The organism is Citrobacter sp. CK191, assembly GCF_030333435.1.
Classification (GTDB): domain Bacteria; phylum Pseudomonadota; class Gammaproteobacteria; order Enterobacterales; family Enterobacteriaceae; genus Citrobacter_B; species Citrobacter_B koseri.
This window is the reverse complement of record NZ_JAOWFX010000032.1, coordinates 1-57,671: the sequence shown is the minus strand read 5'-3', so window position 1 is coordinate 57,671 and position 57,671 is coordinate 1. Positions and strand designations below refer to the sequence as shown.

The window sequence follows — 57,671 nt, the reverse complement described above, 5'->3', positions numbered from 1 at the left end:
CGGACGTTGTGTGGGCATCCAGAACGAACAACTGGTTCACCATGACATCATCGACGCTATCGAAAACATGAAGCGTCCGTTCAAAGGTGACTGGCTGGATTGCGCTAAAAAGCTGTACTGATCGTTGTGTGTATTGTGCCGGGTGGCGGCTTCGCCTTACCCGGCCTACAACAGTACGGCCTGTAGGCCGGATAAGGCGTTAGCCAGCATCCGGCAATATCCTTCATTTATTCCCTCAAGTTATAGCCAATCTTTTTTTATTCTTTAATGTTTGGATTCCTTTCTGGCACGCTTTACTCATCACAACACTACATAAGAGAGCTGGGCGATGAATAAATGGGGCGTGGGGTTAACATTATTGCTGGCATCGACCAGCGTTCTGGCGAAGGATATTCAGTTACTTAACGTGTCTTACGATCCAACGCGCGAGCTGTACGATCAGTACAACAAAGCGTTTAGCGCGCACTGGAAACAAGAAACGGGCGACAACGTGGTGATCCGTCAGTCACATGGCGGTTCCGGTAAGCAGGCGACGTCAGTCATTAACGGTATTGAGGCTGATGTGGTGACGCTGGCGCTGGCTTATGACGTTGATGCCATTGCAGAGCGCGGCCGTATCGACAAAAACTGGATCAAACGTCTGCCGGACAACTCCGCGCCGTACACGTCCACCATCGTCTTCCTGGTACGTAAAGGCAATCCGAAGCAAATCCATGACTGGAACGACCTGGTAAAACCGGGCGTGTCGGTGATTACGCCGAACCCGAAAAGCTCTGGCGGCGCACGCTGGAACTATCTGGCTGCGTGGGGATACGCCCTGCACCACAACAACAACGATCAGGCCAAAGCGCAGGACTTCGTAAAAGCGTTATTTAAGAACGTGGAAGTGCTGGATTCTGGCGCGCGCGGTTCAACCAACACCTTTGTTGAGCGTGGGATTGGCGACGTGCTGATCGCCTGGGAGAACGAAGCGCTGTTGGCGACGAATGAACTGGGCAAAGATAAATTTGAAATCGTGACGCCGAGCGAATCGATTCTCGCAGAACCGACCGTCTCCGTGGTGGATAAAGTCGTGGAGAAAAAAGGGACGCAAGCCGTGGCGGAAGCCTATCTGAAGTATCTCTACTCGCCGGAAGGGCAGGAAATTGCGGCGAAAAACTTCTATCGCCCACGCGACCCTGAAGTGGCGAAGAAATATGAAAATGCATTTCCGAAGCTGAAACTCTTCACCATTGACGAGGAGTTTGGCGGGTGGACGAAAGCGCAGAAAGAGCATTTCTCTAATGGCGGTACGTTCGACCAAATCAGCAAACGCTAATGTAAATTGCTTTTCCAGCCCGGTGGCATCGTGCGACCGGGCTTTTTTATTTGTCATCATTTTGCGTTACTCTTGCACGTCAATAAGAGACAGGGAATGAGTAATGAAAAAAACAGGTTATTTTTTGCTGGCGGTTGTGATTGTTGCCGCCGTCGCGGGCATTGGCTACTGGAAGCTGGCCGCTAATCCGAACGCATTGCGGGATATTGTTCTGCAACAATGCGTACCGAACCAACTGCAACAGCAAAATCCTGCGCCATGCGCTGAAGTGAAACCGGATGCCGGGTATGTCGTGTTTAAAGATCGTAATGGCCCGTTGCAGTATCTGTTGATGCCGACGTACCGCATCAACGGTACGGAAAGCCCGCTGCTGGTGGAGCCCTACACGCCGAACTTCTTCTGGCTAGCCTGGCAGGCGCGCAGCTTTATGAGCCAAAAGTACGGCAAAGATATTCCAGATAGCGCCATTTCGCTGGCGATTAACTCACGCTCCGGGCGGACGCAAAACCACTTTCATATCCACATCTCCTGCCTGCGCCCTGATGTGCGAGCGCAACTGGATGATAATCTGGCGAAAGTGAGTACCCGCTGGCTGCCGCTGCCGGGCGGATTGCGCGGGAATGAATATCTGGCGCGTCGGGTGACGGAAAGCGAGCTGGCGCAACGCAGCCCGTTCATGATGCTGGCGGAAGAGGTGCCGGATGCGCGTGAGCACATGGGCAGCTATGCACTGGCGGTGGTGCGCCAGAGCGACGACTCTTTTGTTTTGCTGGCGACGCAGCGCAACCTGCTGGCGTTTAACCTCGCTTCCGCTGAGGAAATTCAGGATCATCAATGTGAGATTTTGCAGTAACCCCACCTAATCTGGCGTTTACTCCACCTGCCTGTCTCCGTATTCTTGTTGAAAAAAACAACAGGAGACAGGCATGTCGCTCTGGCTTACACACCCTCTGTTCATTCCTTCGCTGGTGGTCGGCGTGACCATTCTGCTCTGGGCAACCTCGCTGTTGCCGGAGTTTATTACCGCGCTGCTGTTCTTTACCGTGGCGATGGTGGCGAAGATCGCGCCACCGGACGTCATTTTTGGCGGTTTTGCCTCGTCGGCTTTCTGGCTGGTTTTTAGCGGTTTTGTGCTGGGGGTGGCGATTCGCAAAACAGGGCTGGCAGACAGGGCGGCGCGCGCCTTATCCGCCAGACTGACTGACTCATGGCCGCTGATGGTGGCAAGCGTGGTGCTGCTCAGTTATGCGCTGGCGTTTGTGATGCCGTCCAATATGGGGCGTATCGCGCTGCTGATGCCCATTGTCGCGGCGATGGCGAAACGTGCCGGGATTGCCGATGGCACGCGCGCCTGGTACGGACTGGCGCTTGCGGTGGGCTTTGGAACCTTCCAGCTCTCCGCGACCATCCTGCCTGCTAATGTACCTAACCTGGTGATGAGCGGGGCGGCGGAAGGTTCGTATGGCATCCACCTGAACTATCTGCCGTATCTTCTGCTGCATACGCCTGTTCTGGGCTGGTTGAAAGGTGCGCTGTTAATCGTCCTTATTTGTTGGCTGTTTCCCGGTAAACCGCATGCGCCTCGCGACCTGATGCCGCCTGCGCCGATGAGCCGTGCGGAGAAACGGCTGGCGTGGATGCTGGCGGTGGTGCTGGCGATGTGGGTCAGCGAAAGCTGGCACGGTATTGGCCCGGCGTGGACCGGGCTGGCGGCGGCGGTGATCACGCTGTTGCCGCGCGTGGGGTTTATCAACGGGGAAGAGTTCTCCAGCGGCGTGAATATCCGCACCTGTATTTATGTGGCAGGCATTCTGGGGCTGGCGATCACCGTGACGCAAACCGGCATTGGCAATGCGGTGGGCGAGGCGCTGTTGCATGTCATGCCGCTGGACCCGGAAAAGCCCTTCACCAGTTTCCTGGCGCTGACCGGCATTACCACCGCGCTGAATTTTATTATGACGGCGAACGGCGTTCCGGCGCTGTATACCACGCTGGCGCAGAGTTTTTCCGACGCAACCGGTTTTCCGCTGCTGTCGGTGATTATGATTCAGGTATTGGGGTACTCCACGCCGCTGTTGCCGTATCAGGCATCGCCGATTGTGGTGGCGATGGCATTAGGGAAAGTCCCGGCAAAACCAGGCATGACGCTGTGTCTGGCACTGGCGCTGGCAACGTATCTGGTGCTGTTGCCGCTGGATTACATGTGGTTTAGTTTACTGGGGCGTTTGTAAAAAAAGCCCGGTGGCGTTAACGCTTACCGGGCCTGTGATTTTATGTGGCGGGGTAAGCGCACACGCCACCCGCCACAACAGCATTAAGCTTGTTTAGCCGCTTCCGCTGCTTTAACGATCACCGCGAACGCGTCAGCTTTCAGGGAAGCACCGCCAACCAGCGCGCCGTCGATGTCCGGCTGAGCGAACAGTTCTGCCGCGTTAGCTGCGTTTACGGAACCGCCGTACTGGATGATCACTTGCTCAGCGATTTTCGCGTCAGCTTTGGCGATATGGTCACGGATGAATTTGTGAACAGCCTGCGCCTGCGCCGGAGTGGCGGATTTGCCAGTACCGATCGCCCATACAGGTTCGTAAGCGATAACCACGCCTTCAAACGCCGCAGCGCCCTGAGTTTTCAGTACCGCATCGATCTGACGAGCACAGACTTCTTCAGTTTTGCCGGCTTCGTTTTCTGCTTCGGTTTCACCGATGCACAGAACCGGAGTCAGACCCTGCTCTTTCAGCACGGCGAATTTCTTCGCGATCAGCTCGTCAGACTCTTTGTGGTAAGTACGACGCTCAGAGTGGCCGATGATGATGTACTGCGCGCCGATATCCTTCAGCATTTCAGCAGAAGTTTCACCGGTGAATGCGCCAGACAGGTTCAGGTCAACGTTCTGCGCGCCCAGAATGATGTGGCTACCGGCAGCGGCGTGTTTCGCCATGTCGATATACATTTCCGGCGGTGCAATCGCAACTGCACAGCCAGCAACGCCAGCCAGTTCTTTACGCAGGTTAGCCACCAGCTCGTTTACCATGTGGCGGCTGCCGTTCAGTTTCCAGTTACCCATCACTAAAGGATGTCGCATTTCATTTCTCCACGCTTTGTCAGCGAATTAAGGAAGATGGCCGCCCTTCAGGGACGGCATGGTCTGTGAAACAGTATAGAGATCCCTCCCTCGAAAGGCTTTGCTTTTTGTCACTTAATTCAGCCCTTCCAGATTCTCCGATAGCGCTAGCTTAATCGGTTCAACAGCGAAGGTCAGCCCTTTTTCCCCGTTGTCTGCGACAACATAGCGAATCGCGCCTTCCGTTTCGGCGTAGTAGTGCTTATTCTTGCCCGCTGTGAGTAATTTTTGCAGTTTTTGCTGGCTTTGCTCTTTTGTCAGAAGCGGGGCGACGGTGCGGATCACCGCCGCCATGTATTCCTGCGCTTTGGCTTTGGCGGCTTTTTGCTCGGGCCCCTGAATGGGAAGCCAGGTAATCTGCATGCTTTTGATTTTTAACGTACCGCGCTCCAGCGCCGTTGAGGCGTACAGATTTTCATTGATCTTGCTGGCGGCGCGGGTCAGGTTCGCCCTGTCGCGGCTGCTGTCGATAGCACGAAATTCGTTCAGTGGAAGCCGGGGATTTTGCTGATTAAAGTTTTCGCGAAACTGGCTGATGGAGAGATCAAACGTCGGCGCGCCAGCCAGCAGGTAGGGCGCGGTCGTCGCAGACGGCGATGCCTCCGCCAGCACCGTTGTGCTCGCAGTTATGGCGGAAAACAATAATAAAAACAGTGTACACCCTGGCTTCATCAATCTTACCTTTCGTTAGGACTGCTCACGATTAAAACGATAACTGTCGGGCTTGTCAAAAGGGTAAACTGACAGCGAAGGCAATAATAAAGGAACTTACATGACCATACAGCAGTGGTTATTCTCATTTAAAGGGCGTATTGGACGCCGTGATTTCTGGATCTGGCTCGGTCTCTGGTTTGTCGGCATGCTGGTGCTGTTTTCGCTGGCGAGCAAGAATTTACTCGATATCCAGACGGCGGCATTTTGTCTGGTGTGTCTGCTCTGGCCCACGGCGGCGGTCACGGTTAAGCGTCTGCATGACCGGGGGCGCTCCGGTCTGTGGGCGTTATTGATGATTCTGGCGTGGATGCTGCTGGCCGGAAATTGGATGATGTTGCCGGGAATGTGGCAGTGGGTCGTGGGGCGCTTTGTCCCGACGCTCATTCTGGTCATGATGTTTATCGATCTGGGGGCGTTTGTCGGCACTCAGGGCGAGAATAAGTTCGGCAAAGAAACGCAGGATGTGAAGTTTAAAGCAGAGCCTCAGGCAGGCGATAAACCGTAGGCCGGATAAGGCATTTATGCCGCTATCCGGCAGAGCGCCCGGTGGCGCTGGCGCTTACCGGGCCTGCAACCGTGCTTACCAGTAGTGCTCAGCGGTCATGTGCCCAGGACGACGACGCAGGTGTTTGGTCATGTGCCGGGTCTCCTTCAGCAGCTGCTGCGTATCGCGCACCATCTGCGGATTTCCGCACAGCATCACATGGCTGGTCTCGGTGTCCATCGGTAAACCGACCGCCGCTTCCAGTGCGCCGCTTTCAATCAGCGCGGGGACGCGCCCGGTAAGCGAGCCTGCGATGGTTTCCCGACTGACGACAGTTTGAATGCGCAGCTTGCCTTCGTAGCGCTTTTGCAATTCCAGCATTAACGGCAGGTAACTTAAATCAGCGGCGTAACGCGCGGCATGCACCAGTACCAGGTTGTTAAAGCGCTCCAGGTCTTTACCGAGTTGCAGAATCGACAAATAAGGGCCAATGGCCGTTCCGGTCGCCAGCATCCACAGGGTGTCGCAGTCAGGCACTTCATCCAGAACAAAGAACCCCGCCGCTTCACTCACCACCTGTACTTCATCGCCAGGTTTAAGCGCCGCCAGACGTGGGCTGAGTTTGCCTTCGGGAACCGTTACCAGGTAAAACTCTAAATCGGGATTATCGGGCGCATTCACATAGGAATAGGCGCGTTGTACGCGTTCGCCATCGATCTCCAGTCCGAGTTTGGTAAACTGGCCTGCGGTGAAGGGATGAACGGGGGCGTGAACGGTCAGACTAAACAGGGCGTCGGTCCAGTACTGTACCTTCGTGACTTTTCCTGTTACCCAATCTGCCATGATCTTCTCCTGTCTGCTGCAATACCCTTATCTTCGTTCGTTGAACGAAAGATTTCCAGCCCCGAAGGGCCGGAAGGCTCAATCGAACAAATCAGTTACAGGATATGCGCCTGCACATCCGGGTCTTTGCGATCCAGATAGTGGATGGACTGAATACGGCGGATAGTGCGCGATTTGCCGCGAATCAGCAGCGTTTCGGTGGTAGCAATATTGCCTTTGCGGCTAATCCCCTCCAGCAGATCGCCTTTGGTGATCCCGGTGGCGGAGAAGATGACGTTATCGCTGCGCGCCATTTCGTCCAGACGCAGCGCTTTACCGGCGTCAATGCCCATAGCTTTACAGCGTGCCAGCTCCTGCTCGCCAATGCGGCGGTTCTCTTCGCTGTCGCCTTTGACGTCGTGACGCGCCAGCAGACGGCCCTGCATGTCGCCATCCAGCGCACGAATCACCGCTGCGGAGACAACGCCTTCCGGCGCGCCGCCAATGCCGTACAGCACATCCACTTCACTGTCTGGCATACAGGTCAGAATAGAGGCCGCCACGTCGCCATCAGGAATAGCGAATACGCGCACGCCAAGCTGCTGCATCTCTGCAATCACCGCGTCATGACGCGGTTTGGCCAGAATCGTAACCGTCAGTTCGCTGAGCGGTTTGCTGAGGGCGGCTGCGATGTTACGCAGGTTGTCCGCCAGCGGCAGATTCAGGTCGATAGATCCTTTAGCGCCCGGCCCGACGATCAGTTTTTCCATGTACATATCCGGCGCGTTGAGGAAACAGCCTTTGTCGCCGACCGCCAGAACTGCCAGCGCGTTCGCCTGGCCCATCGCCGTCATACGGGTGCCTTCGATAGGGTCGACGGCGATATCTACCGCATCGCCACGGCCGGTGCCGACTTTCTCACCGATAAACAGCATGGGCGCTTCATCAATCTCGCCTTCGCCGATGACAATGGTGCCGTCAATATTGACCTGGTTGAGCATAATACGCATGGCGTTTACCGCCGCGCCGTCAGCGGTATTTTTGTCGCCGCGTCCCAGCCATTTATAGCCAGCCAGCGCCGCCGCTTCCGTTACGCGGGAAAATTCGATGGCAAGTTCTCGTCTCATAGCAAACTCGTAGCAGAAAGGAATGGCGCGAAGTGTAGCACAGGGGAGGGGGCAATCTGAAGGAAGTGTTCACATATTGTAAACAGTAAAATACCATGCTATGGTGTTCACATAATGTAAACGGATGGAACGAACGCAAGATGCACGTCATTTCAAAAGAACCTTTTGAGGAAGCGGCAAAGCGATATCCCAACGATTCGTTAGCCATACGGGCGCTGTATCGCTTAATGCGTGAAACTGACTTCTCTTCTCCGACTGAGATGAGAACTCTGATACCGAGCCTGGACAATTTTAAGTACCGGAACAAATGGTGGGTTCTGGATGTGGGAGGCAACAACTTGAGGGTTATCGCCTACATCAATTTTGTGAATAAACGCTTCTATGTGAAGCACATCAGCACCCACGCTGAATATGACAAGTTGACCCGCTATTACAGGGAGAACAAATAATGAATACCGACACAGCAAAAGCCATTGAAGCAACCAAACAACTCGTCGCCGCTGTTCCTTTCCTGGGGGGCAGCTCTTCAGAGAGCGATTACCGTGAAGCGCTGTCTCTGGTGGATTATCTGATCGAGAACGACGATGAGAACCCGCTCATTGACTTCCTGGCGAGCAAAATTGCTGACTATGAGGATAACAGCGACCGTTTCGCTGAGTTCAATAAAGATATCGTTGAAATGCCGGTTGGCGTGGCGCTGCTACGTACTCTGATTGACCAGTACAAGCTGTCCTACTCAGACCTGAAAGAGGAGATCGGTTCAAAGTCGCTGGTGAGTCAGATCTTATCTGGTCAGCGCTCTCTGACTATCGCTCACATTAAGGCACTCTCTGCTCGCTTCGGTGTGAAGCCAGAGTGGTTTCTTTAAACCGTGTCTTACATTCGAGTAATACCGCTCTTTTGGAGTGGTATTACTCTATGGTAATCAAATTATAATAAGTACCTGTAGGCCGGATAAGCGAAGCCGCCATCCGGCATGTCAGTATTACTCTTCGTGGTCTTCCCACGCCAGGGCGCGTTTGACCGCTTTTTTCCAGCCGCTGTAACGGAAGTTACGCTCGGTGGTTTCGATGCCTGGACGGAATTCACGCTCGATGACCGCTTTTTCCTGCAACTCATCCAGGTTCTGCCAGTAACCCACCGCCAGACCTGCCAGATACGCCGCACCCAGCGCCGTCACTTCGCGCACTTCCGGGCGCTCAACGCGCGTACCAAGAATGTCTGACTGGAACTGCATCAGGAAGTTGTTGGCAACCGCGCCGCCGTCAACGCGCAGGGCGTGCAGGCGAATACCGGAGTCTGCCTGCATCGCTTCCAGCACGTCGCGCGTCTGGTAAGCGATCGATTCCAGCGTTGCACGGATGATGTGGTTGGAGTTTACGCCACGGGTCAGACCGAAGATGGCGCCGCGCGCATACGGGTCCCAGTACGGCGCGCCCAGACCGGTAAAGGCCGGAACAACGTATACGCCGTTGGTGTCTTTCACTTTGGTGGCGAAATATTCAGAGTCGAATGCGTCGCTGATGAGTTTCATCTCATCACGCAGCCACTGAATGGATGCGCCAGCCATAAACACCGCCCCTTCCAGCGCGTAGTTCACTTCGCCGGTCGGGCCGCAGGCGATGGTAGTCAAAAGTCCGTTTTCGGACTTAACCGCTTTCTCGCCGGTGTTCATCAGCATAAAGCAGCCGGTGCCGTAAGTGTTTTTCGCCATCCCCTCTTTGACGCACAGCTGGCCGAACAGCGCCGCCTGCTGGTCACCGGCGATCCCGGCGATTGGAATACGCGTGCCGCCTTTACCCCCGATGTTCGTCTGGCCGTACACTTCTGAAGAACGACGCACTTCCGGCAGCATGGCGCGCGGGATATCCAGCGCATCCAGCATTTTGTCATCCCAGTCCAGGGTATGGATGTTGAACAGCATGGTACGTGAAGCGTTGGTGTAATCCGTGACGTGTACGCGTCCCTGCGTCATTTTCCAGATAAGCCAGGTATCCACCGTACCGAACAGCAGTTCACCGCGACGTGCGCGCTCACGGGAGCCTTCTACGTGATCGAGAATCCACTTCACTTTGGTGCCGGAGAAGTACGGGTCAATCACCAGACCGGTGTTGTTGCGGATGTAATCTTCCATGCCGTCACGCTTCAGGCGTTCGCAGATTTCGGCGGTACGGCGGCACTGCCAGACAATCGCGTTATAAATCGGTTTGCCGGTTTCACGTTCCCAGACGATGGTGGTTTCACGCTGGTTAGTAATACCGATTGCTGCGATCTGATCGGAACTGATGTCTGCTTTCGCCAGCACTTCAACCAGCGTTGAGCTTTGGGTGGCCCAGATTTCCATTGGGTCGTGTTCTACCCAGCCTGCTTTCGGGTAGATTTGCTCAAATTCACGTTGCGACACGCTAACGATATTCGCATCGTGATCCATCACGACGGCGCGGGAGCTGGTGGTGCCCTGGTCGAGCGCAACGATATATTTTTTCTCAGTCATAATTTTTTTGTCCCGTAGTCACATTACAGCGAAGCTTTTTGTTGTGCGGTAGTGGTGGTGTCCTTCTCTTCAACCACGCAAGTATCACACGGCAAATGGCGGCCAATCAGTTTACGATAGGCGAATGCGCCCAGAATGGCGCCCGCAATCGGGCCGAACATCGGCACCAGGAAGTAAGGAATATCCTTACCGCCAGTCAAGGCAACGTTCCCCCAGCCAGCGAGCCAGGCGAACAGTTTCGGGCCGAAGTCACGCGCCGGGTTCATCGCAAACCCGGTCAGCGGCCCCATAGAGGCGCCAATTACTGCGATCAGTAAACCAATGAGTAGAGGAGCCAGTGGGCCGCGCGGCACGCCGTTACCATCATCGGTCAGCGCCAGAATAAGCCCCATCAGAATAGCGGTAATTACCATCTCAACCGCGAAGGCTTGCACAAAATTGATATGTGGATTTGGATATGTTGAGAAAGTGCCAGCCAGATCAACACTTTCGATACTGCCACGGACGATGTGGTGCGTTTGTTCAAAATCAGCGAAAAGATTGTAGTAAAGCCCGTAAACTAATGCCGCTGCGCAAAACGCGCCGGCAACTTGAGAAATGATAAAAGGAACAACTTTGCGTTTGTCGAAACAGGCAAACAGCCACAGTGCGATTGTTACGGCTGGATTTAAATGTGCGCCGGAGACACCTGCTGTCAGGTAGATAGCCATCGCCACCCCCAGACCCCAGATGATACTGATTTCCCACTGACCGAAAGTAGCACCTGCTACTTTAAGAGCAGCGACACAACCCACACCGAAGAAAATCAACAACCCAGTACCGAGAAATTCAGCAATGCACTGGCCTTTTAAGGTTGATGTTTGACTCATAATCGGATCCTGAAGAGAGTTTAATGTTTATTGTTTGCGAAGAGGTCACTGACGCCTTCGATGCCTGTAGGCATACTGTTAATTTATCGTTAACGAGCAAAAACGAGAAATATCGAAATCAAAATGTGTGTACTGCGTCAATAAAATGAGCGTTATCGCGCCATGAAGCGCGTTTTACGACAAACCAGGAGTGTGAGCTGAATCATTTCATTAACCAATATGTTAACACTTTAGAGTTATGTGAGTTATGTCACCAGGACAAGGATGAAAAGTGTTGCAAACCGCAATCTACGCGGTATGTCGCTGGACAGGGATGGCGCGGCTTCATACAATCGGCACTATATATTGTGCGCGTTTACGTGAAGCGTCGCCTTGCAATTCAGGAGAGGTATGGCCATGTCATTAGAAGTGTTTGAGAAACTGGAAGCAAAAGTACAGCAGGCGATTGATACCATTACGCTTTTGCAGATGGAAATCGAAGAGCTGAAAGAAAAGAACAACAGCCTGGCGCAGGATGTACAGTCTGCTCAGCATCAGCGTGAAGAGCTGGAGCGTGAGAACAACCATCTGAAAGAACAGCAGAGCGGGTGGCAGGATCGTTTGCAGGCGCTGCTGGGTCGTATGGAAGAAGTCTGAGCCGTAGCGGTGTTGGCTGTGCTCAGCGTTGTAGGCCGGATAAGGCGTAAGCCGCCATCCGGCACTGCAATATCGCCTGATGGCGCTACGCTTATCAGGCCTACAGTCGGCATCGTTTATGAGCGGCAACGCAATAAAAAAGGCACCTTACGGTGCCTTTTTTGATCACTCGATATCAAGCGGGTCTTCGGAGAGGATTATCCCGGTATTGTCGGCGTAGAGATGATCGCCGGAGAAGAAGGTCACGCCGCCAAAATTGACGCGGACGTCGCTTTCCCCGATTCCTTCACCTGCGGCACCTACCGGAATCGCGGCAAGCGCCTGGATGCCGATATCCAGCTCTTCCAGGTCGTCTACCTGACGCACCGCGCCGTAGATGACCAGCCCTTCCCATTCATTCTGCGTAGCCAGACGCGCCAGTTCGGCGTCGACCAGCGCGCGACGGACAGAACCACCGCCATCGACCAGCAGAATGCGACCACGGCCATTCTGTTCGAGCAGATCGTAGAGCAACCCGTTGTCCTCGAAACATTTTACCGTGATGATTTGTCCGCCAAACGACGACCGCCCTCCAAAGTTAGAGAACAGTGGTTCCACGACGTTGACATCTTCCTGGTAGATGTCACAAAGCTCGGAAGTATCGTATTTCATAGGCTTAACGTTCAGTTGCTGCGAGAATTTTTAGTATATCGCGCTATGCGTACTGTTTGCAAAATCATCAATTGTTCATTGATATTTGTCAGTTAAACCGCCCACTGGCTTAAGAAAATCCCGACGACAAACAGCAGGTTAGTTAACAGCGCGGCTTTAACGGTGCGTTCCAGCATCGGGCGCATCGCAGCGGGTTCCATTTCACGCATCACATAACGCGCCTGTTTAATCAGTAACGGTGCGGCCAGGATGAACAGCCATCCCCACAGGCTTTGCAGTGAAATCAGGTTAAACAGCGCCAGGCAGACCAGTGAACCCATCAACAGGCAGGCGTGATAACGACGTGCGTTAACCGCGCCTAAACGTACCACCAGCGTGTTTTTACCGTTTTCTTTATCGCTGTTGATATCGCGCAGATTGTTGATGTTGAGCACGGCGGTCGCCAGCAGTCCGCAGGCGGTAGCAGGTAAGATAAGCGCAGGAATGAGCGTATGCGCCTGTAGATACCAACTGCCCATTACGCTGAGCCAGCCGAAGAACACCAGCACGGAAATATCGCCCAGACCAATATAGCCGTAAGGACGGTTCCCGACGGTGTAGGTAATCGCGGCGATAATCGACAGGCCGCCCAGCACCAGGAATCCGACAAAATCCGCCAGCGTATGACATGCGACAGCCACCAGCGCCAGACCGGAGAGGCAAATCAGCGCCACGGTAATGATCAGCGCCCGCTTCATCTCCTGCCGGGTGATCACCCCTTTTTGCATCCCGCGCAGCGGCCCGATGCGGTCAGGCTTATCACTGCCTTTGACGGCGTCGCCATAATCGTTGGCAAGGTTCGATAAAATTTGCAGCAGCCCGGCGGTGATTAACGCCAGCAGCGCAACCAGGGGATCGAAGTACCCTTGCCACCATGCCAGCGCTGTACCGACGATGATTGCCGCAAACGCGAGCGGCAGCGTTTTCGGTCGTAAACTTTCCAGCCAGGCCTGGGAGCGGCTAATTTGTTGTTGTTCAGTCATATTTAGCGCCAATAAAAATGGGGCTTTTCAGCCCCATCAACAGTGATGAAAATGCATTGAACGCGATTATAGGATAAAACGACTCAGATCTTCATCTGCGACCAGCGCATCCAGATGTTTGCTCACATATTCCGCATCAATTGTTATGCTCTGACCATTCAGATCGCTGGCATCATAGGAGATATCTTCCATCAGACGTTCCAGAACGGTATGCAGACGACGCGCACCGATGTTTTCGGTGGTTTCGTTTACCTGCCATGCCGCTTCGGCAATGCGTTTGATGCCGGACTCGGTAAACTCGATGTCCACGCCTTCGGTCGCCATCAGCGCTTTGTACTGAACGGTAACGGACGCGTTCGGCTCGGTGAGAATGCGTTCGAAATCTTCCGTCGTCAGCGCTTTCAGCTCAACGCGAATCGGCAGACGCCCCTGCAACTCGGGGATCAGATCAGACGGTTTCGCCACCTGGAACGCGCCGGAGGCGATAAACAGGATGTGGTCGGTTTTCACCATACCGTGCTTGGTAGAGACGGTGCAGCCTTCTACCAGCGGCAGCAGGTCGCGCTGTACGCCTTCGCGGGAAACGTCCGGGCCAGAGGATTCGCCGCGTTTACAGATTTTGTCGATTTCGTCGATAAACACGATTCCGTGCTGTTCAACGGCGTCGATAGCTTCCTGTTTCAGCTCTTCCGGGTTTACCAGTTTGGCCGCTTCTTCTTCAATCAGCAGCTTCATCGCGTCTTTGATTTTCAGCTTACGCGGTTTTTGTTTCTGGCCGCCCAGGTTCTGGAACATGGACTGCAACTGGCTGGTCATCTCTTCCATTCCCGGAGGCGCCATAATTTCAACGCCCATCGGTGCGGCTGCGAGATTGATCTCAATTTCTTTATCGTCGAGTTGGCCTTCACGCAGTTTTTTGCGGAATGCCTGGCGCGCGGCGGACGGCTCTTGCTGTTGCTCAGCCTGACCCCAGTTATTTTTCGCTGGAGGGATCAGCGCGTCGAGAATACGCTCTTCCGCCATTTCTTCTGCGCGGTAGCGGTTTTTCTCAATAGACTGAACGCGCACCATCTTGATCGCGGAGTCGGTCAGGTCGCGGATAATGGAATCCACTTCTTTACCCACATAACCGACTTCGGTGAATTTTGTCGCTTCAACTTTGATGAACGGCGCGTTGGCCAGTTTTGCCAGGCGACGCGCGATTTCGGTTTTACCTACGCCGGTCGGGCCGATCATCAGAATATTTTTTGGCGTCACTTCATGGCGCAGCTCTTCGTTGAGCTGCATGCGGCGCCAGCGGTTACGCAGAGCAATCGCCACGGAACGCTTGGCGTTGTCCTGGCCAATGATGTGCTTGTTCAGTTCGCTGACGATTTCGCGTGGGGTCATTTCAGACATGGGAGATCCTTACGCTTTAGACGGTAATTCTTCAATGGTGTGGAAGTGGTTGGTGTAAATGCAGATATCGCCTGCAATATCCAACGCCTTTTCAGCAATTTCGCGGGCGCCCAGTTCGGTATTTTCTAACAGTGCGCGTGCCGCAGCCTGGGCGTAGGGACCACCGGAGCCGATAGCAATCAGATCATTTTCCGGCTGTATGACATCGCCATTACCCGTGATGATCAGTGAAGCGGTTTCATCTGCGACGGCCAGCAGCGCTTCGAGCTTGCGTAGCATGCGGTCGGTACGCCAGTCTTTTGCCAGTTCAACGGCGGCTTTGACCAGGTGGCCCTGATGCATTTCCAGTTTACGCTCAAACAGTTCGAACAGCGTGAATGCGTCTGCCGTTCCCCCTGCAAAGCCCGCAATGACTTTATCGTTGTACAGACGGCGAACTTTCTTCACGTTGCCTTTCATTACGGTATTGCCCAGTGTGGCCTGACCATCACCGGCGATTACCACATGGCCGTTACGGCGTACGCTTACTATTGTTGTCACGAGCAGACCCCTTGGTTACAAATGCAGAATACAGGCCCCGCACGCGGTACGGGGCATAATGCAAATATAAATGGGGGGGATTTTGGGGGTTTCAACCCCCGGAGGCGAGTCGAATGCAGTTTGTGTGACCCGCCATCTTCAGGCGGTTAAGGGTGCTGTCTGCATTCTCTTTGCCTTTGACAGGGCCGATGACCACACGATTCCACCCGTTGTTGGTGGTGATTTTGGAGTCAAAGCCTTCAAAAGCCAGCTGGGCACGCACGGTTTCCGCTTGCTCGGCGCCTTTGAAGGAGCCGCATTGCACCATCCAGCGACGTTCATCTTTCTTCTCTGCCGTCTGTTTTGGCGCTTCAGGTTCACGCGCGATCGGCGCGGCCTGCTGCGTTTTAGGCTGAGAAGTCGTTGTGTGCGCAGGCGTCTGCAACAGGTCCTGATAAGGCTGCTGGGATGTCGTCTGCTTCGGCTGCTGAGTCTGGCGTGGCTGCTGTGCAGGCGCAGTCTGCGCCGTACGCGGTTGCTGCTGTGGCTGTTGGTACGGTTGCTCCGTCACGCGTGGCTGCGTACGCGGCTGTTGAACCGGCTGGGTGTTAGCCCACTGCTGCTGTTGTACCTGCTGCTGTGCCTGACGCTGGCGCTGCAATGTCTGCTGACGCTGTTCAGGCGTCTGTTCGTTCCACGGCACTTCGTTAAGCTGGGTCGGCTGCTGGCGCATATCCGCCTGCATTTGCGCCAGTAGCTGACGCTGCTCGCTGGTGAGCTGCTCCGGGTTCATCACTTCGCCGCCCGCAGAAGGCTCGGTTGGCGCACGCACGCCCGGCTGGCGGCTTTCCAGTTCTTTAATGTAGCGCCAGCGCTCTTCCGGCTTCGGGGGCAGCCCGTTGCCGGTCACTTTCTGGCTTTGCAGCGTTTCGGACTCTTCTTTTTTGTGATGAGTAATGAAGTACAGACCCCCGATAAAGGCCACAAGGACAGCCGCCGCAATAGCGACCATTGCGGGTGAAACCGCAGGCGTGTTGCGTTGCTTTTTCCGTGAGGTGCTCTTTTTGCGCCGCGAAGGTGCCGGTTGACCGCGACGTACATAATCTCGTTGTGCCACTATCGTTTCGCTGTATTTATTCGTTCGTCAGCCCGCCATGTTACTTAAGCGGCGGGCTTTTGACCAGATAGGTGAGTCTTAAAGGTTTAAGTTAAGGCTCGCGTCGAACCACGAATAATTAACTCGCAGTCCAGCAAGCGCGAGCCGCTGCTGACATTTTGCCCCTGTAACTGGTCGAGCAAGAGCAGCATTGCTTCGCGCCCGATATCGAAGCGCGGCTGTGAAACCGTCGTCAGAGGTGGGTCGCAAAATTCCGCCAGCGCAATGTTATCAAAGCCAATGATGGACAGATCGTCAGGGACTTTCAGACCATGACGCTTGGCCCAGGAGAGCGCGCCGAGCGCCATAACGTCGCTGTGACAGAACACGGCGGTCGGAGGCTGCGGAAGCGCAAGCAGCTGTTGCAGCGCGTGACCGCCCGCCTCGTAGGTGAAATCGCCCCGGGCGATATAATGCGGGTCGACGGTAATGCCGCAGCGACGCAGCGCCTGCACATAGCCTTGCAGACGGTAGTGGCACAGCGGCATCTCCTCCGGCCCGGCAATGCATCCGATACGCTGGTGCCCCTGTTCATGCAGATAATTTACGGCGTTAAAGGCCGCAGTCAGGTTATCAATATGAACGGTAGGCAGCTCCAGCTCCGGCGCGAATTCGTTGGCCATCACCATCGGCGGCAGATTCCGTTGCTCTTCAATGCTGGCGTCGAACGGCAGACGTGAACCGAGCAATAACATGCCATCAATTTGTTTGGTGATGATCAAATTGATAAAGGTCTTCTCTTGCTGATTCTGGTGCGCGCAGTCACCAATCAACACCAGATATCCGTGGCTTGCGGCGGTAACCTCAATGCCCCGGATGATTTCACTGAAAAAGGGATCACAAATATCCGGGACGATCACCAGGATGGTGCGTGATTCATTTCGTTTGCTATTTCGCCCCATTGATTGCGGTAAATATCCCACCTCCATCGCCGCCTGTTCAACCCGGTTACGGGTCGACTGGGAGACTTTATCCGGGTTCATTAACGCACGGGACACGGTTGCTGTTGAGACTTTCGCCTTCATAGCAACATCTTTCATTGTAGCGGCAGCAACCTGTTTCTTCGGTTTCACACTCTCTCCTCGCCTGGGAAATCAGGCGCAGAACTATCCTTGTTTAACTCACATCGAAAACATTTTTATCAGATAGTTAATGGAAGCGGTTACAGAATTTTCATAAAAAGTGTGATGGATATTTAATTTTACGATCCGCCTCGCATCGTGACCCGTTATCCCTCAATGGGATCGACATCCAGCACCCATTTAACCTTGCGGGATTCGGGTAGCGTATTGATGAGCGCCAGCGTGCCGCTGACGATATGTTGCAGACGAATTCGCGACGGATGCTGCAACAAAATTTGCCAACGGTAGCGGCCGCCGCGTTTTGGCGCGAGCGCAGGCACCGGGCCTAATACCCAGAGCTTGTCATCCGCAAGCGGGCTGGCCTGAATCAGATTACGCAGCTGTTGCAGGAACACCGGCGCCTGCTGGTTGTTATGATCTTCCGCCCGCACAATCACATGGCTGGTCCACGGCGGAAGTTGCAGCGTTTGCCGCTCGGCCAGCGCCTGTTCAGCAAAAGCGTCATAGCCTTTGTGCAGCAAGGTTTGCAGTAAAGGGTGCTCTGGATGGTGGGTCTGCAATACCACCTCGCCCTGTTTTCCGGCGCGTCCGGCGCGGCCGGAAACCTGAGTGTAAAGCTGGGCAAAACGTTCCGCCGAACGGAAATCCGCCGAGAACAGCGCGCCGTCAACGTCCAGCAACGCCACCAGGGTGACGTCCGGGAAATGGTGCCCTTTCGCCAGCATTTGCGTGCCGATCAAAATGCGCGCGCCGCCGCGATGGACTTCCGCCAGATGCTGCTCCAGCGCGCCTTTACGGCTGGTGGTGTCGCGGTCGATGCGCGAGACCGGCACACCGGGAAAGAAGGGCGCCAACGCCTGCTCAAGCTGTTCTGTCCCTAACCCGACCGGCACCATATGCGTGGAGCCGCAGGAAGGGCACTGACGCGGTATCGGGCGCTGGCTGTCGCAATGGTGGCAGCGCAGGTGGTGTTGCGCCTGGTGCAACGTGTAATAGTGATCGCAGCGCGGACATTCGGCAATCCAGCCGCAGTCGTGGCATAACAGCGCAGGAGCAAATCCCCGGCGGTTAAGGAAGAGAATGACCTGGTTATCTGCCTGCAGGTGCTGATGCATACGGGCGATAAGCGCGGGAGCCAGCCCGGCCTGGATCTCCTGGCCTTTTAAATCCAGCACATGCTGGAGGGCAGGGCGTGCGTTGCCTGCCCGGCGCGTCAGGCGCAGCATGCGGTACTTTTTTTGTCGCACGTTGCATAACGTCTCCAGCGCCGGTGTTGCCGAGCCGAGAATAATCGGGATTTGTTCGCTGTGAGCGCGGTATACCGCCAGGTCGCGGGCGTGGTAACGCCAGCCTTCCTGCTGCTTATAGGAGCTGTCATGCTCTTCGTCGATCACAATGACGCCGAGGTTTTTAAACGGCGTAAACAACGATGAGCGGGTGCCGATGACAATCGCCGCCTCGCCGTTTTTGGCTTTCAGCCAGGCTGAGAGACGTTCGCTGTCATTTAACCCGGAGTGCAGAACTTCGACGGGGGCGTTGAAGCGCTCGCGAAAGCGGGCGATGGTTTGCGGCGTCAGGCCAATTTCCGGCACCATCACCAGCGCCTGTTTGCCCTGAGCGAGGACGTTTTCCAGTACGCTGAGATAGACCTCTGTTTTACCGGAACCCGTAACGCCCGCCAGCAGCCAGGCAGAAAAGCTGTCCGACGCGCTGTGTATGGCGCCAACGGCGGTGGCCTGTTCGGTATTGAGACGCAGCCGATCGCCACAGACGGCGTAATGGGTGCGCCAGTCGCTAAAGCCGGGCGTTTCGCTCGCCAGCTCGCACAGTCCTTTTTTACGCAGCGCCTGGAGCGCCGCGTCATTAAATTCAAGATCCGCCACCTGGTCGCGCCAGATCTTCCCCTGCCGCAGCGCGGCCAGCGCCTGTTGCTGTTTAGGCGAACGCTTCAGGCTATTGAGATCGATAGCGTGGCCGTCTTCGGTGGCGAACCAGTACCACATCGGCGCGTTGCTGGCGGGTTTCCCCTGGCGCAGCAAAATCGGCAGAGCGTGAAACAGAACGTCACCCATTGGATGGTGGTAGTAATCCGCCGCCCAAAGCAGCAAACGCCAGACGGAGGGCGAAAAGACCGGCTCGCTGTCCAGTACCTCAACGACCGCTTTCAGTTCGTTAAGCGGCAGTTCGCTTTGTTCGCTGACCGACACCACAATCCCGACGCGTTCCTGCTGTTTGCCAAACGGCACGCGCACCCGACACCCGGCTTTGACGGTCATGCCTTCTGGCAAGAGATAGTCAAAGGTGCGGGGTAGCGGAACGGGCAAGGCAACGTGCGCGACGGGCATGTAATCATCCTGGCTGACTTGAATTCTGGCGGGTTAGTATACACATTGTGATGAGGGAGCGCGGATCAGTTTGCATACGCTGGTCAAATTCTGTATGATTCGCCGCCTTTGATACACATTTGTATCATCGACCTATACTATCAACATCGCGTGGTGTCTGGCGTTAGGGCTGGAAGAGCGACGCGGCCTTAAACCGAGGTTTCCCCATGAAAAAAGATATTCACCCGAAATACGAAGAAATTACTGCAAACTGCTCTTGCGGTAATGTCATCAAAATCCGCTCTACTGCAGGTCACGACCTGAACCTGGACGTGTGCGGTAAATGCCACCCGTTCTACACTGGCAAACAGCGTGATGTTGCTACCGGTGGCCGTGTTGACCGCTTCAACAAGCGTTTCAGCATCCCGGGCAGCAAATAAGTTATTGCTGTCAAAGAAAAAAGCGCCGAAAGGCGCTTTTTTTGTCTTTGCCTGATGGCGTTGACGCTTATCAGTACCTGCGGTACTGAATCCTTCCGCCGCTATCCGGCAAAAAAATCAATACTCCCACGTATCCGGGTCGATCCCCAGTTCACGCATGATGATTTTGGCCTCTTCCGGTATTTCATCACTGCGCTCTTTACGCAAGTCTTCATCGTTCGGCAATGGTTGCCCGGTAAAGGCATGCAGAAACGCTTCACACAGCAGTTCGCTGTTGGTGGCGTGACGCAGGTTGTTCACCTGACGACGCGTGCGTTCATCGGTGAGGATTTTTAACACCTTCAGAGGAATGGAAACCGTAATCTTTTTGACTTGCTCACTCTTCTTACCGTGCTCAGCGTATGGGCTGATATATTCGCCGCTCCATTCAGCCATGAGATACCTTTAATCTTCTCGTCATTAGTTAAGGGCCAGAATCGTCGTGCCTGGCCGTAATCCCGCATAGTTTACCGTACAGGCGATATCGTGACACGGGTTAAGCGTCTGTAGATGTGCGCTAATGCATATAATTTTAACGGCTATTTCCAGTTTGCTCAATCTATACGCAAAGAAGTTTAGATGTCCAGATGTATTGACGTCTATTGTAACAATGTTTACTCTGGTGCCTGACTTTTCACCGATTCAGCCCAGGAACTTCTCAACATGACGCGTAAACAGGCCACCATCGCAGTGCGTAGCGGGTTAAATGACGACGAGCAGTACGGTTGCGTTGTCCCGCCGATTCACCTTTCCAGCACCTATAACTTCACTGGTTTTAATGAACCTCGCGCCCATGACTATTCGCGACGTGGAAATCCGACGCGTGATGTGGTTCAGCGCGCGCTGGCGGAGCTGGAGGGCGGTACGGGCGCGGTGCTGACCAATACCGGGATGTCGGCCATTCTGCTGGTGACGACCGTGTTCCTGAAGCCGGGCGATCTGCTGGTGGCGCCGCACGACTGCTACGGCGGTAGCTATCGCCTGTTTGACAGCCTGGCGAAGCGGGGCTGTTATCGCGTGCTGTTTGTCGATCAAGGCGATGAGCAGGCGCTGAAAGCGGCGCTGGCGGAAAAACCGAAGCTGGTGCTGGTGGAAAGCCCCAGTAATCCGTTGTTACGCGTGGTGGATATTGCGAAAATCTGCCAGCTGTCGCGAGAAGCGGGCGCGGTGAGCGTTGTGGACAACACGTTTTTAAGCCCTGCGCTGCAAAATCCGCTGGCGTTGGGCGCCGATCTGGTGTTGCATTCATGCACGAAATATTTAAACGGCCATTCGGATGTGGTGGCTGGCGTGGTGATTGCGAAAGATCCAGAGATTGTCACCGAACTGGCATGGTGGGCCAATAATATTGGTGTCACCGGCGGCGCGTTTGATAGCTATCTGCTGCTACGTGGGCTGCGTACTCTGGCGCCGCGAATGGACGTGGCTCAGCGCAATGCCCAGGCCATTGTGGACTATCTGCAAACCCAGCCGCTGGTGAAAAAACTGTATCATCCGTCGCTGCCGGATAATCAAGGGCACGAGATTGCCGCGCGCCAGCAAAAAGGTTTTGGCGCAATGTTGAGTTTTGAACTGGATGGCGATGAGCAGACGCTGCGTCGTTTCCTGGGCGGGCTGTCGTTGTTTACGCTGGCGGAATCCTTAGGGGGTGTTGAAAGCCTGATCTCCCACGCCGCAACGATGACACATGCAGGCATGGCGCCAGAAGCGCGTGCTGCCGCCGGAATTTCAGAGACGCTGCTGCGTATCTCCACCGGTATTGAAGATGGCGAAGATTTAATTGCCGACCTGGAAAATGGCTTCCGGGCTGCAAACAAGGGGTAAACATGAGTGTGATTGCGCAGGCAGGGGCGAAGGGTCGTCAACTGCATAAATTTGGTGGCAGTAGTCTGGCAGACGTGAAATGTTATCTGCGTGTCGCAGGCATTATGGCGGAGTACTCGCAGCCTGACGATATGATGGTTGTTTCCGCCGCCGGTAGTACCACCAACCAGTTGATTAGCTGGCTGAAGTTAAGCCAGACCGACCGCCTCTCCGCGCATCAGGTGCAACAGACGTTACGCCGCTATCAGAGCGATCTGATCAGCGGGCTGCTTCCCGCCGACGTTGCGGATGGTCTGATCAGCGCTTTCATTAGCGATCTGGAGCGTCTTGCCGCGCTGCTCGACAGCGGCGTGACCGATGCCGTTTATGCCGAAGTCGTCGGGCACGGCGAAATCTGGTCTGCGCGTCTGATGTCCGCAGTGCTGAATGAGCAAGGACTGGCGTCGGCATGGCTGGACGCGCGTGAGTTTTTACGCGCTGAACGCGCCGCGCAGCCGCAGGTAGATGAAGGTCTCTCTTACCCGTTACTGCAACAACTGCTGGTGCAGCATCCGGGCAAACGTCTGGTCGTTACCGGTTTTATCAGTCGCAGCAATGCGGGCGAAACGGTGCTGCTGGGCCGTAACGGTTCTGACTATTCCGCCACGCAAATTGGCGCGCTGGCGGGTGTTTCCCGCGTCACCATCTGGAGCGATGTGGCTGGGGTTTACAGCGCCGACCCGCGTAAAGTGAAAGATGCCTGCCTGCTGCCGCTGTTGCGTCTGGATGAAGCCAGCGAGCTGGCGCGTCTGGCCGCGCCGGTTCTGCACGCCCGTACCCTACAGCCGGTTTCCGGCAGCGATATCGATTTGCAGTTGCGCTGTAGCTACACGCCGGATCAGGGGTCCACGCGCATTGAACGCGTGCTGGCGTCCGGCACCGGGGCGCGTATCGTCACCAGCCATGATGACGTCTGCCTGATTGAATTTCAGGTGCCCGCCAGCCAGGACTTTAAACTGGCCTGGAGAGACGTCGACCAGATTCTGAAACGGGCGCAGGTGCGTCCGCTGGCGGTTGGCGTGCATAACGATCGCCATCTGCTGCAATTCTGCTACACCTCTGAAGTCGCTGATAGCGCATTAAAAATTCTTGATGAAGCGGGCCTGCCGGGCGAATTGCGCCTGCGTCAGGGGCTGGCGCTGGTCGCGATGGTTGGCGCTGGCGTCACCCGTAACCCGCTGCACTGCCACCGCTTCTGGCAACAGCTGAAAGGCCAGCCGGTTGAATTTACCTGGCAGTCGGAAGAGGGGATCAGCCTGGTGGCCGTACTGCGCACCGGCCCGACCGAAAGCCTGATTCAGGGGCTGCACCAGTCTATTTTCCGCGCGGAAAAACGCATCGGCCTGGTGCTGTTCGGCAAAGGCAACATCGGTTCCCGCTGGCTGGAGCTGTTTGCCCGCGAGCAGAGCACGCTCTCCGCGCGTACCGGGTTTGAATTTGTCCTGGCGGGCGTGGTGGATAGCCGTCGCAGCCTGCTGAACTACGAAGGGCTGGATGCCAGCCGTGCGCTGGCGTTCTTCAACGACGAAGCGATTGAGCAGGATGAAGAGTCGCTGTTCCTGTGGATGCGCGCTCACCCGTATGACGATCTGGTGGTGCTGGATGTCACCGCCAGCGAGCAACTGGCCGATCAGTATCTTGATTTCGCCAGCCACGGCTTCCACGTCATCAGCGCCAATAAACTGGCGGGGGCGAGCACCAGCGATAAATATCGCCAGATCCACGACGCGTTCGAAAAAACCGGGCGTCACTGGCTGTATAACGCGACCGTCGGCGCGGGCCTGCCGATCAACTATACGGTGCGCGATCTGATTGACAGCGGCGATGCCATTCTGTCGATCAGCGGGATCTTCTCCGGCACGCTGTCGTGGCTGTTCCTGCAATTTGACGGTTCCATACCGTTTACCGATCTGGTGGATCAGGCCTGGCAGCAGGGGCTGACCGAGCCGGACCCGCGTGTTGACCTTTCTGGTAAAGATGTGATGCGCAAGCTGGTGATTCTGGCGCGTGAAGCGGGTTACGACATCGAACCGGACCAGGTGCGCGTTGAATCGCTGGTGCCCACACACTGCGAAGAGGGATCTGTCGATCACTTCTTTGAAAATGGCGATGAGCTGAATGAGCAGATGGTACAGCGTCTGGAAGCCGCTCGTGAAATGGGGCTGGTGCTGCGCTACGTGGCGCGTTTCGACGCCAACGGTAAAGCGCGCGTTGGCGTTGAAGCGGTGCGCCCGGAACATCCGCTGGCGGCGCTGCTGCCGTGCGATAACGTCTTTGCCATCGAAAGCCGCTGGTATCGCGACAATCCGCTGGTGATCCGCGGGCCGGGAGCCGGTCGTGACGTCACCGCCGGGGCGATTCAGTCGGATATCAACCGCCTGGCGCAGCTGCTGTAGTGTTTGTTGCCGGATGGCGCTGCGTTTATCTGGTCTACGGAATATGTAGGCCGGATAAGGCAACGCCGCCACCCGGCGATTCACCGAGTTGCAAACACCTCTTTTGCGGCGAACAGACCGTTCAGCGCAGCCGGAAAACCGGCATAAACCGCCATCTGCATTATCACTTCGATAATTTCCTCCTGCGTTAACCCCACATGTCGCGCGGCGGCAATATGTACCTTCAACTGCGGCGTAGCGTTGCCCAGCGCGGTTAACGCGGCGACGGTTGCGATTTCCCGACTGCGTAAATCCAGCCCTGGCCGGGAATAGATATCGCCAAACGGAAATTCGATCAGATAGCGGGCAAAATCTGGCGCAATGTCTTGCAAACTTTCGATCACCGCATCGCCACCCTTGCCATCCACCTGTTGCAGCATTTTCTGACCGGTAATAAAGCGTTCTGAATGCATAGTGTATTCCTCGTTTGTCTGGAGTCTGTGGCGTGAGGATAGGGGGTGCGGAATGATTTGGATAATACCGTTTCCGTGATACTTTTTCGGTATGACAACATTCCCTCTGCACTCTCTGGATATCCGCCTGCTACGCTACTTTGCCGTGGTGGCGGAAGAGAACAATATGAGCCGCGCGGCACAGCGACTGTTTATGTCGCAACCGCCGCTGAGCCGCCATATTCGCCAGCTTGAAGAACGCCTGGGGGTGACGCTTTTTGTCCGTCATACTCGTGGACTCACGCTGACGGATGAGGGTCTGCGCGCGCTGGAAATCGTCCGCCCGCTGCTGGCGCAGCAGGACAAAACGTATGCTGCGCTGAATCAACTGGCGCAAACCGGCGCGCGATCGCTGCGTTTAGGGCTGAGCACCGCGTTTGAGCAGGGGATTTTTGCCCTCCTGGAGGCGCAGCTGAATACACGTGTGGAGAGGCTGCATATTGTGCGTCATGGTTCGCCTGAACTGGTACGCCAGGTGCGTCGGGGAAAACTGGATGCGGCGGTAGTGGCACTGCCGCTTGAGGCCACAGGGTTAACCGTCACGCCGCTCGACTGGCAAGAACCGTTGATTGCCGCATTACCCTCCGTCTGGCCGGAAGCGAGCCTGACGTCGCTCTCCTTAGCTGCGCTTAACCACCGCCCGCTGTTCTGGTTCAAACGGGAACGTAATCCGGCCTTTTTTGACTACACCCGGCACATTTTCCGTCGCGCTGGTTACGCCCCCTCCTGCCTTGAAGAACCGCTGGAACATGATGTGCTGCTCGCGCGAATCGCCCACGGCGATGGCCTGAGTTTGCTCCCGGGCTCGTTTGCCGCTATTCAGCGCCAGGGCGTGATATTCCGCGCACTTAGCGACACTGAATTACGTATTCGTGCCGGGCTGGTGATGCTGCCTGAGAACGCTGTACGGTTGCGGTGGTTAAATACGCTTGCGATGCAATCCTTCATTATTTCGGACTGATTTGAATTTTTTTCACGTTGTCTGAGTATTCCTCACCTTTAACAGTGATTTTTCTGTTGACGGCATCCCACTTTTCGGTCATTTTTACATCCAGACGTCTAAACGGATAGATGTTCACAACACAACATATAATGACATGCGATTGATGAGGTAAGGTATGAGCTTTTTTCACGCCAACCAGCGGGAAGCCCTGAATCAGAGCCTGGCGGAAGTTCAGGGTCAGATTAATGTTTCGTTCGAGTTTTTCCCGCCGCGCACCAGTGAAATGGAGCAAACCTTGTGGAACTCTATCGATCGACTGAGCAGCCTGAAACCGAAGTTTGTCTCCGTGACCTACGGCGCCAACTCCGGTGAGCGCGACCGTACGCATAGCATCATCAAAGGCATTAAAGAGCGTACGGGCCTGGAAGCCGCGCCGCACCTGACCTGCATCGACGCCACCCGCGATGAACTGCGTACCATTGCCCAGGATTACTGGAATAACGGTATCCGCCATATTGTTGCCCTGCGCGGTGACCTGCCGCCGGGGAGCGGCAAGCCGGATATGTATGCCGCTGACCTGGTCAGCTTACTGAAAGAGGTTGCCGATTTTGATATCTCCGTCGCCGCTTACCCGGAAGTCCACCCGGAAGCGAAAAGCGCGCAGGCGGATCTGCTCAACCTGAAACGCAAAGTCGATGCTGGCGCTAACCGCGCAATTACCCAGTTTTTCTTCGATGTGGAAAGCTACCTGCGTTTTCGCGATCGCTGCGTCTCTGCGGGCATTGATGTCGAAATTATTCCGGGAATTCTGCCGGTCTCCAACTTTAAGCAGGCGAAGAAATTCGCTGATATGACTAACGTGCGCATTCCGGCGTGGATGTCACAGATGTTTGACGGCCTGGATGACGATGCGGAAACCCGCAAGCTGGTCGGGGCGAATATCGCGATGGACATGGTGAAGATCCTGAGCCGTGAAGGCGTGAAAGATTTCCACTTCTACACCCTGAACCGCGCTGAAATGAGTTACGCCATTTGCCACACGTTGGGTGTGCGGCCCGGCCTGTAACATGATTAGCCCTCTTCGGAGGGCTTTTTTATGCACATTTTGATCTGACGCCTGATACATAAATTTAAAAGATATTAGCTATCGAATCTGTGGGTTATTTCAACTATATCTTATCGTTGGTGATGTATATCGTAACGATAACACTGTAGAGGGAGCATATAGATGAGCATGTCTGACGATACCCATAATTCATTGTCTACCGGGAAGTGCCCTTTCCATCAGGGCAGCCACGACCGTAGCGCGGGTGCTGGCACCAGCAGCCACGACTGGTGGCCTAACCAACTCCGTGTAGATCTTTTGAATCAGCACTCCAACCGTTCGAACCCGCTGGGTGAGGACTTCGACTACCGCAAAGAATTTAGCAAACTCGACTATTCCGCCCTGAAAGGGGATCTTAAAGCTCTCCTGTCCGATTCTCAGCCGTGGTGGCCTGCGGACTGGGGTAGCTATGCCGGTCTGTTTATTCGTATGGCATGGCATGGCGCGGGCACTTATCGTTCCGTCGACGGGCGCGGTGGCGCCGGACGCGGGCAGCAGCGTTTTGCACCGCTGAACTCCTGGCCGGACAACGTCAGCCTGGATAAGGCGCGTCGTCTGCTGTGGCCTATCAAGCAGAAATATGGCCAGAAAATCTCCTGGGCCGACCTGTTTATTCTGGCGGGTAACGTGGCGCTGGAGAACTCCGGTTTCCGTACGTTCGGTTTTGGCGCCGGGCGTGAAGATGTGTGGGAACCGGATCTTGATGTGAACTGGGGGGATGAGAAAGCCTGGCTGACGCACCGTCATCCCGAAGCGCTGGCGAAAGCGCCGTTGGGCGCCACCGAAATGGGGCTTATCTACGTTAACCCGGAAGGGCCGGATCACAGCGGTGAACCGCTTTCCGCCGCTGCGGCTATCCGCGCGACGTTCGGCAATATGGGCATGAACGACGAAGAAACCGTGGCGCTGATTGGCGGCGGTCACACGCTGGGTAAAACCCACGGTGCGGCGGCGGCGTCCCATGTTGGCGTTGATCCAGAAGCCGCGCCGATTGAATTGCAGGGGCTGGGCTGGAGCAGTGACTACGGCAGCGGCGTAGGCGGCGATGCGATTACCTCGGGTCTGGAAGTGGTCTGGTCGCAGACGCCGACCCAGTGGAGTAATTACTTCTTCGAAAACCTGTTCAAATACGAGTGGGTGCAGACGCGCAGCCCGGCGGGCGCGATCCAGTTCGAAGCGGTTGATGCGCCAGAAATCATTCCCGATCCGTTCGATCCGTCGAAGAAACGTAAACCCACCATGCTGGTGACTGACCTGACGCTGCGTTTCGATCCAGAATTCGAGAAAATTTCCCGCCGTTTCCTCAACGATCCGCAGGCGTTTAACGAAGCATTCGCCCGCGCATGGTTCAAACTGACGCACAGGGATATGGGGCCAAAAGCGCGCTATATCGGACCGGAAGTACCGAAAGAAGATCTGATTTGGCAGGACCCGCTGCCGCAGCCGGTATTTAATCCGAGCCAGGAAGACATCGTCAACCTGAAGGCCGCGATTGCCGCGTCCGGGCTTTCCGTCAGCGAACTGGTGTCGGTTGCATGGGCATCTGCGTCAACCTTCCGTGGCGGCGATAAACGTGGCGGCGCTAACGGCGCTCGCCTGGCTTTAGCGCCGCAGCGAGACTGGGATGTGAACGCCGCTGCGGCGCGCGTTCTGCCGGTTCTGGAAGAGATTCAGAAATCGTCCGGGAAGGCGTCTCTGGCCGATATCATCGTCCTTGCGGGCGTTGTCGGTGTGGAGCAGGCAGCAAGTGCGGCGGGCGTCAGCATCAGCGTGCCGTTCGCGCCGGGCCGTGTGGATGCACGTCAGGATCAGACGGATATCGAGATGTTTGAGCTTCTCGAACCGATCGCAGACGGCTTCCGTAACTATCGCGCACGGCTTGATGTGTCGACCACCGAGTCACTGCTGATTGATAAAGCGCAGCAACTGACGCTGACCGCGCCGGAGATGACGGCGCTGGTGGGTGGGATGCGCGTTCTGGGCGCTAACTTTGATGGCAGCCAGAATGGCGTGTTTACCGACCGCCCGGGCGTACTCAGCAATGATTTCTTTGTGAATCTGCTGGATATGCGTAACGAGTGGAAAGCGGCGGACGAATCGAAAGAGCTGTTCGAAGGCCGCGATCGCCTGAGCGGTGAGGTGAAATTCACGGCGACCCGCGCAGACCTGGTATTCGGTTCTAACTCGGTACTGCGTGCCCTGGCGGAAGTTTACGCCAGCAGCGATGCGCGTGAGAAATTCGTGAAGGATTTCGTCGCGGCATGGGTGAAAGTGATGAACCTGGATCGTTTCGATCTGCTGTAAGCCATCTCAGTAAAATGTGTAGGCCGGATGAGCGTCAGCGCCATCCGGCAAATAAAAAAACCCGCACGATCTGCGGGCTTTTTGTCTCTCCTGACCGTTATTCCCACTCTTGCAGGAAACGCTGACCGTACTGGTCGGCAACCAGCAGGGCGGCGTAAACCTGATCCGGCGTGGCGCCGCCAGGCATGTTGTGAATGGTTTCGCCTTCCGCGCAGGAGGCTTCCGCCACCGTGCGCATCTTCGCCGGAATATCCTGCTTAATATCCAGTTGCGCCAGCGTGATCGGCAGGCCAACGGAATGGCACAACGCCGCAGCGGTTTCGATCTCTTCAACCGGCGCGTTTTCCAGTACCAGTTGCGTCAGCGTGCCGAACGCCACTTTCTCACCGTGATAGTAGTGATGCGCGTCTGGAATCGCCGTCAGGCCGTTATGTATGGCATGCGCCGCCGCCAGACCGCCGCTTTCAAAACCGACGCCGCTCAGGTAAGTGTTGGCTTCAATCACGCGTTCCAGCGCCGGCGTGACGACATGCTGCTCAGCCGCCAGCATGGCCTTTTCGCCCTCTTCGATCAGCGTGTTATAGCACAACTCCGCCAGCGCGAGCGCCGCCTGTGTACACTTGCCGCCCGCCATCGTGGTCGCGCCGCTGCGTGAACAGGCGCGCGCTTCAAACCAGGTCGCCAGCGCATCGCCGATACCGGCAGCCAGCAGACGTGCGGGCGCGCCCGCGACAATTTTGGTATCAACAATCACCATATTCGGGTTACGCGGCAGCATCAGATAGCGTTCAAACTCGCCTGCATCGGTGTAGATCACGGAAAGCGCGCTACAGGGGGCATCGGTAGAGGCGATGGTCGGCGCGATAGCGACCGGGACATCCATAAAGTGGGCCAGCGCTTTCGCGGTATCCAGCGTTTTGCCGCCGCCGATGCCGAGAACGGCGCCGCACTGCGCTTTATCTGCGACGATACGCAGACGATCGATTTCATTTTGCGAACATTCGCCGCCAAATGGCGCGATTTCCAGAGCCAGTCCGGCATCCTGGAAGCTTTTCTCCAGCGCGGATTGGGCAAAATTTAAGACAAACTTGTCTCCGACCACCAGCCAGCGTTTGGCCAGGGGTTTGAGATATTCTCCAAGACGTGTGATGACATCTGCACCCTGGATGTATTTACCAGGAGATTGAATAATGTGATCCATACTTTATTTCCCTCACAGGTTGATGTGGCCAAATGCGTTATTCCAGTCTTGCTCAAACTTCCCTATAGCTGACTCTACCGCAGGGGTATTGAGCATTTGTTGAGCTACATCTAAAGGAAGGGTGATTGCTTCGCATCCTGCGAGTAAGCAATCCAGCGCCTGACGCGGCGTTTTAAAGCTGGCGGCCAGTACCATGCTGCCCGGCGCATGCATCTCCAGCAAGGTTTGCAGTTCCTGCACCATACGGATGCCGTCGCCGCCCTGGGCATCAACCCGATTGACATACGGGGCGACGTATTTTGCGCCTGCCAGCGCCGCCAGCAAGCCCTGCGCTGCGCTGTAGACAGCCGTTCCCAGCGTCGTAATACCTTCTTTTTTGAGCTGTTTGATCGACGCCAGACCTTCGGCAGTGACCGGAATCTTCACCACAATACCAGGAATGGCATTGCTCAGGCGTTTGGCTTCTTCCACCATTCCTTGCGCATCGCGGCTCATCGTCTGGGCAAATAGCGTTCCCTCTTCGCCGATGGCTTTTTGCAGGCGAGGCAGTACATCCCAGATGGATTCTTTACTCGCCGCCACAATGCTTGGGTTGGTGGTGACGCCAGCAACAGGGAAGATGCGCGCCAGACGTTCGACTTCCGCGACGTTCGCGGTATCCAGATAGAGTTCCATTTTGCTCCCTCTTAGAGTTCAAGTTCATGTTGCAACAGGCTGGCAATTGCCTCGGCAGATGCGGCGTTGACCAGCGCGTTGCGGAATTCTTCGTGCATAATACGGCGGGCCAGGCGTGAGAAAATGCGCATATGCTGGTCGCCTGCGGCGTGTTTGTTGAGTGTCAGCATGATGATGAACTGCGCATCGTCATCGCCCCAGCGTACCGGCGCTTTCAGACGCGCTACGCTGATGGTGGACTGCTCAATGTGTTCAGATTTGCTGTGTGGAATGGCGAAGCTAAACCCTAACCCGGTGGAGAACACGGCTTCACGCGCCCACAGGTCGGCCTCCAGCTTGCGCGGGTAGCGACAGCGGCTTGCCAGCAGCAGGTTGTCGGTCATCCCCTTGATCACCTCTTCTTTGCTGCGCCAGTCGCTATCAAGCGTGATGCACTGGGCGGTGACCAGCGGCGCGTCCTGCTGGGTCATGCGGAATTGCGCCAGCAGATGCTCCACTTCCAGCGAGGTGCGACAGGCCATCGCCTGATTCAGCAACTGGCGGCAGGCACGACTGTCGAGCTGCGCCATCCGCGCTTTAGCGGCAGGAATTGACGGCGCGCTCATGCTGATCTCGTCCAGCCCCAGTCCGACCAGCAGCGGCAACACTGACCCTTTCGCGCCGAGTTCACCGCACAGGCCAATCCATTTCCCCTGACGATGTACCGCCTGTACGGCGAAATCCAGCGCGCGCAGGAAGGCCGGATTCAGGCTGTTGTAGTGACGAGTGACTTTGGCGTTGTCGCGATCGACCGCCAGCAGGTATTGCGTCAGGTCATTGCTGCCAATACTGAAGAAATCAATTTCTTCACAGCACTGGTCGATGATGAACATCACCGATGGCACTTCCAGCATGATGCCGAGGGGGATCTTCTCATCAAATGGGATGTGCTCATTGCGTAACTGCTGTTTAGCCTCCGCCAGCTTCTCTTTGACCCACAGGATCTCTTCCATTGAGGAGATCATCGGGATCATGATTTTCAGGCTGCCGTGTGCGGAAGCGCGGAGGATCGATCGCAACTGCGTGGTAAACAGCGTGGCGTACTCTTCATAAATGCGTACGGCGCGATAGCCGAGGAACGGGTTGGCTTCCGCAGGAATGTTCAGATAATCAACGGGCTTGTCACCGCCGATATCCATCGTGCGCACAATAATGCTACGGCCCTGTGCGGACTCCAGCGCCTGGCAAAAAATGTTGTACAGCTCGTTCTCGCAAGGTGCGCTGGTTCTGTCCATATACAGCATTTCTGTACGGAACAGACCAACCGCTTCCGCGCCGTTGCCGAATGCCGCTTGCGCTTCGAGGGAGTGCGCAATGTTGGCGGCCACTTCCATACGGATACCGTCGGCAGTGCGCGCTTGTTGGGTCAGCCAGATACGCTGTTGCTCGCGTAAAGCGTCCTGCACGCGGGCTTCCTGTTGGTAGTAACGGGTGACGGGTTCATCTGGCGCAACGACAATCGCACCGGCGTTGCCGTCGATATAGACCGTCTGGTGCAGCCACGGCGTTAGCGCCTCAATATCCACGCCAACCAGCGTGGGAATGTTGAATGAGCGGGCAAGAATAACCGTGTGCGAAGTCGTACCGCCGCTTTTTAACAACAAGCCTTTGAGGAACGTTTTATCCAGTTCGAGGAACTGGCTTGGGGTGAGTTCATCGGCCATACAGACGGTGGGTTGGGTCAGTTTGCCAGGCGCCGGGAAGCGTTGTTCGCCATAAATTTGTTGCAGGAGCTGGAAGCAGACGTCGCGTACGTCCAGCGCGCGTTCCTGTAAATAGCGGCTGCTGGAACGGGCAAACTCATCACAAAAGTGCCCGGCGCTTTCGACTATCGCCTGCGCGCAGCTTAAACCGCGCGCAACGCCTGCCAGCAAATGTTGGCGCAGGGAAGTGTCGCCTGCCAGCGAACGGTGGGCTTCCAGAATAGCGCTGGTGGCGCCGTCGCTGTCGAGCTGGCGGAACGCAATATTCTTTATCAGCAGCGTTAAGCCGTTATCCAGCGCAGATTGCTCGGTCTCTATATCACTGGCAGCAGGGAGTTCGCCGAGCGTATTGAGATCCAGCGAGGAGAGCTGCGTCAGAACGCCGCCCGCGCTGCCGGTGCAGACGGCGCGGGCGCGAAAAAACAGCGGGTTCAGGTTTGTCAGCGATGCTGGAAGCGGCTCCAGTTCACTGTTTTTGATCTCCGCCAGAGGCGCATCGCAAAGGGGGAATTCATCGCGCAGCCATTGGCTCAGGCGCTGGTGGGCATCCTGTTCGTCCGTACCCGAAATCAATAACTGACAGGCGTCGCCTGCCAGCGTGTCGGTGCCAATCAGCGCCAGCGCGCTTTTGGCGTTGCCTTTACGGTCGGTGCGCAGGTTATGCCACTCAATGTGTGAGGTAAAGGTGTTGCACAGCGTCTCAACGTGGCTTGCCGGGCGGGCGTGTACGCCATTGGGCAGCTCACAGGTAAATTCCACAATCAGGGCCATTGCCTTTCTCCCATAACGATTTTCTGGCTACAGGATAAAAGGGCGTTGCCGCATAGTGCCATGTGACAAAACTGCCAAATGCTGGACAAATGTAACATACACGTCAAATTGCGAGACACTTCACAAGTCGGAATGCGGCATCTTATTTCTGAGGTTTGATAAGTTATGAGGCGGATCGCATTTTTGTACTGATATTACAAAAATCCAGTAAATGGCCTTTTTATCCACTGTCTGCGCCGCGTTGGATTGCCTATTGTTTGCCACAACAACGTTATGGATAGGGGCCTGAAGCGGCCCGGGAGCGACTTATGAAAGAGTTGGTGCAGATCCTGAAAAACACCCGTCAACATCTGATGACCGGTGTTTCGCATATGATCCCCTTCGTCGTAGCGGGTGGGATCTTGCTGGCGGTTTCCGTCATGCTGTATGGCAAAGGCGCTGTTCCCGATGCCGCGACCGATCCTAATCTCAAGAAGCTTTTTGATATTGGCGTCGCAGGGCTGACGCTGATGGTGCCTTTTCTCGCCGCCTATATCGGTTACTCCATTGCTGAACGTTCCGCGCTGGCGCCTTGCGCGATCGGCGCCTGGGTGGGCAACAGCTTTGGCGCCGGGTTCTTTGGCGCGCTCATCGCCGGGATTATCGGCGGTATCGTCGTGCATTATCTGAAGAAAATCCCGGTGCATAAGGTATTGCGCTCGGTGATGCCTATCTTCGTTATCCCTATCGTCGGCACCTTCATTACCGCAGGCATCATGATGTGGGGGTTGGGCGAACCGGTTGGCGCGTTAACCACCAGCCTGACCCAATGGCTGCAAGGAATGCAGCAGGGCAGCATCGTGCTGCTGGCGGTCATCATGGGGCTGATGCTGGCCTTCGATATGGGCGGCCCGATTAACAAAGTGGCCTACGCCTTCATGCTGATTTGCGTGGCGCAGGGCGTATACAGCGTGGTGGCGATTGCTGCGGTGGGTATCTGCGTTCCGCCGCTGGGTCTGGGCCTGGCAACGCTGGTTGGTCGTAAGAACTTCTCTTCTGAAGAACGTGAAGCCGGTAAAGCTGCGCTGGTAATGGGCTGCGTTGGGGTCACGGAAGGCGCGATTCCCTTCGCTGCCGCCGATCCGCTGCGCGTGATCCCATCCATTATGGTTGGCTCTGCCTGTGGTGCGGTAACGGCTGCGCTGTTTGGCGCGCAGTGTTATGCCGGCTGGGGTGGGCTGATTGTTCTGCCGGTTGTGGAAGGCAAGCTGGGTTATATCGCGGCAGTCGCCGTCGGGGCGGTAGTGACGGCAATCTGCGTTAACGTGCTGAAAAGTCTGGCGCGTAAGAAAGTGTCTCAGGTTGATGAGAAAGAAGACGACCTGGATTTAGAGTTTGAGATGAATTAAGTGAGGAATGAGCCATGACGAAGATTATCGCAGTAACAGCATGTCCTTCTGGTGTCGCACACACCTATATGGCGGCCGAAGCGCTGGAAAGCGCGGCCAAAGCGAAAGGCTGGGAAGTCAAAGTCGAGACCCAGGGCTCGATTGGTCTGGAAAACGAACTGACTGCGGCGGATGTGGCGGATGCGGATATGGTGATTCTGACCAAAGATATCGGCATCAAGTTTGAGGAACGCTTTGCGGGTAAAACCATTGTCCGCGTCAACATCAGCGATGCGGTAAAACGCGCCGATGCCATTATGAACAAAATTGACGCGCATCTTTCGCAAATTGCTTAACGTTAGAATGCCCGATGGCGCAAGCTTATCCGGCCTACGATGTTAATCCCCGTAGGCCGGATAAGGCGCTCACGCCGCCATCCGGCAACAAGCTTGCCTACAGGAGTTCCTCATGACGAATCGTACCCAGCGCCTTAAAGCCGCACTTTTCCAGAATAACCGTGAAATTTCGCTTGAGCGCGCGCAGCTGTATACCGCCAGCTATCAGCAGACAGAGGGAGAGCCGGTCATATTGCGTCGTGCTAAAGCGACGGCGTATATCCTTGAGCATGTTGAAATTTCGATTCGTGATGAGGAGTTGATTGCCGGGAACCGCACGGTGAAACCGCGGGCGGGGATTATGTCGCCGGAAATGGACCCGTACTGGTTACTTAACGAGTTAGAACAGTTCCCGACGCGTCCGCAGGACCGTTTTGACATCAGCGAGGACGATAAGCGCCTCTACCGCGAGGTGCTGTTCCCGTACTGGGAAAAACGGTCGATGAAGGATTTCATCAACGGCCAGATGACCGATGACGTGAAAGCCGCCGTCAGCACGCAGATTTTTAGCGTTAACCAGACGGATAAAGGGCAGGGGCACATTATTATTGATTACCCGCGGCTGTTGAATCACGGTCTGGGCGAACTGGTGGCGCAAGTGCGGCAACACTGCCAGCAGCAGCCGGACAATCACTTTTACCAGGCGGCGTTGCTTCTGCTGGAGGCTTCGCAAGGCCACATTCTGCGTTACGCGATGCTGGCGGAGAAAATGGCGGAAAGCTGCCTGGATGCGCGTCGGCGTCAGGAGTTGCTCACCATTGCCGCGAACTCCCGACATAACATGCAGTACAAGCCGCAAACCTTCTGGCAAGCGTGCCAGCTGTTCTGGTACATGAACATCATTCTGCAATATGAGTCTAACGCCAGCTCGCTCTCGCTGGGGCGTTTTGACCAGTATATGCTGCCGTTTTATCAGGCATCGCTGAGCCAGGGCGAAGACCCGGCATTTTTAAAAGAACTCCTCGAATCGCTGTGGGTAAAATGTAACGACATCGTGCTGTTACGTTCGACCAGCAGCGCACGCTATTTTGCCGGATTCCCGACCGGTTACACTGCATTGCTTGGGGGATTGACGGAGAACGGACGCAGTGCGGTGAACGTGCTCTCTTTTCTCTGTCTTGACGCGTACCAGAATGTGCAGTTGCCGCAGCCGAACCTTGGCGTGCGTACCAATGCGCTGATTGACACGCCCTTCCTGATGAAAACAGCGGAGACGATTCGCCTCGGCACCGGTATTCCGCAGATCTTTAATGATGAAGTGGTTGTGCCTGCGTTCCTGAACCGGGGTGTTTCGCTGGAGGACGCCCGTGATTACGCGGTAGTGGGGTGTGTGGAGCTGTCGATTCCGGGCAGAACCTACGGCCTGCATGACATCGCCATGTTCAACCTGCTGAAAGTGATGGAAATCAGCCTGTATGAGAATGAAGGAAACCACGCGCTGACGTACGAAGATCTGTTGGCGCATATTCGCGCCAAAATCAGCCATTACATTACGCTGATGGTGGAAGGCAGTAATATTTGCGATATCGGCCACCGTGACTGGGCACCGGTGCCGCTGCTTTCCTCGTTTATCAGCGACTGCCTGGATAAAGGCCGTGATATTACCGATGGCGGCGCGCGTTATAACTTCTCTGGCGTACAGGGGATTGGCATTGCTAATCTGAGCGACTCCCTGCACGCGTTAAAAGGGCTGGTATTTGATCAGCAACGTTTACGTTTCGATGAACTGCTGGCGGTGTTAAAGGCGAACTTTGCGACGCCGGAAGGTGAGCGAATCCGTGCCCGGCTGATTAACCGCTTCGAGAAATACGGTAATGATATTGATGATGTGGATAACATCAGCGCTGAACTGCTGCGCCATTACTGTAAAGAGGTGGAGAAATACCAGAACCCGCGCGGTGGGCAATTTACACCGGGTTCATACACCGTCTCCGCGCATGTGCCGCTGGGTTCAGTGGTGGGGGCGACGCCGGATGGCCGTTTTGCCGGGGAACAGCTGGCAGACGGTGGGTTGTCGCCAATGCTCGGCCAGGATATGCAGGGGCCGACGGCGGTGCTGAAATCAGTAAGTAAACTGGATAACACGCTGCTTTCTAACGGTACGCTGCTCAACGTGAAGTTTACGCCCGCGACGCTGGAAGGTGAGGCCGGCTTGCGCAAACTGGCGGATTTTCTGCGCGCCTTTACCCAGCTTAAGCTACAGCATATTCAGTTTAACGTGTTGAATGCGGATACGTTGCGTGAAGCGCAATTGCGCCCGCAGGATTTCGCCGGGCTGGTGGTGCGCGTGGCGGGTTACAGTGCCTTCTTTGTCGAGCTGTCGAAGGAGATCCAGGATGACATCATTCGCCGCACCGCGCATCAGCTGTAAGAATCTGGAAACGAGCGCTGATGATGTCGCACGTATTTTCAACATTCAGCGTTATTCGTTGAATGACGGGCAGGGAATTCGTACGGTGGTCTTTTTTAAAGGCTGCCCGCATACCTGTCCGTGGTGCGCCAATCCAGAGTCTATTTCGCCACGCATCGAAACGGTGCGGCGGGAGAGTAAATGTCTGCACTGCTCGCCCTGCTTGCGTGATGCGGATGAATGCCCTTCCGGGGCGTTTGAACGTATCGGGCGCGATATTACGCTGGATGAACTGGAACGCGAGGTGATGAAAGACGAACTCTTTTTTCGCACCTCCGGCGGCGGCGTCACGCTTTCTGGCGGTGAAGTATTAATGCAGGCGGCGTTTGCCACACGATTTTTGCAACGTCTGCGACGTTTCGGCATTTCCTGCGCGATTGAAACCGCAGGCGATGCGCCTGCCAGCCGGTTGCTACCGCTGGCTAAAGTGTGCGATGAAGTGCTGTTTGATTTAAAGATTATGGAGCCGCACCGGGCGCATGAGGTGGTCAAAATGAATTTACCACGCGTGCTGGATAACCTGCGTTTACTGGTAAACGAGGGGATTACGGTCATCCCCCGTTTGCCGTTGATTCCGGGCTACACGCTCAACGTTGAGAATATGCAGCGAGCGTTAGCAGTGTTGCTATCGTCAGGGATTAATCAGGTGCACCTGCTACCGTTTCATCAGTATGGTGAAGCGAAATACCGTCTGCTTGGGCAGCCGTGGGCAATGAAAGATGTGCCTGTACCCTCGCCGCAAGAGGTGGCGGAAATGCAGGCGTTGGCAGAGCGAGCCGGGTTTCTGGTCACTGTGGGAGGTTAATATGACAGTCTCAACTGTACGCTATCTGGTTGCCGTTACCGCCTGCGTCAGCGGCGTGGCGCATACCTATATGGCCGCCGAACGCCTGGAGAAGCTCTGCCAGCAGGAAAAATGGAACATTAAAATTGAAACCCAGGGAGCGCTGGGCACGGAAAATCGCTTAACGGAGGAGGATATCAACCGGGCGGATGTTGTGTTGCTGATTACGGATATTGAACTGGCGGGCGCGGAGCGTTTTGTTCAGTGTCGGTATGTTCAGTCAGGAATTAACGCCTTTCTTCGCGAACCTCAGCGGGTGATGAGCGCCGTGCGTAAACTGCTCACCGCGCCGCAGCATACGCATCTTATTCTGGAGTAGCCTTCTTTTCCGTCAACTGGCTGTGGTACTGCCGACGATATTCTGACGGAGAACGCTCCGTATTTTTACGAAACAGGCGGCAGAAATAGTTGCTGTCGACAAATCCACAGGTGTGAGCCACTTCTTTGACTTTCAGATCGTAACCCTTCAGCAGCGTTTTCGCGTGTTCCAGCCGTGTGTGATTCAGATATTCGTTAAAGCCTATAGCGCCTGTTTTTTGAAACAGATGAGAAAGGTAGTTTGGCGAAATATAAAACGCCTGCGCCACCGATTCGCGGGTGAGCGGGGAAGCGTAACGCTCATCGATATAGCTGCGAATCGCTTCAAAAAGCGCCTGACTCCGTGACGCCGTCTGGATTTGGCTACCCAGCAGGTCGCGGCAGTGGCTCAACAGGCTGGCGACAATTAATCGGACCGTCTGCTGTTCCTGCGGCTGCATCTGCATTTCATTGAGCGTTTGCAGCAGGAAGGAGCCAATACGTGGGCCTCGACGTGCAACATGCTGCTTCGCAAGATTCTGATATTGTTTGCCGTCCCAGTGAACAACGCTGAAACCTAATTGCTGCTTGCCAAACAGGATGCTGAGCGTGGTGACGGGCGTTTGCCACTGCGGGAAGTTCCAGCTGCCTGCCGGAACATACAGAACGTCGCCAGCGATGAGCGTCACGGGCGCGGCCGGGATGCCTGTATCGGTGAACTCTCCCTCCAGCACAATCTCCAGGCGTGGAAAATCAACCTGATACGCCAGTTCGGGCGCCGTACCGCTGGTATTGGCGAAAAAAACCTGCCGCAGCGCCATAGGGCCGTTAATCAGACGGGAGAGAAGGTGGCTGACGTCGTGATACATGTTGATACCTTGCAGAGCGCAGACAGAGGAAACAGTAACGTTGAACGTAAACCGCCTCAAGCGATAATTGCCGGATGGCGGTACACGGGTTATGCATTTTGCAGGCCGGATAAGCGTCAGCGCCATCCGGCGATGCCGTTACTGATTCCCGACATGATCCCCGTAAGGCAGGGTATCGTAATCAATCAACGCGTTTTTCTTATACGGGTTGCCAATCCAGCGCGTGATCGCCTTGAACTGCGGGCTGGTGACGGAGCGCGTCGGGTCGAACCCGTCGTAGGTCAGCCCCGCTAAGTCGGACCAGGTATGGATAAGTTCAGAGCTGCTGTATTTGCGATCAACATACGCAGAGAGATCGCGCGGGTGTGCGGCCTGCCACTTTTCTGACGTCCATAACAGGAACGGCACCGTATACATATGACGCGTAGGGTTGTCTTCGTTACGTCCCTGCGTTTTGTGCGGCGGCGTGTCATACACTTCTTCACCGTGATCGGAGAAGTAGAGCAGAAAACCGTTCGGGTCAGTCGCTTTATAGTCCTTAATCAGGCTGGCGACGACATGGTCGTTATACAGATTCGCGTTATCGTAATCGTTATAAATATCCTGTTCGTCTTCGCTCACGCCCGCAGGGATATGATCGGTTTGACCGTCAAATTTTCCCTGATTCTCCGGGTAGCGGAATTTGTATTTGATATGTGTTCCCAGCAGGTGAACGATAATAAATTTCTTCGGCGCCGGGTCGGCCATCACGTCTTTAAAGGGCGCCAGAACGTTGGTGTCATATTCCCGCGCGCTTTGAGTACGTTGTTGATTCATATAAAACTGCTTGTCGGTCTGTTTCGAGAATACGGTCAGCATCGTATTACGCGCGGTCATCGTCTGCTGATTGGTGATCCAGAACGTCTTATAACCTGCCTGTTTCATCATGTTCATCAGCGACGGTTTCGTCAGATACAGATCCGGGTTCTTTTCATTGGCGAAGGTCAGCGCCTGTTGCAGAATTTCAATCGTGTATGGCCGGGAGGTGACGACGTTATTGAATACGGTCAGACCCGGATCGCTTTTATGCAACGCGTCCAGCTCTGGCGTGGTTTCACGCGGATAACCGTACAGACTCATGCGACCACGCTGGGTTGACTCGCCGATAACCAGCACTAACGTACGCGGCGCATCACCGGAGTTATCTTTAAAATTCGTTAACGGAGGCAGCGCGTTGTTCTCGTTAAGCAGGCTATTCAGCGACGTGAGTTGCTGATTATATTGATAATAGCCATTGATAAACTGCCACGGCGCAGCGGGTTCCATACGCGAGGCGAGGCCGCCTAATGTCTGCTCAAACGGCTTATGTTTGATAAACGTCCCGACGGCGATCGGATGCAGAATAAGGCCGTATAACAATGCAAAGGAGACTAACCAGCGCCACGGCGCGGGAATATATATGGGCTTTAAACGCGTCCACAGCAGGATTGCCACGGCGGTATAGGCCAGGGCGATAAGGATAATCTTCAGACTGAAATACTGGCTCAAGTACTCGCTGGCTTCGTTCGCGTTTGTTTCAAACATGACATACAGAACGCTTTGCGAGAATTCCTGCCCGTAAATGACATAATAACTGAGCGCCGCCAGCGAAGAGGCCCAGAGTACAACGCCAATAGCGGCGGCAATCGCGCGGGTATGACGGGGAAATAAAAATACCGGGATCAGCCAGAGCGAACTGAAAAGCAGTGAATCACGCAGCCCGTTGGTGCCGCTATAGCCGCTGATGCAAATAACGGCCTGAAGTAATGTAGAGAAGAACCAAAAATAGAGTAGCGCCCAGCCAAGGGCTTTCCAGCTAAACGAAGGTTTAGCAGATGTGTGTGTGAAGAACATATATGAAGCCTGTTTTTATTCGAGTCGCCAACGTAGCGACAAATCATTAAGAGAACCTTAAGTATGGCGATGCCAGTGACCTATTCTTGTTGATGGCGTATTCAGCAGAGTGAACAAAACGCAGGCAGGAATATATTGAAAAACAGGCGATTATTACAGAAATATTTCAAAGCCCTCTCGCCCGGGCGGGCGAGAGGGGATATGACGATGCGTGTGGGTTAGCCGGTATTACGCATCCCCGCAGCCACGCCCGCAATCGTGACCATCAGCGCCTGCTCGACGCGCGGGTCTGGATCTTTGCCTTGCTCTTCTGCAAGACGGGAACGGTGTAAAAGTTCCGCCTGCAACACGTTCAGTGGGTCGGTATACACATTCCTTAACTGGATAGACTCGGCAATCCACGGCAGGTCGGCCATCAGATGGGAATCGTTGGCAATCGCCAGCACCACTTTGATGTCCTCTGCCAGCAGGTTGCGTAACTCTTCACCCAGTGGCCACAGCGCTTTTTTGACCAGGCGTTGATCGTAGTATTCCGCCAGCCACAGGTCGGCTTTAGAGAACACCATCTCCAGCATGCCGAGGCGCGTGGAGAAGAACGGCCAGTCGCGGCACATGGCTTCCAGTTCGCTTTGCTTGCCATCTTCAACGACTTTTTGCAGCGCAGTGCCCGCACCCAGCCAGGCCGGGAGCATCAGGCGGTTTTGCGTCCAGGCGAAGATCCAGGGAATGGCGCGCAGGGATTCAACCCCGCCTGTCGGGCGACGTTTTGCCGGGCGCGAACCGAGCGGCAGCTTGCCCAGTTCCTGTTCTGGCGTTGCGGAACGGAAGTACGGGACGAAGTCTTTATTCTCGCGGACATAGCCGCGATACAGGTCGCAGGAGATCACGGACAGCTCGTCCATGATATGACGCCACGAATTTTTCGGCTCCGGCGGCGGCAGCAGGTTGGCTTCCAGAATCGCGCCGGTGTACAGGGACAGGCTGCTGATGGTGACTTCAGGCAGGCCGTACTTAAAGCGGATCATCTCACCCTGTTCGGTCACGCGCAGGCCGCCTTTCAGGCTGCCCGGCGGTTGGGAAAGCAGCGCCGCATGAGCAGGCGCGCCGCCACGGCCAATGGAACCGCCGCGACCGTGGAACAGCGTCAGTTCAATTCCGGCTTTTTCACAGGTTTTGATCAGCGCGTCCTGAGCCTGATACTGCGCCCAGGAGGCGGCCATTACGCCTGCGTCTTTCGCCGAGTCAGAGTAGCCAATCATGACCATCTGTTTGCCCTGAATAAAGCCGCGATACCAGTCGATATTCAGCAACTGAGTCATTACCGCGTCGGCGTTGTTCAGGTCGTCCAGCGTTTCGAACAGCGGCGCAACCGGCATGGCAAAGCTAATTCCGGCTTCTTTCAACAACAGATGCACGGCCAGCACGTCGGACGGCGTTTTCGCCATAGAGATAACGTAAGCGGCGATGGAACCCAGCGGCGCTTCGGCAATCACTTGACAGGTCTCAAGCACTTCGCGGGTGTCGTCGCTCGGTTCCCACTGACGAGGCAGCAGCGGACGCTTGGAGTTGAGTTCGCGGATCAGGAAAGCCTGTTTATCGGCTTCGGACCAGCTTTCATAATCGCCGATGCCCAGATAACGCGTCAGCTCGCCCAGCGCTTCGGTATGGCGGGTGCTCTCCTGGCGAATATCGATGCGCACCAGCGGCACGCCAAAGCATTTCACCCGGCGCAGGGTATCAAGCAGTTCGCCATTGGCGATGATGCCCATGCCGCACGCTTGCAGAGACTGATAACAGGCGTACAGCGGCTCCCACAGCTGCTCGTTTTGCGTCAGCAGGCCAGCGGGTTTCGGCAGTTTCTCGCCTTTCAGACGCGCTTCCAGCCAGGCTTGCGTCGCCATCAGGCGGGAACGCAGGCTTTTCATCAGGTAGCGGTAAGGTTCTGATGCGCCTTCTTCGCCGACCAGCGCCAGCAGTTCCGGCGTGGCGTCGACCATCGACAGCTCAGAAATCAGAACCTGAATATCTTTCAGGAACAGATCGGTGGCTTTCCAGCGGCTCAACAGGAGAACGTGGCGGGTGACATCAGCCGTTACGTTCGGGTTGCCGTCACGGTCGCCGCCCATCCAGGAGGTGAAACGCACCGGAACAAAATCCACCGGCAGTTTGTAGCCCAGATGTTCTTCCAGTTGTTCGTTCAACTCACGTAGATAGTTTGGCACCCCTTCCCACAAGCTGTTTTCAACCACCGCAAAGCCCCATTTGGCTTCGTCGACCGGACTTGGGCGGTTTTTACGGATTTCATCCGTATGCCAGGACTGGGCGATCAGCTGGCGCAGACGGCGCATGAGCTGATTACGTTCGTAATCCGCGATCTCTTTGTTATCAAGCTGCTTCAGACAGGCGTTGACTTCACCCATTTTGTGAATCAGCGTGCGGCGAGTGATCTCGGTAGGGTGTGCGGTCAGTACCAGTTCCAGAGATAACGACTCCACCGCGTTTTTGATGGTGGCTTCGTCGAGATTGGGTTGATCTTTCAGTTTACGCAGGGTGCGGGCAATCACTTCCGGGTTGCTGGCAGCTTCGCCCTGCGGCGAAATGCTGTGGTACTGCTCGGCGGTATTGGCCAGGTTCAGGAACTGACTAAACGCGCGGGCAACAGGCAGCAGCTCGTCGTTGGACAGATTCTGTAGCGTGGTGAGCAACTCCTGGCGATTCGCTTCATTGCCAGCGCGAGATGATTTAGACAGCTTACGGATTGTTTCTACGCGATCAAGAATGTTCTCTCCCAGCGCATCCTTGATGGTTTCTCCCAGCACTTTGCCGAGCATACTGACATTACTACGCAACGCGGAATATTGTTCGTTCATATGATCCCAGACACCCCATCTGTTTTGAATATGTCCTGTATCTTTCGCGTCACAGCGGCGTTGGCTGCAACGTGAAATCTTTCGGACTTTAATTTTTTACATCACTTCTTATCTTTATAAAGCCACGTAAAACACCTGACGTCAATTGCTGCGAAATCGGTTCAGCAAACGAATAAATGACGGGAATTTACGTAATTTAATTCACATCGAATCAAATAAGCGTTGCTTATGGAAATGTTAATAAATCACCTCGCTTACCACTAAAGGGTTAGCGAGGTGATAAGCAGTTAATGCCAGCAGAAATGATGGACAACCTGCGTAATCAGCTCGCGGGTTGGCTTGATAAAACGCGTTTCCAGATATTCATCCGGCTGGTGCGCCTGATTAATCGAACCCGGGCCAAGCACCAGCGTTGGGCACAAGGTCTGGATAAACGGCGCTTCGGTGCAGTAGTTCACCACTTCGGTTTGCGCGCCCAGCAGTTTCTCGACCACTTCCACCAGTTGGTGGTCAGGCGGACATTCGTAGCCGGGAATCGGCGGATGCAGTTCGGACACCGTCAGACGGCCCGGCCAGCGTTCGCTCACGGGCGCCAGCGCATCGTTGAGCAATCCGTTGAGATCGTTCAGCGTCATGCCCGGCAGCGGGCGAATATCCATATGCAACTCGCAACAGGCGCAGATACGGTTCGCGGCGTCGCCACCGTGAATGTGGCCCAGGTTTAATGTCGGATAAGGAACGGTAAACGCCGCGTAGTGATAACGTTCTTTCAGGTCATCGCGCAGCTGCATGATGCGGCCAATGGCGTCGTGCATCAGCTCAATGGCGTTAACCCCGCGCGCCGGATCGCTGGAGTGGCCCGATTGCCCCAGAATGCGGATGGCGTTTGAAATGTGGCCTTTGTGCGCACGCACCGGTTGCAGGGACGTTGGTTCACCGATGATCGCGCAGTCCGGGCGCAGGGCGGTGGTTTCAGCGAAATAGCGCGCGCCCGCCATGCTGGTCTCTTCATCGGCGGTAGCCAGAATATACAGCGGTTTTTTCAGCGTCGTCACATCCACGTCACGCAGGGCATCGAGGATAAAAGCAAAGAAGCCTTTCATGTCCGCCGTACCCAGCCCGTAGAGCTTGTTATCGTGCTCGGTCAGCGTGAACGGATCGCGCGTCCAGCGTCCGTCGTCAAAGGGAACGGTATCGGTATGGCCCGCCAGCAACAAACCGCCAGCACCCTGTCCGGTGCTTGCCAGCATATTGAATTTATTGCGCGTACCGGGGACTGCCTGAACCTCAACCTTGAAGCCCAGATCTTTAAACCAGTCTGCCAGCAGAGTGATTAAAGACGCATTACTTTGATCGAGCGCTTCTTCGGTAGCGCTAATCGACGGTGTGGCAATCAGAGCGCGGTAAATCTCGATAAATGGCGGTAAAGTGTTTTTCATTGTTGACACACCTCGGGTCATGATAGTATCAATATTCATGCATTATTTGTGAATAAAAATACATTAACGTTGAGCGTAAGAAAACCCACCAACTGTAAGGTGAAGTTGTTACGGCTTAACCAGGCAACCAGACATAAGAAGGTGAACAGCCCCGATGTTGAATACGCTGATTGTGGGTGCCAGCGGTTACGCTGGCGCAGAGCTTGTGACCTATGTAAATCGTCATCCTGATATGACCATAACCGCTTTAACCGTCTCAGCGCAAAGCAATGATGCAGGAAAGCTAATCTCTGATTTACATCCGCAGTTAAAAGGCATTGTCGATCTGCCATTGCAGCCAATGTCTGATATTAGCGAGTTCAGCGGCGGGGTGGATGTGGTGTTTCTCGCCACCGCGCATGAAGTGAGCCACGACCTGGCCCCGCAGTTCCTGAATGCGGGCTGCGTTGTGTTTGATCTCTCCGGTGCGTTCCGGGTTAATGATAGCGCCTTCTACGAAAAATATTATGGCTTTACCCATCAGCACCCTGAGCTGCTGGAACAGGCGGTGTATGGCCTGGCGGAGTGGAGCGCGAACAAGCTAAAAGAAGCGAATCTGATTGCGGTGCCGGGATGCTATCCGACGGCGGCGCAATTGTCGTTAAAACCGCTGATTGACGCAGGCCTGCTGGATCTCAACCAGTGGCCGGTCATTAACGCAACCAGCGGCGTGAGCGGCGCCGGGCGTAAGGCGGCGCTTTCGAACAGTTTCTGTGAAGTCAGCCTGCAACCGTATGGTGTCTTTACCCATCGTCATCAGCCGGAAATCGCCACCCATCTGGGGGCAGAGGTTATTTTCACGCCGCATCTGGGGAACTTCCCGCGCGGGATTCTGGAAACGATCACCTGCCGCCTGAAAGCTGGCGTTACCCATACTCAGGTGGCGCAAGCGTTGCAGCAGGCGTATGGCGACAAGCCGCTGGTGCGGCTATATGACAAGGGCGTTCCGGCGCTGAAGAATGTGGTCGGGCTGCCGTTCTGCGATATTGGCTTTGCCGTTCAGGGCGAGCACCTGATCGTGGTGGCGACCGAAGATAACCTGTTGAAAGGCGCAGCGGCGCAGGCAGTGCAGTGCGCAAATATCCGTTTCGGCTTTGCTGAAACGCAGTCTCTTATTTAAGGGTGCAATGATGAATCCATTAATTATCAAGCTGGGCGGCGTATTACTGGATAGCGAAGAGGCGCTGGAGCGTCTGTTTACCGCGCTGGTCAATTACCGCGAGTCGCATCAGCGTCCGCTGATTATCGTGCACGGCGGCGGCTGCGTTGTGGATGAGCTGATGAAACAGTTAAATTTGCCGGTGAAAAAGAAAAATGGCCTGCGCGTGACGCCCGCCGATCAGATCGACATCATCACCGGCGCGCTGGCGGGAACCGCCAATAAAACCTTGCTGGCGTGGGCGAAAAAACACCATATCGCGTCCGTTGGCCTGTATCTCGGCGACGGCGATAGCGTAAAAGTGACTCAGCTCGATGAAGAGCTGGGCCACGTTGGACTGGCGCAGCCGGGTTCGCCTAAGCTGATTAACACGCTGCTGGAAGGCGGCTTCTTGCCGGTGGTCAGTTCCATTGGCGTGACCGAAGAAGGGCAACTGATGAACGTCAATGCCGATCAGGCGGCGACGGCGCTGGCGGCAACGCTGGGGGCGGATCTGATCCTGCTTTCTGATGTAAGCGGTATTCTGGATGGCAAAGGTCAGCGTATTGCCGAGATGACGGCGGCCAAAGCGGAACAGCTGATCGATCAGGGCATTATTACCGACGGCATGATTGTGAAGGTGAATGCGGCGCTGGATGCCGCCCGCACGCTGGGGCGCCCGGTGGATATCGCCTCCTGGCGTCATGCTGAGCAGCTTCCGGCGTTGTTTAACGGTACACCGATCGGTACGCGTATTCTGGCTTAAACTATTTTGTGCCCGATGGCGGCCACGCCTTATCGGGCCTGGGTGAACCGAACCTGTAGGCCGGATAAGCTAAGCGCTATCCGGCGTTGAAATTCAAGATATTAAGGAAGCATGTTATGGCACTTTGGGGTGGGCGTTTTACACAGGCAGCGGATCAACGGTTCAAACAGTTTAATGACTCATTGCGCTTTGATTACCGCCTGGCCGAGCAGGATATCGTCGGCTCTGTGGCCTGGTCCAAAGCTCTGGTCACGGTTGGGGTGTTGACTGCGGATGAGCAACTGCAACTGGAAGAGGTGCTTAGCGCGCTGCTGGAAGAGGTTCGGGTGAATCCGCAGCAGATTCTGGAAAGCGACGCGGAAGATATTCACAGCTGGGTGGAAGGCAAACTGATCGATAAAGTCGGCCAGTTGGGTAAAAAGCTGCACACCGGGCGCAGTCGTAACGACCAGGTTGCGACCGACCTGAAGCTATGGTGCAAAGATACGGTCACCGAGCTGCTGTCTGCTAACCGTCAGTTACAAAGCGCGCTGGTAGAGACGGCGCAGAATAATCAGGATGCCGTCATGCCGGGGTACACTCATCTGCAACGCGCGCAGCCGGTGACGTTTGCTCACTGGTGTCTGGCGTATGTGGAAATGCTGGCGCGTGATGAGAGCCGATTGCAGGATGCGCTCAAGCGTCTGGACGTCAGCCCGTTAGGCTGCGGTGCGCTGGCGGGTACGGCGTACGAAATCGACCGTGAACAGCTGGCAGGCTGGCTGGGCTTTGCCTCGGCGACGCGTAACAGTCTGGACAGCGTGTCCGATCGCGACCATGTGCTGGAACTGCTGTCCGACGCGTCTATCGGCATGGTTCACCTGTCGCGCTTTGCGGAAGACCTGATTTTCTTTAATACCGGTGAAGCGGGCTTCGTGGAACTCTCCGATCGCGTGACGTCGGGTTCATCGCTGATGCCGCAGAAGAAAAACCCGGATGCGCTGGAACTGATCCGTGGCAAGTGCGGTCGTGTGCAGGGCGCGTTAACGGCGATGATGATGACGCTGAAAGGCCTGCCGCTGGCGTACAACAAAGACATGCAGGAAGATAAAGAAGGGCTGTTTGATGCGCTCGACACCTGGCTGGACTGCCTGCACATGGCGGCGCTGGTGCTGGATGGCATTCAGGTAAAACGTCCGCGCTGCCAGGAAGCGGCGCAGCAGGGCTATGCGAATGCGACTGAGCTGGCGGATTATCTGGTTGCCAAAGGCGTGCCGTTCCGTGAAGCGCACCATATTGTGGGCGAAACGGTGGTGGAAGCGATTCGACAGGGAAAACCGCTGGAAGATCTGTCACTGGCTGACCTGCAAAAATTTAGCGCTGTGATTGGCGATGATGTGTATCCGATTCTGTCGCTGCAATCATGCCTGGATAAACGTGCGGCGAAAGGCGGTGTTTCACCGCAGCAGGTTGCGCAGGCGATCGACTACGCGAAGGCGCGTCTGGCGTAACTGGCGTGGTGCCGGATGACGCCTTATCCGGCCTACAAAAAATTGTGAACCGTCGCCATCCGGCAACAGTCATCAGAGCCTGGCATCACGTCGGGCTTATTTTATTTATGCAAAAAAAAGCGGACCATAGGGTCCGCAAAAGTTCACGTTGGCTTTAGTTATTTCGAGTTGAGAAAAACTCTTCGAACGGGCGGTGACTTCAAGGGTTAAAGAGGTACCGCTCCGTTTCTGTGATGTATTATTAGACAGAAAGCTTGATAGGGATAATCGTTCGTTGCTATGCTACCTATCGCCATGAACTATCGTGGCGACGGAGGATGAATAATGAATATTCGTGATCTTGAATACCTGGTGGCATTAGCCGAACACCGCCATTTCCGGCGTGCGGCGGACTCCTGTCACGTCAGCCAGCCGACGCTCAGCGGGCAAATCCGTAAGCTGGAAGATGAACTGGGCGTAATGCTGCTGGAGCGTACGAGTCGTAAAGTTCTGTTCACCCAGGCAGGTTTACTGCTGGTGGATCAGGCGCGCACCGTGCTGCGTGAGGTCAAAGTGCTCAAGGAGATGGCAAGCCAGCAAGGTGAGACGATGTCTGGCCCATTGCATATCGGCCTGATCCCAACGGTTGGCCCTTATCTGCTGCCGCATATTATTCCGATGCTGCATCAGACCTTCCCGAAGTTGGAAATGTATCTGCATGAAGCGCAGACGCACCAGCTGCTGGCGCAACTGGACAGCGGCAAGCTTGACTGCGTGATCCTGGCGCTGGTGAAAGAGAGCGAGGCGTTTATCGAAGTGCCGCTGTTTGATGAACCCATGATGCTGGCGATCTATGAGGATCACCCGTGGGCGAATCGCGATCGTGTGCCGATGTCCGATCTGGCGGGTGAAAAACTGCTGATGCTGGAAGACGGGCACTGCCTGCGCGATCAGGCGATGGGCTTCTGCTTTGAGGCGGGCGCGGATGAAGACACCCATTTCCGGGCGACCAGTCTGGAAACGCTGCGCAACATGGTTGCGGCGGGGAGCGGTATTACCTTACTGCCTGCGCTGGCGGTTCCGCAGGAGCGTAAGCGTGATGGCGTAGTCTACCTGCCGTGCATTAAGCCGGAGCCTAAGCGTACGGTTGGGTTGGTTTATCGTCCGGGATCGCCGCTGCGCAGTCGCTATGAGCAACTGGCGGAGGCCATCCGTGCGGAGATGGATGGCCATTTCGACAAAGCGTTAAAACAGGCGGTTTAAGCCGTTTAGCGCCGCTACCCGATAGGCTTCCGCCATTGTCGGGTAGTTAAAGGTGGTGTTAACGAAGTACTCAATGGTGTTACCGCCGCCTTTCTGTTCCATAATCGCCTGGCCGATGTGAATAATTTCGGCTGCGCGTTCGCCAAAGCAGTGAATCCCCAGAATCTCTTTTGTTTCCCGATGGAACAGGATCTTCAGCGTTCCCACGTTCATCCCGACGATTTGCGCGCGCGCCAGGTGCTTAAACTGCGCACGTCCGACTTCATAAGGCACTTTCATCGCCGTCAATTGCTGCTCGGTTTTGCCGACAGAGCTGATTTCCGGGATGGTGTAAATCCCGGTAGGGATATCTTCGATAAGATGGGCGGTCGCTTCGCCTTTCACCAGCGCCTGCGCGGCAATTCGACCCTGGTCGTAAGCGGCGGAAGCCAGACTCGGATAGCCAATCACATCGCCCACCGCGTAAATGTGCGGCAGCGCGGTCTGGTACATGCTGTTGACTTTGAGTTGCCCACGGCTGTCGGTTTCCAGACCGATATTTCCCAGCGCCAGTGAATCGGTGTTACCGGTGCGTCCGTTGGCGTACAGCAGACAGTCGGCCTTCAGCTTTTTACCGGATTTCAGGTGCATAATGACGCCGTCGTCGCAGCCTTCAATCTTCTCGTACTCTTCGTTATGGCGAATAACCACGCCGCTGTTCCAGAAGTGGTAAGAGAGAGAGTCGGACATCTCCTGATCAAGAAACGCCAGCAGACGGTCGCGGGTGTTAATCAAATCAACTTTGACGTCCATTCCCCGGAAGATTGACGCATATTCACAGCCGATCACCCCGGCGCCATAGATGATGACGTGACGAGGTTCGTGATGCAGGCTAAGGATTGAGTCGCTGTCGTAAATACGTGGATGCGCGAAATCAACGTCGGCCGGGTGATAAGGACGCGACCCGCAGGCAATCACGAATTTCTCCGCCGTCAGGGTTTCGACCGTGCCGTCGTGGCACTCCAGCGCGAGGGTGTTTTCGTCAACAAAATGCGCATTACCTTGCAATATTTCACAGTGGTTGCGCTCATAAAAGCCCTGCCGCATGCGCGTTTGTTGATTAATGACGTTATCGGCATGGTTGAGAATATCGGCAAAGGAAGAACGAAGTAGTCGGGAGTGGTCGCTGTAGAGGGGGTTCTGGTTGAATTCGATGATACGGCTGACGGCATGGCGGAGCGCTTTCGACGGGATGGTGCCCCAGTGGGTACAACCGCCGCCAACGTTGTGATAACGCTCAATAACGGCGACGCGCGCTCCTTGCTTAACCAGACCCATTGCAGCGCCTTCGCCGCCGGGGCCTGAACCTATGACGATTGCATCATAATCCCAGGAATGTGGCATGGTATTACTCACCTGTTTTTATACATAAAATAAACACGATGATAACATTCGCGCGCCTTTAACCCAATTATCGTTGTGCTTTTTTGTGGAGCTGGAGCACAAACAGCCTGTAAACAATCATTCACAAAGCTGAACAAACAGATTAAGTTTGTTCTCTGGTATAGTGCCAGATAAGGCATATGGAAGGATTCAGACATCGTGATGGGCGTTAGAGCGCAACAAAAAGAAAAAACCCGGCGTTCGCTGGTAGAAGCCGCATTCAGTCAACTGAGCGCCGAACGGAGTTTCGCCAGTCTCAGTTTACGCGAAGTAGCGCGTGAAGCGGGCATTGCGCCAACCTCATTTTATCGCCATTTCCGCGATGTGGATGAGCTTGGCCTGACGATGGTGGATGAGAGCGGTTTAATGCTGCGCCAGCTGATGCGCCAGGCGCGTCAGCGTATTGCCAAAGGCGGCAGTGTGATCCGTACCTCGGTCTCCACATTTATGGAGTTCATCGGCAACAATCCTAACGCCTTCCGTTTATTATTGCGTGAACGTTCCGGCACCTCGGCCGCGTTTCGCGCCGCAGTCGCGCGTGAGATTCAGCATTTCATCGCGGAACTTGCGGACTATCTGGAACTCGAAAACCATATGCCGCGCGCGTTCACTGAAGCGCAAGCCGAAGCGATGGTGACGATTGTGTTTAGTGCAGGTGCCGAGGCGCTGGATGTTGGTGCGGAACAACGCCGACAGCTGGAAGAGCGGCTGGTACTGCAACTGCGCATGATTGCGAAAGGGGCATATTACTGGTACCGCCGTGAACAAGAGAAGATGGCACATCACTCCGAGTAACGTGAAGGACGAGCAATGAAACAGTCAGGTCAAGATAAAGGTACGCTGTTGCTGGCGCTGGTCGCTGGCTTATCGATCAATGGCACATTCGCGGCGCTGTTTAGCTCCATCGTGCCGTTTTCTGTATTCCCGATTATCGCGCTGGTGCTGGCGGTTTATTGCCTGCATCAACGTTATCAAAACCGCACCATGCCTGTCGGCTTGCCGGGGCTGGCTGCCGCCTGTTTTATCCTCGGCGTGCTGTTGTACAGCACCGTGGTACGCGCGGAATACCCGGATATCGGTTCTAACTTCTTCCCGGCGGTGCTGTCGGTGATTCTGGTGTTCTGGATTGGCTTTAAGATGCGTAACCGCAAGCAGGAAGTCGCGGAGTAATGCCGGATGGCGGCGTAAACGCCTTATCCGGCCTACGATGATTTGTATGCCCGGCAAGCGCAGCGCCACCGGGCATATCGCCGGATGGCGGCGTAAACGCTTTATCCGGCCTACGTTTTACCTGGCAGTGAGTAACACGCCGCATTCCATATGGTGCGTATACGGGAACTGATCGAACAGAGCCAGACGTGACACATTGTGCGTCTGGCTTAATGTTTCCAGGTTCTTACACAGTGTTTCCGGGTTGCAGGAGATGTACAAAATACGCGGATACGCCTGCACCATTTTCTCGGTTTCACTGTCCAGCCCGCTACGCGGCGGATCGACAAAAATCGTTTCACACTGATAGCTCTTCAGGTCGATGCCCTGCAAACGGTTAAACTCACGTACTCCGTTCATCGCCTGCGTAAACTCTTCAGCGGCCATACGGATAATCTGCACGTTATCAATATGGTTAGCGGCAATGTTGTACTGCGCTGCGGCGACTGACGGTTTAGCGATTTCCGTTGCCAGCACCCGGTCGAAGTTACGCGCCAGAGCCAATGAGAAGTTGCCGTTGCCGCAGTACAGTTCAAGCAGGTCGCCTTTCGACGCTTTGGTTGCATCCAGCGCCCACTCCAGCATCTGAATATTCATTGCGGCATTGGGCTGCGTGAAGCTGTTCTCTACCTGACGGTAGATCATCTCTTTTCCCGCCACGGGCAGACGTTCGTCAATGTAATCCTGATCCAGCTCGATTTTGGTTTTGGTCGCCCGGCCAATCAGATGCACATTCAGGTTCTGCGCTCGCAGCGCATCCCGCAGCGTTTCCGCTTCCTGGCGCCACTCATCATCCAGCTTTTTATGGTACAGCAGAGAAACCACCGCCTGATTGCTCATCGTGGTGAGGTAATCAATCTGGAACAGCTTATGGCGCAGGACGCGATTATGGCGCACGCCTTCAATCATCGCCGTCATCAGCTGGTTAATCAGCTCGCTGGCCGCCGGGAAGCTGTCGACGCGGATACGGCTTTTCGTCTGCTGATCAAAAATGATGTGATACAGGTCGTCGCCGTCATGCCACAGGCGAAATTCGGCGCGCATCCGATAATGGCTGACTGGCGAGCGAAACACTTCCGGGACCAGGTCAGAAAACGGCGCCATCATACTCTGCAAGCGCACCACTTTTTCGGCTAGCTGCGCGTCATACTGTTCTGTCGGAAGGTGTTCGGGGGTCATGATGCATCCTGAAAAATAAAAGTACGCGGGGATTGTAGGGATTGCTCATCAGATGTCCAGTCATTGATGATTTCCGATATTGTGATATGCGGTCTGGACGTAGATTGTTACAGAATGTAGCATCCGTGAGCCGGTCCTGTGAGTTAATAGGGAATCCAGTGCGAATCTGGAGCTGACGCGCAGCGGTAAGGAAAGGTGAGATGAGAGCATAAGCAGACACTGCCACCCGGCGGGAAGTCATCATCTCTTGTATCCTGAGGATAACCTTCCAAGCCCGAAGACCTGCCGGCTAACGTCGCATCTGGTGTTCATCATCGCGTACTATCGATGAAGCCTGCGGCATCCTTCTTATATTGTGGATGCTTTACAATGATTAAAAAATCTTCGCTGCTGACGGCGCTCTCCGTCACGGCATTTTCTGGCTGGGCGCAGGATACTAACCCAGACACCCTGATCGTCACCGCAAATCGTTTTCAACAACCTGTTAATACCGTACTGGCGCCTGCTGATGTTGTGACGCGTGAGGATATCGACCGCTGGCAAGCGAAGAATTTGAATGATGTGATGCGCCGCCTGCCGGGCGTTGATATCAATCAAAACGGCGGCATGGGGCAGTCTTCTTCTTTGTTTATTCGTGGTACGGAAGCCAAACAGGTATTGGTTCTGGTCGATGGTGTTCCCATGACCCGCCCTGGCATTACGAATAACCCCGATCTGAATCAGATTCCAATATCGCTGGTGCAACGCGTGGAATACATTCGTGGACCACGCTCGGCGATTTATGGTTCCGGCGCAATGGGTGGGGTCATTAACGTTATTACGCACTCCGATCAAGAACAGTCAAAAATTACCGCGGGCGTTGGTTCAAAAGGTTATCAGCAATATGACGGTACGTTGCGCCATCGCTTTGGCGACACTGTCGCCACGGTAGCGGGTTCTTATGAGGGCAATAAAGGCTTTAACGTACAGCCCGGCTCAACCTGGGATCACGATCGCGACCGCGATGGTTTTCGCAGCAAGGCATTCTGGGGCAGCCTCGAACATAAATTTAATGATAATTTCGATGGTTTTTTCCGTGGTCACAGTTATACCAACAACTCTGATTACGATCTGGGAAGCCCGCCGTCTATTCCGGCCTACAGTGCTGATGAATCGCAACTCTACAATCAGAGCTGGGACGCAGGTCTGAAATTCAACTCCGGGATTTACTCTTCACAACTTCTCGCCAGCTACCAGAAGGTGAAGGACTATAACTACAGCAGTATTTATGGTCGCTATCATGACGGTACGACGCTCGATCGCATGACTCAGCGTAACCTGCAATGGGGTAATAACCTTATCGTGGGGCACGGTTCCGTTAGCGCGGGCGTAGACTGGCAGCAGCAGCGTTTGACCTCATCCGATACCGTGATGTCGGACACATATAAACGCGATAACACCGGTTTATACCTGACCGGTCAGCAACAATTCGGTGATGTAACGCTGGAGGCTTCAGGGCGTGAAGATCATGATGAACAGTTTGGCTGGCATGGCACCTGGCAGACGACGGCTGGATGGGAGTTTATCGACAACTATCGAGTAACTATCGGCTATGGTACCGGGTTCCTGTCTCCATCTCTGGGGCAGCAGTTTGGTTCTACCCGTTTTGGCATCAACGCGAATCCTAACCTGAAACCGGAAGAGTCTAAACAGTGGGAGGCCGGGCTGGAAGGGCTCACTGGTCCGCTGGACTGGCGCCTGTCTGCCTACCATTACAAGATTACTAACCTGATCACTTACTACTTTGATCCAAACACCTACCAGGGTGAGTATGACAATATTGATGCGGCAACCATTAAAGGCGTGGAATGGACGGGCAGCTTTGATACCGGCATCTTTAGCCATCGTGTTACGTTGCAATATGTCGATCCGCGTAATGACGACAACGGTGAAGTGTTAGCCCGACGCTCGAAGCGCCAGGCGAAGTATCAACTGGACTGGACGATGTTTAACGTCGATATGGATGTATCGTGGCAGTATTACGGCAAGCGCTACGATAACAACACCTCCCAGTACAATAACACCCAGCAAATCTTGCCGAGCTATAGCACTGTTGATGTTTCTGCATCGTATCCGATCACCGATCGCCTGACAGTTCGTGGTAAAATCGCCAACCTGTTCGATAAAGATTACGAGACAGCTTATGGCTACCAAACTGCAGGACGAGAGTACTACTTGTCTGGCAGCTACACCTTCTGATCCACGTCCCACCGTGCTGGTGTTTGATTCCGGCGTCGGTGGGTTGTCGGTCTACGATGAGATTCGGCATCTCCTGCCGAATCTCCACTATATATATGCTTTCGATAACGTCGCATTTCCTTACGGGGAAAAGAGCGAAGCGTTTATTGTCGAGCGCGTCATCGAGATCGTTACCGCAGTGCAGCAGCGTTATCCTCTCTCACTTGCGGTAATCGCCTGTAATACGGCCAGCACGGTTTCTCTTCCTGCATTGCGTGAAAAATTCGCGTTCCCGGTTGTGGGCGTCGTACCTGCGATTAAACCCGCAGCGAGGCTGACCGCCAACGGCATCGTCGGGTTGCTGGCAACGCGTGGCACGGTAAAACGCCCTTATACCCATGAGTTGATAGCGCGATTTGCGAATGAATGTCAGATAGCGATGTTGGGATCGGCAGAACTGGTGGAGCTGGCGGAAGCCAAACTGCACGGTGAACCCGTATCGCTGGAAGAACTACGCCGTATCCTGAGACCCTGGCTGCGGATGCCGGAACCGCCCGACACGGTTGTTCTGGGATGTACCCATTTCCCTCTATTACAGGAAGAACTGTTGCAGGTCCTTCCTGAAGGGACAAGGCTGGTGGATTCCGGGGCGGCGATTGCGCGTCGCACAGCCTGGTTGTTAGAGCATGAAGCGCCGGATGCCAAATCAGCGGAGGCTAATATTGCTTTCTGCATGGCAATGACGCCAGAGACCGAGCAATTAATACCCGTTTTACAGCGTTACGGTTTCGAAACGCTCGAAAAACTGGCGGTTTGAGATGGTTTTGCTTAAAAAGAAAGCAGTCGGAAAATAATTTTAAATTTCCCCTTGTCAGGCCGGAATAACTCCCTATAATGCG

General features: G+C 55.1%; 51 protein-coding genes and 1 riboswitch (1 of these 52 running past the window's edge). Of the genes, 27 read left to right on the top strand and 24 right to left on the bottom strand.

Going from position 1 to position 57,671, the window contains the following annotated elements; translation table 11 throughout:
- The 4 genes from pfkA to OGV82_RS16970 form a co-directional block, all read left to right on the top strand.
- A protein-coding gene (pfkA, locus tag OGV82_RS16985) for a 6-phosphofructokinase (protein WP_012133883.1) crosses the window boundary here: on the top strand, positions 1-121 show its end. 842 nt of this gene lie to the left of the window's left edge; only the last 121 of its 963 coding nucleotides appear in the window; its start codon lies off the left edge, out of view; its stop codon occupies positions 119-121.
- 207 nt (positions 122-328) lie between these two features.
- A complete protein-coding gene (gene sbp, locus OGV82_RS16980; RefSeq protein WP_012133881.1) occupies positions 329-1,318 on the top strand; it encodes a sulfate/thiosulfate ABC transporter substrate-binding protein Sbp in 990 nt (329 codons plus the stop codon).
- A gap of 103 nt (positions 1,319-1,421) precedes the next feature.
- Positions 1,422-2,171, top strand: coding sequence for a CDP-diacylglycerol diphosphatase (locus OGV82_RS16975; RefSeq protein WP_012133879.1), 750 nt, complete (start codon positions 1,422-1,424; stop codon positions 2,169-2,171).
- 73 nt (positions 2,172-2,244) lie between these two features.
- Positions 2,245-3,549 carry an SLC13 family permease gene (locus OGV82_RS16970; protein ID WP_047459835.1) on the top strand — a complete coding sequence of 435 codons (1,305 nt, stop codon included), beginning with the start codon at positions 2,245-2,247 and terminating at the stop codon, positions 3,547-3,549.
- 83 nt (positions 3,550-3,632) lie between these two features.
- Here OGV82_RS16970 and tpiA read toward each other — a convergent pair whose 3' ends face one another.
- Together tpiA and OGV82_RS16960 are read right to left on the bottom strand one after the other, a co-directional pair.
- Complete coding sequence (gene tpiA, locus OGV82_RS16965) at positions 3,633-4,400, bottom strand: triose-phosphate isomerase (RefSeq protein WP_024130662.1); 768 nt, start codon at positions 4,398-4,400, stop codon at positions 3,633-3,635.
- A 114-nt stretch (positions 4,401-4,514) separates the two neighbouring features.
- On the bottom strand, positions 4,515-5,111 hold the full coding sequence (locus tag OGV82_RS16960; protein WP_047459831.1) for a YiiQ family protein: 597 nt from the start codon (positions 5,109-5,111) through the stop codon (positions 4,515-4,517).
- Between the two features lie 100 nt (positions 5,112-5,211).
- Between OGV82_RS16960 and OGV82_RS16955 the strand changes: the two genes are divergently transcribed.
- Complete coding sequence (locus OGV82_RS16955; RefSeq protein ID WP_047459829.1) at positions 5,212-5,658, top strand: DUF805 domain-containing protein; 447 nt, start codon at positions 5,212-5,214, stop codon at positions 5,656-5,658.
- Positions 5,659-5,733: 75 nt separating this feature from the next.
- Here the strand turns inward: OGV82_RS16955 and fpr are convergent, their stop codons facing one another.
- Positions 5,734-6,480, bottom strand: a complete 747-nt coding sequence (fpr, locus tag OGV82_RS16950; RefSeq protein ID WP_012133874.1) for a ferredoxin--NADP(+) reductase — start codon at positions 6,478-6,480, stop codon at positions 5,734-5,736.
- A 95-nt stretch (positions 6,481-6,575) separates the two neighbouring features.
- Positions 6,576-7,586 carry a class II fructose-bisphosphatase gene (gene glpX, locus OGV82_RS16945; RefSeq protein WP_012133873.1) on the bottom strand — a complete coding sequence of 337 codons (1,011 nt, stop codon included), beginning with the start codon at positions 7,584-7,586 and terminating at the stop codon, positions 6,576-6,578.
- 140 nt (positions 7,587-7,726) lie between these two features.
- Between glpX and OGV82_RS16940 the strand changes: the two genes are divergently transcribed.
- Together OGV82_RS16940 and OGV82_RS16935 are read left to right on the top strand one after the other, a co-directional pair.
- Positions 7,727-8,035, top strand: coding sequence for a type II toxin-antitoxin system HigB family toxin (locus OGV82_RS16940; protein WP_047459826.1), 309 nt, complete (start codon positions 7,727-7,729; stop codon positions 8,033-8,035).
- Positions 8,035-8,454, top strand: a complete 420-nt coding sequence (locus OGV82_RS16935) for a helix-turn-helix domain-containing protein (RefSeq protein ID WP_047459823.1) — start codon at positions 8,035-8,037, stop codon at positions 8,452-8,454. The genes OGV82_RS16940 and OGV82_RS16935 overlap by 1 nt, the downstream gene beginning before the upstream one ends.
- Before the next feature lie 117 nt (positions 8,455-8,571).
- Here the strand turns inward: OGV82_RS16935 and glpK are convergent, their stop codons facing one another.
- The gene (gene glpK, locus OGV82_RS16930; RefSeq protein ID WP_012133870.1) at positions 8,572-10,080 is read right to left on the bottom strand and encodes a glycerol kinase GlpK; all 1,509 of its coding nucleotides are present in this window, start codon (positions 10,078-10,080) and stop codon (positions 8,572-8,574) included.
- A gap of 23 nt (positions 10,081-10,103) precedes the next feature.
- A complete protein-coding gene (locus OGV82_RS16925; RefSeq protein WP_012133869.1) occupies positions 10,104-10,949 on the bottom strand; it encodes an MIP/aquaporin family protein in 846 nt (281 codons plus the stop codon).
- A gap of 390 nt (positions 10,950-11,339) precedes the next feature.
- On the opposite strand from OGV82_RS16925, the gene zapB reads away from it, so the two are divergent.
- On the top strand, positions 11,340-11,585 hold the full coding sequence (gene zapB, locus OGV82_RS16920) for a septal ring assembly protein ZapB (RefSeq protein WP_012133867.1): 246 nt from the start codon (positions 11,340-11,342) through the stop codon (positions 11,583-11,585).
- 165 nt (positions 11,586-11,750) lie between these two features.
- On the opposite strand, the gene rraA is transcribed toward zapB, so the two are convergent.
- From rraA to priA, 7 genes are all read right to left on the bottom strand, one after another.
- Positions 11,751-12,236, bottom strand: a complete 486-nt coding sequence (gene rraA, locus OGV82_RS16915) for a ribonuclease E activity regulator RraA (protein WP_012133864.1) — start codon at positions 12,234-12,236, stop codon at positions 11,751-11,753.
- Between the two features lie 92 nt (positions 12,237-12,328).
- A complete protein-coding gene (gene menA / locus OGV82_RS16910; protein ID WP_047459819.1) occupies positions 12,329-13,258 on the bottom strand; it encodes a 1,4-dihydroxy-2-naphthoate polyprenyltransferase in 930 nt (309 codons plus the stop codon).
- Positions 13,259-13,324: 66 nt separating this feature from the next.
- Complete coding sequence (gene hslU, locus OGV82_RS16905; protein ID WP_012133861.1) at positions 13,325-14,656, bottom strand: ATP-dependent protease ATPase subunit HslU; 1,332 nt, start codon at positions 14,654-14,656, stop codon at positions 13,325-13,327.
- A gap of 9 nt (positions 14,657-14,665) precedes the next feature.
- The gene (gene hslV, locus OGV82_RS16900) at positions 14,666-15,196 is read right to left on the bottom strand and encodes an ATP-dependent protease subunit HslV (protein WP_012133860.1); all 531 of its coding nucleotides are present in this window, start codon (positions 15,194-15,196) and stop codon (positions 14,666-14,668) included.
- A 91-nt stretch (positions 15,197-15,287) separates the two neighbouring features.
- Complete coding sequence (gene ftsN, locus OGV82_RS16895) at positions 15,288-16,292, bottom strand: cell division protein FtsN (protein WP_024130660.1); 1,005 nt, start codon at positions 16,290-16,292, stop codon at positions 15,288-15,290.
- Positions 16,293-16,378: 86 nt separating this feature from the next.
- A complete protein-coding gene (gene cytR / locus OGV82_RS16890; RefSeq protein ID WP_012133858.1) occupies positions 16,379-17,404 on the bottom strand; it encodes a DNA-binding transcriptional regulator CytR in 1,026 nt (341 codons plus the stop codon).
- A gap of 155 nt (positions 17,405-17,559) precedes the next feature.
- Positions 17,560-19,758 (bottom strand): primosomal protein N', encoded by a 2,199-nt coding sequence (priA, locus tag OGV82_RS16885; protein ID WP_101744342.1) that lies wholly within the window; start codon positions 19,756-19,758, stop codon positions 17,560-17,562.
- A 206-nt stretch (positions 19,759-19,964) separates the two neighbouring features.
- Between priA and rpmE the strand changes: the two genes are divergently transcribed.
- On the top strand, positions 19,965-20,177 hold the full coding sequence (gene rpmE / locus OGV82_RS16880; RefSeq protein ID WP_024130659.1) for a 50S ribosomal protein L31: 213 nt from the start codon (positions 19,965-19,967) through the stop codon (positions 20,175-20,177).
- Positions 20,178-20,294: 117 nt separating this feature from the next.
- Here the strand turns inward: rpmE and metJ are convergent, their stop codons facing one another.
- A complete protein-coding gene (gene metJ / locus OGV82_RS16875) occupies positions 20,295-20,612 on the bottom strand; it encodes a met regulon transcriptional regulator MetJ (RefSeq protein ID WP_012133855.1) in 318 nt (105 codons plus the stop codon).
- A 267-nt stretch (positions 20,613-20,879) separates the two neighbouring features.
- Between metJ and metB the strand changes: the two genes are divergently transcribed.
- Together metB and metL are read left to right on the top strand one after the other, a co-directional pair.
- The gene (gene metB / locus OGV82_RS16870) at positions 20,880-22,040 is read left to right on the top strand and encodes a cystathionine gamma-synthase (RefSeq protein ID WP_047459810.1); all 1,161 of its coding nucleotides are present in this window, start codon (positions 20,880-20,882) and stop codon (positions 22,038-22,040) included.
- Between the two features lie 2 nt (positions 22,041-22,042).
- Positions 22,043-24,475, top strand: a complete 2,433-nt coding sequence (gene metL / locus OGV82_RS16865) for a bifunctional aspartate kinase/homoserine dehydrogenase II (protein WP_047459806.1) — start codon at positions 22,043-22,045, stop codon at positions 24,473-24,475.
- Between the two features lie 80 nt (positions 24,476-24,555).
- On the opposite strand, the gene OGV82_RS16860 is transcribed toward metL, so the two are convergent.
- Complete coding sequence (locus OGV82_RS16860) at positions 24,556-24,927, bottom strand: carboxymuconolactone decarboxylase family protein (RefSeq protein WP_012133851.1); 372 nt, start codon at positions 24,925-24,927, stop codon at positions 24,556-24,558.
- Between the two features lie 91 nt (positions 24,928-25,018).
- On the opposite strand from OGV82_RS16860, the gene OGV82_RS16855 reads away from it, so the two are divergent.
- The 3 genes from OGV82_RS16855 to katG all read left to right on the top strand — a co-directional run bounded on the left by OGV82_RS16855 (position 25,019) and on the right by katG (position 29,318).
- Entirely contained in the window at positions 25,019-25,927 is a 909-nt protein-coding gene (locus tag OGV82_RS16855; RefSeq protein ID WP_101744341.1) for a LysR family transcriptional regulator, read from the top strand.
- Between the two features lie 157 nt (positions 25,928-26,084).
- Complete coding sequence (gene metF / locus OGV82_RS16850) at positions 26,085-26,975, top strand: methylenetetrahydrofolate reductase (RefSeq protein WP_012133849.1); 891 nt, start codon at positions 26,085-26,087, stop codon at positions 26,973-26,975.
- A 162-nt stretch (positions 26,976-27,137) separates the two neighbouring features.
- Positions 27,138-29,318 (top strand): catalase/peroxidase HPI, encoded by a 2,181-nt coding sequence (gene katG, locus OGV82_RS16845; RefSeq protein WP_112001494.1) that lies wholly within the window; start codon positions 27,138-27,140, stop codon positions 29,316-29,318.
- 97 nt (positions 29,319-29,415) lie between these two features.
- Here the strand turns inward: katG and gldA are convergent, their stop codons facing one another.
- Genes gldA through ptsP form a run of 3 tightly spaced genes read right to left on the bottom strand, consistent with a single transcriptional unit; the run spans position 29,416 to position 33,707 of the window.
- Entirely contained in the window at positions 29,416-30,519 is a 1,104-nt protein-coding gene (gene gldA, locus OGV82_RS16840) for a bifunctional L-1,2-propanediol dehydrogenase/glycerol dehydrogenase (RefSeq protein ID WP_047459796.1), read from the bottom strand.
- A gap of 12 nt (positions 30,520-30,531) precedes the next feature.
- A complete protein-coding gene (gene fsa, locus OGV82_RS16835) occupies positions 30,532-31,194 on the bottom strand; it encodes a fructose-6-phosphate aldolase (protein WP_047459793.1) in 663 nt (220 codons plus the stop codon).
- A gap of 11 nt (positions 31,195-31,205) precedes the next feature.
- Positions 31,206-33,707: a phosphoenolpyruvate--protein phosphotransferase gene (ptsP, locus tag OGV82_RS16830; RefSeq protein ID WP_047459790.1), complete on the bottom strand. Its 2,502-nt coding sequence runs from the start codon at positions 33,705-33,707 to the stop codon at positions 31,206-31,208.
- Between the two features lie 308 nt (positions 33,708-34,015).
- Between ptsP and OGV82_RS16825 the strand changes: the two genes are divergently transcribed.
- The 5 genes from OGV82_RS16825 (at position 34,016) to OGV82_RS16805 (ending at position 39,042) form a co-directional block, all read left to right on the top strand.
- A complete protein-coding gene (locus OGV82_RS16825; RefSeq protein ID WP_012133843.1) occupies positions 34,016-35,095 on the top strand; it encodes a PTS fructose transporter subunit EIIC in 1,080 nt (359 codons plus the stop codon).
- A gap of 14 nt (positions 35,096-35,109) precedes the next feature.
- Positions 35,110-35,430, top strand: coding sequence for a PTS fructose-like transporter subunit IIB (locus tag OGV82_RS16820; protein ID WP_024130658.1), 321 nt, complete (start codon positions 35,110-35,112; stop codon positions 35,428-35,430).
- 112 nt (positions 35,431-35,542) lie between these two features.
- Positions 35,543-37,840: a formate C-acetyltransferase gene (locus tag OGV82_RS16815; protein ID WP_047459786.1), complete on the top strand. Its 2,298-nt coding sequence runs from the start codon at positions 35,543-35,545 to the stop codon at positions 37,838-37,840.
- A complete protein-coding gene (locus tag OGV82_RS16810; RefSeq protein ID WP_047459784.1) occupies positions 37,806-38,684 on the top strand; it encodes a [formate-C-acetyltransferase]-activating enzyme in 879 nt (292 codons plus the stop codon). The genes OGV82_RS16815 and OGV82_RS16810 overlap by 35 nt, the downstream gene beginning before the upstream one ends.
- 1 nt (position 38,685) lies before the next feature.
- Positions 38,686-39,042 carry a PTS fructose-like transporter subunit IIB gene (locus OGV82_RS16805; protein WP_047459781.1) on the top strand — a complete coding sequence of 119 codons (357 nt, stop codon included), beginning with the start codon at positions 38,686-38,688 and terminating at the stop codon, positions 39,040-39,042.
- Here OGV82_RS16805 and OGV82_RS16800 read toward each other — a convergent pair.
- The 4 genes from OGV82_RS16800 to argE form a co-directional block, all read right to left on the bottom strand.
- Entirely contained in the window at positions 39,029-39,889 is an 861-nt protein-coding gene (locus OGV82_RS16800; protein ID WP_047459778.1) for an AraC family transcriptional regulator, read from the bottom strand. The genes OGV82_RS16805 and OGV82_RS16800 overlap by 14 nt on opposite strands.
- Positions 39,890-40,027: 138 nt before the next feature.
- Positions 40,028-41,761, bottom strand: a complete 1,734-nt coding sequence (locus OGV82_RS16795; protein ID WP_047459776.1) for a phosphoethanolamine transferase CptA — start codon at positions 41,759-41,761, stop codon at positions 40,028-40,030.
- A gap of 218 nt (positions 41,762-41,979) precedes the next feature.
- On the bottom strand, positions 41,980-44,631 hold the full coding sequence (ppc, locus tag OGV82_RS16790; protein ID WP_012133836.1) for a phosphoenolpyruvate carboxylase: 2,652 nt from the start codon (positions 44,629-44,631) through the stop codon (positions 41,980-41,982).
- Positions 44,632-44,918: 287 nt separating this feature from the next.
- Positions 44,919-46,070 (bottom strand): acetylornithine deacetylase, encoded by a 1,152-nt coding sequence (gene argE, locus OGV82_RS16785; protein ID WP_024130656.1) that lies wholly within the window; start codon positions 46,068-46,070, stop codon positions 44,919-44,921.
- A gap of 154 nt (positions 46,071-46,224) precedes the next feature.
- Here argE and argC point away from each other — a divergent pair, with 154 nt between their 5' ends.
- The 4 genes from argC (at position 46,225) to oxyR (ending at position 50,745) form a co-directional block, all read left to right on the top strand.
- The gene (gene argC, locus OGV82_RS16780; RefSeq protein ID WP_047459774.1) at positions 46,225-47,229 is read left to right on the top strand and encodes an N-acetyl-gamma-glutamyl-phosphate reductase; all 1,005 of its coding nucleotides are present in this window, start codon (positions 46,225-46,227) and stop codon (positions 47,227-47,229) included.
- A 7-nt stretch (positions 47,230-47,236) separates the two neighbouring features.
- Entirely contained in the window at positions 47,237-48,013 is a 777-nt protein-coding gene (gene argB, locus OGV82_RS16775) for an acetylglutamate kinase (protein ID WP_012133833.1), read from the top strand.
- Between the two features lie 116 nt (positions 48,014-48,129).
- Entirely contained in the window at positions 48,130-49,503 is a 1,374-nt protein-coding gene (gene argH, locus OGV82_RS16770) for an argininosuccinate lyase (protein ID WP_047459771.1), read from the top strand.
- A gap of 324 nt (positions 49,504-49,827) precedes the next feature.
- Positions 49,828-50,745 (top strand): DNA-binding transcriptional regulator OxyR, encoded by a 918-nt coding sequence (gene oxyR / locus OGV82_RS16765; protein WP_012133831.1) that lies wholly within the window; start codon positions 49,828-49,830, stop codon positions 50,743-50,745.
- Here oxyR and sthA read toward each other — a convergent pair.
- On the bottom strand, positions 50,728-52,128 hold the full coding sequence (gene sthA, locus OGV82_RS16760; RefSeq protein WP_012133830.1) for a Si-specific NAD(P)(+) transhydrogenase: 1,401 nt from the start codon (positions 52,126-52,128) through the stop codon (positions 50,728-50,730). The two genes, oxyR and sthA, sit on opposite strands and share 18 nt — an antisense overlap.
- A gap of 198 nt (positions 52,129-52,326) precedes the next feature.
- Between sthA and fabR the strand changes: the two genes are divergently transcribed.
- Entirely contained in the window at positions 52,327-52,962 is a 636-nt protein-coding gene (gene fabR, locus OGV82_RS16755; RefSeq protein WP_047459767.1) for an HTH-type transcriptional repressor FabR, read from the top strand.
- Positions 52,963-52,977: 15 nt separating this feature from the next.
- Positions 52,978-53,337, top strand: coding sequence for a YijD family membrane protein (locus tag OGV82_RS16750; RefSeq protein ID WP_012133827.1), 360 nt, complete (start codon positions 52,978-52,980; stop codon positions 53,335-53,337).
- 117 nt (positions 53,338-53,454) lie between these two features.
- Here the strand turns inward: OGV82_RS16750 and trmA are convergent, their stop codons facing one another.
- Positions 53,455-54,555, bottom strand: coding sequence for a tRNA (uridine(54)-C5)-methyltransferase TrmA (gene trmA / locus OGV82_RS16745; RefSeq protein ID WP_047459762.1), 1,101 nt, complete (start codon positions 54,553-54,555; stop codon positions 53,455-53,457).
- Positions 54,556-54,669: 114 nt separating this feature from the next.
- Positions 54,670-54,859: riboswitch (cobalamin riboswitch) on the top strand.
- 65 nt (positions 54,860-54,924) lie between these two features.
- Here trmA and btuB point away from each other — a divergent pair.
- Together btuB and murI are read left to right on the top strand one after the other, a co-directional pair.
- Positions 54,925-56,793 (top strand): TonB-dependent vitamin B12 receptor BtuB, encoded by a 1,869-nt coding sequence (btuB, locus tag OGV82_RS16740; RefSeq protein ID WP_012133824.1) that lies wholly within the window; start codon positions 54,925-54,927, stop codon positions 56,791-56,793.
- Complete coding sequence (gene murI / locus OGV82_RS16735; protein ID WP_047459758.1) at positions 56,738-57,589, top strand: glutamate racemase; 852 nt, start codon at positions 56,738-56,740, stop codon at positions 57,587-57,589. Before btuB ends, murI begins: the two co-directional genes overlap by 56 nt.
- Positions 57,590-57,671: the final 82 nt, after the last annotated feature.

Coding starts and splice junctions, on each gene's coding strand:
- sbp (WP_012133881.1), top strand. CDS start 329: ATGAATAAATGGGGCGTGGGGTTAACATTATTGCTGGCATCGACCAGC.
- OGV82_RS16975 (WP_012133879.1), top strand. CDS start 1,422: ATGAAAAAAACAGGTTATTTTTTGCTGGCGGTTGTGATTGTTGCCGCC.
- OGV82_RS16970 (WP_047459835.1), top strand. CDS start 2,245: ATGTCGCTCTGGCTTACACACCCTCTGTTCATTCCTTCGCTGGTGGTC.
- tpiA (WP_024130662.1), bottom strand. CDS start 4,400: ATGCGACATCCTTTAGTGATGGGTAACTGGAAACTGAACGGCAGCCGC.
- OGV82_RS16960 (WP_047459831.1), bottom strand. CDS start 5,111: ATGAAGCCAGGGTGTACACTGTTTTTATTATTGTTTTCCGCCATAACT.
- OGV82_RS16955 (WP_047459829.1), top strand. CDS start 5,212: ATGACCATACAGCAGTGGTTATTCTCATTTAAAGGGCGTATTGGACGC.
- fpr (WP_012133874.1), bottom strand. CDS start 6,480: ATGGCAGATTGGGTAACAGGAAAAGTCACGAAGGTACAGTACTGGACC.
- glpX (WP_012133873.1), bottom strand. CDS start 7,586: ATGAGACGAGAACTTGCCATCGAATTTTCCCGCGTAACGGAAGCGGCG.
- OGV82_RS16940 (WP_047459826.1), top strand. CDS start 7,727: ATGCACGTCATTTCAAAAGAACCTTTTGAGGAAGCGGCAAAGCGATAT.
- OGV82_RS16935 (WP_047459823.1), top strand. CDS start 8,035: ATGAATACCGACACAGCAAAAGCCATTGAAGCAACCAAACAACTCGTC.
- glpK (WP_012133870.1), bottom strand. CDS start 10,080: ATGACTGAGAAAAAATATATCGTTGCGCTCGACCAGGGCACCACCAGC.
- OGV82_RS16925 (WP_012133869.1), bottom strand. CDS start 10,949: ATGAGTCAAACATCAACCTTAAAAGGCCAGTGCATTGCTGAATTTCTC.
- zapB (WP_012133867.1), top strand. CDS start 11,340: ATGGCCATGTCATTAGAAGTGTTTGAGAAACTGGAAGCAAAAGTACAG.
- rraA (WP_012133864.1), bottom strand. CDS start 12,236: ATGAAATACGATACTTCCGAGCTTTGTGACATCTACCAGGAAGATGTC.
- menA (WP_047459819.1), bottom strand. CDS start 13,258: ATGACTGAACAACAACAAATTAGCCGCTCCCAGGCCTGGCTGGAAAGT.
- hslU (WP_012133861.1), bottom strand. CDS start 14,656: ATGTCTGAAATGACCCCACGCGAAATCGTCAGCGAACTGAACAAGCAC.
- priA (WP_101744342.1), bottom strand. CDS start 19,758: ATGCCCGTCGCGCACGTTGCCTTGCCCGTTCCGCTACCCCGCACCTTT.
- rpmE (WP_024130659.1), top strand. CDS start 19,965: ATGAAAAAAGATATTCACCCGAAATACGAAGAAATTACTGCAAACTGC.
- metJ (WP_012133855.1), bottom strand. CDS start 20,612: ATGGCTGAATGGAGCGGCGAATATATCAGCCCATACGCTGAGCACGGT.
- metB (WP_047459810.1), top strand. CDS start 20,880: ATGACGCGTAAACAGGCCACCATCGCAGTGCGTAGCGGGTTAAATGAC.
- metL (WP_047459806.1), top strand. CDS start 22,043: ATGAGTGTGATTGCGCAGGCAGGGGCGAAGGGTCGTCAACTGCATAAA.
- OGV82_RS16860 (WP_012133851.1), bottom strand. CDS start 24,927: ATGCATTCAGAACGCTTTATTACCGGTCAGAAAATGCTGCAACAGGTG.
- OGV82_RS16855 (WP_101744341.1), top strand. CDS start 25,019: ATGACAACATTCCCTCTGCACTCTCTGGATATCCGCCTGCTACGCTAC.
- metF (WP_012133849.1), top strand. CDS start 26,085: ATGAGCTTTTTTCACGCCAACCAGCGGGAAGCCCTGAATCAGAGCCTG.
- katG (WP_112001494.1), top strand. CDS start 27,138: ATGAGCATGTCTGACGATACCCATAATTCATTGTCTACCGGGAAGTGC.
- gldA (WP_047459796.1), bottom strand. CDS start 30,519: ATGGATCACATTATTCAATCTCCTGGTAAATACATCCAGGGTGCAGAT.
- fsa (WP_047459793.1), bottom strand. CDS start 31,194: ATGGAACTCTATCTGGATACCGCGAACGTCGCGGAAGTCGAACGTCTG.
- ptsP (WP_047459790.1), bottom strand. CDS start 33,707: ATGGCCCTGATTGTGGAATTTACCTGTGAGCTGCCCAATGGCGTACAC.
- OGV82_RS16825 (WP_012133843.1), top strand. CDS start 34,016: ATGAAAGAGTTGGTGCAGATCCTGAAAAACACCCGTCAACATCTGATG.
- OGV82_RS16820 (WP_024130658.1), top strand. CDS start 35,110: ATGACGAAGATTATCGCAGTAACAGCATGTCCTTCTGGTGTCGCACAC.
- OGV82_RS16815 (WP_047459786.1), top strand. CDS start 35,543: ATGACGAATCGTACCCAGCGCCTTAAAGCCGCACTTTTCCAGAATAAC.
- OGV82_RS16810 (WP_047459784.1), top strand. CDS start 37,806: ATGACATCATTCGCCGCACCGCGCATCAGCTGTAAGAATCTGGAAACG.
- OGV82_RS16805 (WP_047459781.1), top strand. CDS start 38,686: ATGACAGTCTCAACTGTACGCTATCTGGTTGCCGTTACCGCCTGCGTC.
- OGV82_RS16800 (WP_047459778.1), bottom strand. CDS start 39,889: ATGTATCACGACGTCAGCCACCTTCTCTCCCGTCTGATTAACGGCCCT.
- OGV82_RS16795 (WP_047459776.1), bottom strand. CDS start 41,761: ATGTTCTTCACACACACATCTGCTAAACCTTCGTTTAGCTGGAAAGCC.
- ppc (WP_012133836.1), bottom strand. CDS start 44,631: ATGAACGAACAATATTCCGCGTTGCGTAGTAATGTCAGTATGCTCGGC.
- argE (WP_024130656.1), bottom strand. CDS start 46,070: ATGAAAAACACTTTACCGCCATTTATCGAGATTTACCGCGCTCTGATT.
- argC (WP_047459774.1), top strand. CDS start 46,225: ATGTTGAATACGCTGATTGTGGGTGCCAGCGGTTACGCTGGCGCAGAG.
- argB (WP_012133833.1), top strand. CDS start 47,237: ATGATGAATCCATTAATTATCAAGCTGGGCGGCGTATTACTGGATAGC.
- argH (WP_047459771.1), top strand. CDS start 48,130: ATGGCACTTTGGGGTGGGCGTTTTACACAGGCAGCGGATCAACGGTTC.
- oxyR (WP_012133831.1), top strand. CDS start 49,828: ATGAATATTCGTGATCTTGAATACCTGGTGGCATTAGCCGAACACCGC.
- sthA (WP_012133830.1), bottom strand. CDS start 52,128: ATGCCACATTCCTGGGATTATGATGCAATCGTCATAGGTTCAGGCCCC.
- OGV82_RS16750 (WP_012133827.1), top strand. CDS start 52,978: ATGAAACAGTCAGGTCAAGATAAAGGTACGCTGTTGCTGGCGCTGGTC.
- trmA (WP_047459762.1), bottom strand. CDS start 54,555: ATGACCCCCGAACACCTTCCGACAGAACAGTATGACGCGCAGCTAGCC.
- btuB (WP_012133824.1), top strand. CDS start 54,925: ATGATTAAAAAATCTTCGCTGCTGACGGCGCTCTCCGTCACGGCATTT.
- murI (WP_047459758.1), top strand. CDS start 56,738: ATGGCTACCAAACTGCAGGACGAGAGTACTACTTGTCTGGCAGCTACA.